This window comes from Shewanella litoralis, assembly GCF_009828585.1.
Taxonomy (GTDB): Bacteria; Pseudomonadota; Gammaproteobacteria; order Enterobacterales; family Shewanellaceae; genus Shewanella; species Shewanella litoralis.
Genome location: NZ_WSRZ01000009.1, coordinates 1 through 57671 on the forward strand (window position 1 = coordinate 1; position 57671 = coordinate 57671).

The window sequence follows — 57671 nt, forward strand, 5'->3', positions numbered from 1 at the left end:
TCTAAAGGGCCGTAGGAGACTACTACGTTGATAGGCAAGGTGTGTAAGCGTTGTGAGGCGTTGAGCTAACTTGTACTAATGACCCGTGAGGCTTAACCATACAACCCAGATGGGTTTTACTGATATGAACTTAGTATTAGAATAGAGCACTTAGATAGTGTGATAACTCAACAAAGCGAGTCTGAAAGACAACTGCATCAGCTTTCCGAATTATTATTTAATGCTAATGATAGCGTTAGATAAAGGAGCAATTTATCAAATACATCCATGTATTTGACCCTAACGGGCCGCACTAAAGTGCGTTAAAAATTTGTTCCGTACAATTTTTTGTCTGGAAACCATAGAGCTGTGGTCCCACCTGATCCCATTCCGAACTCAGAAGTGAAACACAGTATCGCCGATGGTAGTGTGGGGTCTCCCCATGTGAGAGTAGGTCATTTCCAGGCGCCTAATAAGTATGAAAGCCCGTTGCTAACGCAATGGGCTTTTTTACGTCTGAGATTTGTGTGTCAAAATGAGCAAGATATTAATGTGGTCGATATGCCTAGGTTGGACTAAAGTCATTTCTTGATGACAATTCTTAGCATTGTGTTGGTGATTAATTGTTTCGTTTGCCAGCCTGTTAATACATTATCACATGGGTATAAATAGCCACCGAGATTGATGGCTGTTATGGTTAAAATACTAATGTCAGTAATTTATCTAAGATTGGTTGGTTGGCTTCTGGAAACTCGTAGTCTTTGAGTGAATCAAAATCTACCCATTTGACTTGTTGTCCTTCTAGCCCAACAGCTGTGCCGTTGAAGTCTGTGACTAAATGAATGTCTAATCTGACATGTTTGTCTGGATAATCATGACTAATATCCATAAATTCTGTGGTTTGATTGACGTTAAGGTCTACTTCCTCTTTTAGTTCACGGATCAAGGCTTCTGTTACTGATTCATTTTGCTCTACCTTACCACCGGGGAATTCCCACTTACCACCTTGATGAAGATGATCAAGGCGTTTAGCTAATAAGACTTGTTTTTGTTTATTGATAATCACACCAACGGCGACATGGATTCTTTTTTGCATTTTAGCTCTTTTGTATTGTCTTTATTGTTTAAAGAAATCTTCTTCATCGTAGCCAATATCATCCATCATATCAGGGTCGATATTGTTTTTAACGGGAATGCTATGCTTTTCGCTTGCCCAATCACCTAAATCGATGAGTTTACATCTTTCGCTACAAAAGGGTTTAAATAATGCTTCAGCATTCCACTCAACTGATGTGCTGCAAATGGGGCATTTTACTGTTAATGGCATATTAATATCTCTTAGTCCACGTTCAAGCTTATTAATGCTTGTCTGTGCGATTTGTGATTATGGTGTGATGTTAAAGGGTTTAGCAGCAGGTTGCTAGTGAGAACTGAATCGTTGCATAAGCGTGAAGGGGTTTACTGGACGTCCTACAGCGATGATATAAGGATTTTATTGGGCACTGATGGTTGGCTAACGCTTGTAATTGGCAGCTAGATTTTTAGGTGTAAATAACTGGGCATATGTTTATAGGCTGTTGGTCAATTAAATCAGTTATTCGCTTTAATCGATAATTCGGCTGCTTGTTGTAAAAAGAGTTGATGCAGGTGAGCTACCTGCTTACGTAACAGGTTAATGTCTCCTTGATTATCGATAATGTGGTCGGCTTTATCGAGTCGTTGCCCTCTGCTCATTTGGCTTGCGAGTATATGCTCAACTTGTTGCTTACTGACGCCATCACGTTGCATCGTTCTTGAAATTTGTAATTCTGGTGAAATATCCACTACAAGGGTTGTAGTGACTAAACTGTTTAAATGATTCTCAAACAGCAAGGGGACAACCATGATCACATAAGCCGAAGTCGATGCATTAACTTGCTCAAGCATGGTTTGACGGATCATAGGGTGCAATAGATTATTAAGCCAGAGCCTTTGCTGTGGATTATCGAAGACTTGACTGCGCAGCGCTGCTCTATCGAGTTCTCCGTTTGGTAGCAGTATTTCAGTACCAAAATGCTCTGTTATTGCTTTGAGTCCTTTTGAGTCAGGCTCAACGACTTCTCTGGCAATTACATCGGCATCAACAAGCTCAATGCCGTTTTCGGCAAATAGATTAGCCACGGTAGTTTTTCCGCTGGCAATCCCTCCAGTGAGACCGACGATATACTTCTTATAGGTCATAAGGTGCTGAGATACCAGTTAAGAATATCTTGCCCCCAAACGAGTGCTATCCAGCCTGCGGCGGCAATATAAGGGCCAAAAGGGATCGGGTTACCTTTATTAAGCTTTTTAGTTATAATCATCATGATGCCGACCACCGCGCCGACAAGTGATGACAATAAGATGATCAGTGGCAGCATTTGCCAGCCTAACCAGGCGCCAAATACGGCTAACAGCTTAAAATCACCGTAGCCCATACCTTCCTTGCCAGTGACGAGTTTAAATAACCAAAATACTGACCATAAACTTAAATAACCTGCAGCGGCGCCAATAATCGCATCTTGTGGGCTGGCATAAATGCCTTTTAGATTGATGACTAGCCCTAACCATAATATCGGTAAGGTCAGTTGGTCTGGTAAGAGCATTTCATCTAAATCGATACCGGTTAACGCCACTAACACAAAGGTTAATATGCTGGCATAGACAAACTGCCATGTCGGACCAAAATAGAACGCCAGCGTGGCGATGAGTAAACCCGTTAGCAGCTCAATAATAGGATAGCGTGCCGAAATTGCGGTTTTGCAATTGGCGCATTTTCCTTTTAACGATAACCACCCCATAATAGGTAGGTTATGCCATGGCTTAATATTACTTTTGCATTTAGGGCAGGCTGATCCTGGCATCACGATATTGTATTTTGCCGGAAATTCATCGATTGGCTTATTTAAACGCTCAATACCGATTTGTTTGACAATATCGGGATGATATTCATTTAAGTAAAAGTTACATTCACTTTGCCATTCGCGTTTCATCATTACAGGTAGCCGATGAATCACTACATTTAGAAAGCTGCCAATAGTGGCAGCAAAAATAAAGCTAATAACAACAAACATCCATGGATACTGATGCATTGTTGTGACAAAAGTTGAGATAAATTCAGTCATTTTTCTTATATTAGATTGTTAGCCAACAATGTTGCCCATTTCGAAGATTGGTAAATACATGCCGATAATCAGTCCGCCAACAACCGTACCAATGACCACCATCATAATTGGTTCGATTAGGCTTGATAAACCATCAACGGCATCATCGACTTGCATTTCATAAATATTAGCGACTTTATTAAGCATTTCGTCTAAACCGCCAGACTCTTCGCCAATCATTACCATCTGAATCAGCATGTCTGGGAATAGTCCCGTGGTGCGCATGGCAACGTTCATTTGCATCCCTGACATGACTTCCTGGCGCACTTTAAGTAGTGCACTTCGGTATACATAATTGCCTGAGGCCCCAGCAGCAGACTCTAAACCATCAATTAACGGTACACCTGCAGCAAAAGTTGTGGCTAACGTTCGGGCAAAACGCGACATTGCTGCTTTATGCAAGATGTCACCGATAGCTGGAATTTTTAAAACCATTTGGTCGATTTTGTTACGAAACTCTAATGAATTCCTGTGCGTTCGCCTAAATAACCAAATAGCAGCAATAATGGCTATAGCAAAATAATACCATGAGCTTTGTAACCAACGTGAAACATCTATAATGAGCTGTGTGAATGCTGGAAGCTCAGCACCAAAGCCTTTAAAAATATCCTCAAATTGAGGTACAACAAATAACAATAACAAAACAGTAACGGCAACCGCGACAACAACTACCGCAGCGGGATAAAACATGGCTTTCTTAATTTTAGATTTTAACTGCTCGGCTTTCTCACGATAAGTTGCAATACGATCGAATACAGCGTCAAGTGAACCAGAGTGTTCACCTGCTGCAACTAAGTCTACATAAAGATCATCAAAATATTGCCTGTGAGGTCTTAACGCATCTGATAATGGGATACCAGATTGCACATCCGACAATATTGTTCCTAGTAGTTCTCTTACCTTTGCTTTTTCATGACCGCGACCGAGTAATTCAATAGTGGTCACTAATGGAACACCTGCGGCTAACATGGTGGCTATTTGGCGAGTGATCATAGCAATGTCCATTGCAGTGATCTTTTTCTCGGACTTGAATAAAGGTGCCGACTTTTTACGTACACCTTTAGGTGTCACACCTTGTGCTTTTAAAACACTGCGAATTTCAGCGATGCTTGAGCCACGTAATTCACCTGAAGTGCGGGCACCATCACGATTGACGCCTTTCCATTCAAAAGTAAACACCTTGGGTTGGTGTTTTTGAGTTTGTTTTCTGGTTTTAGGTTTTCTTTTTGCTGCTGCAGTGGCCATGGAGCCAATCCTTTTTTCGCGAGCTCTTATCCATAATTGAGACAGTTCAGAGCGATGTTGCAAAGTAGAATAAATTTGTACCGTTAATTTCTACTCTAGACTAATTAAAAGCTGGTGACACGGTTTATTTCGGCAATACTGGTCACGCCGTGAATCACTTTAAGTAGTCCTGACTGACGTAAGTCTCGCATGCCTTGTTGTTTAGCCTGCTTGGCTATTTGTAACGAGTTACCGCCTTCCATAATAGTACGGGCAATTTCATCACTCATTTTCATCACTTCGTAAATACCGACACGGCCTTTATAACCACCAGAGCATAATTCACAGCCTACGGGTTTAAATACGCTGATGCCTTTAGCAATGTCCGCCTCTTGAAAGCCTAGGCGTTGTAGCTCTGCCGCAGGGATTTCTTCTGCTTGCTTGCAGGCAGGGCATAAACGTCTGGCCAAACGTTGGGCAATAATTAAGTTTACCGAGCTGGCAATGTTATAACCGGGTACGCCCATGTTGATTAAACGGGTTAAGGTTTCTGCCGCCGAATTAGTGTGCAGTGTCGATAACACTAGGTGGCCGGTTTGCGCGGCTTTAATGGCAATTTCTGCCGTTTCTAGGTCACGGATTTCACCTACCATGACCACATCAGGGTCTTGACGTAAAAATGAGCGTAGAGCTGAAGCAAAAGTTAAACCGGCTTTTAAATTAATGTGAACCTGGTTAACACCTTCGAGGTTGATCTCGACCGGATCTTCCGCGGTAGATATATTACGCTCTTCGGTATTGAGGATATTAAGCCCGGTATACAAGGATACGGTTTTACCCGAGCCGGTGGGACCAGTAACTAAAATCATCCCTTGAGGTTTGGCGAGCATCTCTTCGTACAATAAACGTTGATCATCTTCATAGCCGAGCTTTTCAATACCAAGCTGGGCGGATGATGAGTCCAAAATACGCATTACAATTTTTTCGCCCCAAATGGTGGGCAAGGTGCTGACACGAAAATCGATAGACTTGGTGCGCGACAGCTTCATTTTAATACGGCCATCTTGCGGTACGCGGCGCTCGGCGATATCGAGTTTAGACATCACCTTTAAGCGAGCAGAAATACGCCCTGATAAATTGACTGGAGGCTCGGATACTTCATGTAAAATACCGTCAATACGAAAACGAATGCGGTAACGTTTTTCATACGGCTCAAAGTGTAAATCCGAGGCGCCTTTGCGGATGGCATCAGTAAGAATTTTATTGATGTAGATAACAATCGGCGCATCGTCGCTGCTATCAGTTGATGGTTCATCATCGCGAGAGGTGTCTGTAACTTCTATACCTGCTAACGCTTCCTCATCTATACCTTCTAACCCTAGGCCACTTATGTCTTCTTCTAGTATTTTTTCTAAGGCTTTTAGGAGCTTATCATCTTCAACCAGAATAGCTTCGGCATGTAAACCTAGGCTAAATTGGAAATCTTCAAGTGCCGCTATATTGGTAGGGTCAGATGTGGCGATATAAAGGCGATTACCACGTTTAAACAGGGGTAAACACTTGTGTTTTGAAATGAGCTTTTTGTTTAATAATTCTTCTGCAATTGTTGTTAAGTCAAATTCGTTTAAATCGAGTAATGGTGTGCCATATTCTTCATAACATAACTCAGCAATTTCACGCGCCGACAGGAGCTTTGCATGAATAACCGTAGTGACAAGTGAAACTTTGGTTTTACGGGATTGAGAAATCGAGGTAGTAATCTGCTCTTCTGTTAACAGGTTTCTTTTAATGAATAATGTAGATAGACCAAGATTTAATCCAGCAGTCGACATATCTTTCTACCTTGTTAACATAATAATTTCTAGCATTATGAAATAACTAAATTTGTAATCAAAGACAAAAAAGGCAGCACAGCTGCCTTTTCTTATTTTAAATGCTCTTTAAGCACCAACGCACTTACCTGGAGCGTAACTTTTCAACAGAGTAGTAGCACATGTCCATGCACCTTCTGTTGAGCGAGTTAAGGTAATCGTTTTAGTATTGAATTTAGCAGCATTACCGCCTTGAGTTGCACATTCTAAAGAACCGCCTGCTGTTGTAGATGGAGGTGTAACAGTTACACTTGAGCAATATGTGGTCGCCGCACCTACTCCAATGAAACCTTCAGTTCCAGCAGTTGTATTAGGTGTTCTTCCTTCAACTGCAGCTTGTTCAAAGCCTACTTTGCCAGCTGTTAATTCTTGAAGTGCAGATGCTGCTTGTGAACGGACCGTATAATCCTGATAAGCAGGCAGTGCGATTGCAGCAAGAATACCGATGATCGCAACTACGATCATTAATTCAATAAGAGTAAAACCCTTAGCGTTTTTGATTTGGTTGATACCTTTCATTTTTCTCTCCGTAAAATTAGGCCGGGTTGTATCAATCCTCGATGGCGAAACACTCATTTTCTAGTATGTAGTGAATTCGCCGGCATTCCATTTGCCGAAAACCTTAAGCACAATTGTGTGGTTATTGATGTTATACCGATATAACCACGTTTTTAGTGTTGCTAATATTGCTTGAGTTTTGGTGTGTGTTGCTACGCGATGAGCGTATTGACATGCACGTTTACTTCAACAAATGTTAGCAGATTATTTACTTAATGACATTTCGGCTGAGCAGTAAACCTAGAGTAAATACGCTAACGCTAACATGTAGGTCATATGCATTTGAGTATTTAGTCTATTATAGACCATCACAAATGTGGACTAAATGTTAACAGCTTTGCACTTGTTTACACTTTAGCGGTTACTGTACATGGCCGAAAGGCCAACTCGCCTACGGTAAACGTTAGTATAAACCGTTACAAAATGGAATAGTTTTACCGTACAAATAAAAAATAAATGTCTAAAAATGCTGTAAATTCACATTTTCCGCACATTATACGATAAGTTTTTTTTGACATGCTAGCTTTGTGAGTTATTTTTTTGACATAAATGTAACAATGTCGTTTTGTTGGCGCTTTTTATGGCTGCAGAAAGCCTAGATTCGAGAGCGCTACGCTGCTAGGTTCTAGAAGCGCAGCGACCTAGCAGGACGCAGTCCGCTCTGGAACCTAGTATCTCAATCTCAGCAGCGAAGCTGTCCTAGCAGGACGTAGTCCGCCCTAGTACCTAGCACCTAGAAGCATCACGCCTTCAATCTTAACGATAAATCGAGCGCTTTAACGTGTTTGGTAAGTGCGCCTACTGAAATATAGTCAACACCGGTTTGCGCAAATGTCGCGAGGGTGTCTAGGGTGACATTGCCTGATACTTCTAATTTTGCGCCCTGGCCTTTATCTTTATAACGGTTATTAATGCTGACTGCGTCGACCATCATGGTGACGTCGAAGTTGTCGAGCATAATAATGTCTGCGCCACCGTCGAGTGCCTGGGTAAGCTCGTCAAGTGATTCAACTTCTACTTCTACTGGTTTGCGGTCGTCTAATGCGCGAGCTGCTGTAATGGCTTGTGAAATTCCGCCACAGGCCATGATGTGATTTTCTTTAATTAAAAAGGCATCAAATAAGCCGATGCGATGATTTTTGCCGCCGCCGCAGGTTACCGCATATTTTTGCGCGGTACGTAAGCCTGGAATGGTTTTGCGGGTATCGAGTAAGCGAGTATGGGTGCCCGACAGTTTGTCGACATAATGTTTGGTGAGTGTGGCTGTGCCAGACAAGGTTTGGATAAAGTTCATGGCAGTGCGCTCGCCGGTTAAAATGGCGCGTGCAGGGCCGGATAGTTCACACAGCACTTGATTAGGTACTACTAGGTCGCCGTCGTCGACATGCCAATGCAGTACAACTTCGCTACCAAGTTGGTTAAAGACTTGTTCGGCCCAGGCTTTACCGCAAAATACGCCGTCTTCGCGGGTGATTAAACTGCCTGAAACGTGTTTATCAGCAGGGATGAGTTGTGCAGTAATGTCTGCCGTTAACATGTCTTCGATGGTGTTATGGGCGCTGTGGCCGAGATCTTCATCGAGTGCTGTTTTTACTGCGTGGCGGATGTCATTTTCTAACATAAGCAAAGTCCTTGCTAAAGAGCGTGATAGGGCAAAACGATAACCGATTATGGGGGTTGTCGTGTACCAAAAAGCATTTGCACAAGATTATCATATTTACACGACTGTCTGACACTCACTCATAGGCAATTTTTAACATTGGTATTCGGGTTCAAATGTCTAGGGTTGAAATATCTTGGGTTCGAATATCTGGGGTCAAATATCTAGGGTTCAAATAGCCCCTGGGTGAGTTTGGGTGGATGTTATGCTTTGTCGCTGATTATCAACATAGCATTACTCTGTAGCAAATCAGCACCACGACTGAAAGCATCCTATTTTCGCGTAATACGCACCTTGAGGTGGCTTGGGTATAACTGTTAAATTACAGTATCGACATTAAGTTGAGGTTGTTATGGCTATTGGAGTATTAGATAACGGTTGGCTGGACAGTGCACGTAAGTGTTTGTCGCCCCATTTTAATCAACGGCCTGAGGGTGAAGTGAGCTTGTTGGTGGTGCATAACATTAGTTTGCCTGCGGGCTGTTTTGGTTTACCGCACATTGATGGTTTGTTTCAGGGCTGTTTAGATATTGATGCTGATGACAGTTTTGCTGAGTTGGCGGGGTTACAGGTGTCGGCACATTTTTTAATTCGCCGTGATGGTGAAGTAGTGCAATATGTCAGTTGTGATGATCGAGCCTGGCATGCTGGCGTATCAAGCTTTAATGATCGTAGTGGTTGTAACGACTTTGCTATTGGTATTGAAATGGAAGGTACTGACAGTAGCGGTTATACCGATGAGCAATATCAACAATTAACGCTGTTAACATTGGTCTTAATGGCGCAGTATCCTATGATTACCTTAGCAAATATTGTTGGTCATTGTGATATTGCTCCCGGACGCAAAACGGATCCGGGTGATAGCTTTGATTGGTTACGTTACAAACAAGCCATTTTAACGGCAACAACTTGAATACTTTATAAGATTCATTATCGTGCGTTCGCTGTTTTATACAATATCGGTCGTTCACTGTTTTATACAATAGTTATTGATACGATAGATCATCGATTAAAAGGATATTCATGGCGTTATTTTCATTATTAGTTGCGATTTTAGTCGAGCGACTTAAGTTATTGCCAAGTGGATTGCAGTTTGATCGCTTAATGGTGCGCTACCATAAACAATTTTGGGATGCGGATTCACTGGCGTCTGAATTTGGCGTGGCGATGGCGCTTATATTGCCTGCGGTAGTGGTATTTGTGGTGAGTCATTTATTGCAGGGCATGTTGTTCGATTTGCTCAGTTTGGCCTTTTGGGTTGTGGTGTCGATTATTTGTTTTAGCCACCAAAACATACGTACCGTGTTTAAACAGTATATCCAGGCTGCTTGTCGTGGCGATGTACAGGCATGTTATCGATATGCGGGGCAGCTTGATTGTACTGAATGCCTTGATGTGGTTGATGAACAGGATTTAGGTCAAAAAGTGGGCCAAACGGTTGCCTGGATTAACTATCGTTATTACGGCGCAGTGGCGTTGTTTTTAATCTTTTTAGGCCCTGTTGGTGCGGTGTTATATTGCACCGTGCGTTTTTACAGTGACTTTAATGTTAAAAACCAAACTAAAATGCCGCTGGTAGATGATTTGCAAACCTTGCTTGATTGGTTACCAAGCCGGTTGTTTAGTTTTGGTTACGTATTGAGTGGTCAATTTAGCAGTGGTTTACGAGCGTGGCGCCAACATGGGTTAAGAATTCGTTGTGATGCTAAAACTATTGTGACTCAAACGGCCGTTGCGGCAGAGTCATTGCCTGAGGCGGGTAATGCACCTATTAGTGTGCAGTCGACTTTAGCGTTACTGGCCTTAAGTAAACGCAACTTTGTATTGTTACTGACTCTAGTGTCGGTATTAACCATTTTTGGATTTGTGAGTTAGTTGGGAGTGAGGGCGCTTCGCTTCTAGGTGCTAGGTTCTAGGGCGGACTGCGTCCTGCTAGGATAGCTTAGCTGCTGAGATTTTATAGCCTTCTAGCAGCGTAGCGCTCTAGTTTCTAGGCTTTTTGCTACTAGATCTTAGGGCGGACTGCGTCCTGCTAGGACAGCTTAGCTGCTGAGATTTTATAGCCTTCTAGCAGCGTAGCGCTCTAGTTCCTAGCTTGCTAGCTCTTCGTTTTTAGCGCTTTCGGGTAAATGGTCTGACCCCTTTAATTCAAATATCGGTTATGCTCATGGATTGAGCGTTTTAAACAAACTTGAGCTCGGTTGTCAATAAGCTGATAACTAGACACAGCCTGTATGATTTGATAAAGTGCGCTCTCTCATATTAATTGGTAAGACCAATTGACAATCTCTTATTTAGGGAGCAGGGCGCCAGATGGCTTATAGTAAGATTACCCAGCCAAAAATTTCCGATGTAATCATGGAGCAGTTAGAGCGCATGATCCTCGAAGGCAGTTTGCAGCCGGGTCAGAAACTGCCTCCAGAACGCGAACTTGCGGTGCAATTTGAAGTGTCTCGTCCTTCATTGCGCGAAGCCATTCAAAAGTTAGAAGCCAAAGGGTTGCTCATGCGTCGTCAAGGCGGTGGCACCTACGTAAAAGAACAACTGTGGCAAAGTCTTGCCGATCCTATCGTTGAATTAATGCATAACGACTCTGAAAGTCAATACGACTTGCTTGAGTTCCGTCACGCCACTGAAGGCATGATGGCGTATTATGCTGCGCTGCGTGGCACTGATGCTGACATGCAAAATATTCAAACTAAAATTAGTGACGTAGAGGCTGCAACGGATTTTGAAGCGAAAGCAGCTGCAATTGTGCGTTTTTATCGTGCGGTTGCCGAGGCGTCACACAATGTGGCTATGCTGCATCTAGTATTAAGTTTAACCCCTGTGCTACACAAAAATGTGGCACAAAACCTGGAGCTTTTAAGCATTCGCAAAGAAGCTTCCACCAAGGCAAATGATCACAGACGGGCATTATTGGCTGCGATTATACGCCGGGACCCAGACGCTGCGCGTGAAGCTTCGAACGAGCATTTAAGCTATATCGAAGAAGTCATGTTGTCAGTAAGAGAAGAAGACAGTCGGTTGCAACGTAGTTTGCGCCGTTTAAAGAGCGGCGTGTAGTACTTGTTACTTTGAATGAGAATACACTTTTGCTGTGTCAACAAGCAGCAAAAAGCCGAAATATAATCCGTATATAGAGAAGGACTGCGAGATGTCTGAAGATATGCTTCAAGATTTAGACCCATCAGAAACCCAAGAATGGGTTGATGCTCTACAAGCTGTGTTAGAGCAAGAAGGGCCTGAACGTGCACACTTTTTACTCGAAAAACTAATCGACAAAGCTCGCCGTAACGGTACTCATTTACCGTATAACGCGACTACCGCTTACTTAAATACCATTCCGGCAGGCCACGAGCCAAATATGCCTGGCAACCAGGAAATGGAGCGTCGTATTCGTGCGATTATCCGTTGGAATGCGTTAGCAATGGTATTGCGTGGCTCTAAGAAAGATTTAGAGCTAGGTGGTCATATTTCAAGTTTTGCCTCTAGTGCGACGATTTATGATGTGTGTTTTAACCACTTCTTCCGTGCGCCAAATGAGCAAGACGGTGGTGACTTAGTTTACTTCCAGGGTCATATTGCACCTGGTATTTATGCACGTTCTTTCCTTGAAGGTCGTATTACTGAAGATCAAATGGCTAATTTCCGTCAAGAAGTTGATGGCAAGGGCTTATCTTCATACCCGCACCCTAAGTTAATGCCTAGCTACTGGCAGTTCCCAACGGTATCGATGGGTCTTGGTCCTATTCAGGCGATTTATCAAGCGCGTTATTTAAAGTATTTAACTGACCGCGGCTTAAAAGATTGTTCTAAGCAAACGGTTTACTGTTTCTTGGGTGACGGTGAGTGTGATGAGCCAGAAGCATTAGGTGCAATTGGTTTAGCTGCGCGTGAAGAATTAGACAACCTAGTGTTTATCGTTAACTGTAATTTGCAGCGTCTTGATGGCCCTGTGCGTGGTAACGGTAAAATTATCCAAGAACTTGAAGGCGAATTCCGCGGCGCAGGCTGGGAAGTGGTTAAAGTGATTTGGGGTCGCTACTGGGATCCATTATTGGCCCGTGACACCAGCGGTAAGTTATTACAGTTAATGGAAGAAACCGTAGACGGTGAATACCAAAACTGTAAAGCCAAAGGCGGCGCGTACACGCGTGAGCATTTCTTTGGTAAATACCCTGAAACGGCGGAAATGGTGGCTAATATGTCAGATGATGACATTTGGCGCTTAAACCGTGGTGGCCACGACCCTGTTAAAGTTTACGCTGCATTAGAGCATGCACAGAAAACTAAAGGTCGCCCAACGGTAATCTTGGCTAAAACGGTTAAAGGTTACGGTTTAGGTGATGCTGGCGAAGGTAAAAACATCGCTCACAACGTGAAGAAGATGGGCGCTGAGTCTATCCGTTACTTCCGCGATCGTTTCAATATCCCAATCCCAGACGATAAATTAGAAGAATTACCTTTCTACCATCCAGGTCCAGACTCTGAAGAAGTGAAATACCTAAAGAGTCGTCGTGAAGCGTTATTAGGTTATTTGCCGCAACGTCGTGAAAAATTCACTGAAGAGCTAGAAGTGCCTTCATTGAAAATTTTTGATTCGATTTTAAAAGGCTCTAACGGCCGTGAAATCTCATCAACAATGGCGTTTGTTCGTGTGTTAACTGCCTTGTTAAAAGACAAAGGCATTGGCAAGCGTATTGTGCCAATTATTCCTGACGAAGCGCGTACTTTTGGTATGGAAGGGTTATTCCGTCAAGTGGGTATTTATGCTCACGAAGGCCAAAAATACATTCCACAAGATTCTGATCAAGTGGCGTACTACCGTGAAGATAAAACCGGTCAGGTGTTACAAGAAGGGATTAACGAATTAGGCGCCATGTCATCTTGGGTTTCAGCTGCAACCAGCTACTCTGTGAATGACATGCCAACAATTCCGTTTTACATCTACTACTCAATGTTTGGTTTCCAACGTATTGGCGACATGGCATGGGCTGCTGGCGACATGCGCGCACGTGGTTTCTTGGTGGGTGGTACTTCTGGCCGTACAACATTGAACGGCGAAGGTTTACAGCATCAAGATGGTCACAGCCACGTATTGGCTAACACGATTCCAAACTGTATCTCTTACGACCCAACATACGGTTATGAAATTGCGGTAGTGGTACAAGACGGTATTCGTCGTATGTATGGCGAAAACCAGGAAGACATTTTCTACTACTTGACCACCATGAACGAAAACTACGTTCAGCCTGAAATGCCAGCCGGTGCCGAAGAAGGTATCGTAAAAGGTATTTACAAGCTTGAAACTGTTGCCGGTAGTGGTAAAGGTAAAGTACAGCTAATGGGCTGTGGCACTATTTTAGAAGAAGTGCGTAAAGCGGCTCAAGCGCTTGCGAAAGACTTTGGTGTGAGCTCAGATGTATTCAGTGTAACCAGCTTTAACGAGTTAACCCGTGACGGCCAGGCTGCTGAGCGTTGGAACATGTTGCACCCAGAAGCGACACCTAAGCAAGCGTACATCAGCCAGGTATTATCTGCTGATGCACCCGCCATTGTCGCTACTGACTACATGAAGATTTACGGTGAGCAATTGCGTGCTTTTGTACCGACAGATTATAAAGTGTTAGGTACTGATGGGTTTGGTCGCAGCGACAGCCGTGCAAACTTACGTCATCACTTTGAAGTCGATGCTAAGTTTATTGTTATTGCGGCACTGAAGTCACTTGTTGAGCGTAATGAAATGCCTGTTGATGTGTTAACTAAAACCATCGCTGAATATGGCATTGACGCTGACAAGATCAACCCACAGTTCGCGTAAGGGGATACAAAATGGCTGATTTAAAGGAAGTTTTGGTTCCTAATATCGACACTGACGCAGTACAAGTTATTGAAATTTGTGCCGCTGTGGGTGATTTTCTTGAAAAAGAAGCATCTATCATTACCGTTGAAAGTGATAAAGCGACCATGGACATTCCAGCACCTTTTGCTGGTACGTTAACAGAACTGAAAATTGCAGTAGGCGATACGGTTTCTGAAGGTACGTTAATCGCAATGATGACGGCAGCTGATGCTGCACCAGCAAAAGTCGACGCGGCTCCAGCCCCTAAAGCTGAAGCGCCGGTTGCTCAAGCTGCGGCTCCTGCACCTGTTGCCCCGGTGGCAGCACCTGCGGGTGGTTCACAAGTGATTGACGTTAAGGTGCCAGATATTGGCGGCGATACTGATGTGTCTGTCATTGAAGTGTTAGTTGCCGTTGGCGATAGCATTGATGTTGATACCGGGTTAATTACTCTAGAAACTGACAAAGCAACTATGGATGTACCATCACCGAAAGCCGGTGTGGTTAAATCTGTAACAGTGGCTGTTGGCGACAAAGTTTCTGAAGGTTCATTGGTTATCACGCTAGAAGTTGCGGGTTCTGCACCTGCTCCACAGGCTCAAGCGGCTCAACCTACTGCGCCAGTGGCACAAGCTGCACCAGCAGCTGCGACAACTCAAGTACAAGAGATTCATGTACCTGATATTGGTGATGCCAGTGATGTAGATATTATTGAAGTGCTGGTATCAGTAGGTGATGACATCACTGTAGATCAAGGCTTAATTACCCTTGAAACTGACAAAGCCACCATGGAAGTACCTGCACCGTTTGCCGGTAAACTGGTGTCGTTAACGGTTAAAGTGGGCGATAAAGTGTCTCAAGGTAGCTTAATTGCCACTGTTGAAACCACAAGCTCAGCACCTGTTGCTCCGGCAGCTCCTGCTCAAACTGAAGCCGCTCCAGCAGCGCCTGCACCGGCAATGGCTGCGAGCCGTCCGTCAGCTCCGCCAGTGCCGCACCATCCAAGTGCAGCAGTGACAGCATCAACAGGCGTTGTGCATGCTTCTCCTGCGGTACGTCGTTTGGCGCGTGAGTTTGGTGTTGATTTAACAAAGGTTAGCGGTACCGGTCGTAAAGGTCGTATTTTAAAAGAAGACGTGCAAGCGTTTGTGAAGTACGAGCTATCACGCCCTAAAGCAACCGCTGCAACCTCTGTTGCTGGTGGTGCTGGTGGCTTAAACGTGATTGCTGCGCCTAAAGTTGATTTCAGTAAGTTTGGTGAAGTGGAAGAAGTGCCATTAAGCCGTATCCAGAAAATTTCTGGCCCTAACTTACACCGCAACTGGGTGACTATTCCACACGTGACTCAGTTCGATGAAGCTGACATTACTGAAATGGAAGCGTTCCGTAAGCAACAGAATGATATTGCTGCCAAGAAAAAGGCAGATTACAAAATCACTCCACTTGTGTTTATGATGAAAGCTGTGGCAAAAACATTGGCTGAGTTCCCTGTGTTTAACTCAAGCTTAAGTGCTGATGGCGAGTCGCTTATTCAGAAGAAGTACTTCCATATTGGTGTTGCGGTTGACACACCAAACGGCCTAATGGTTCCGGTTGTACGTGATGTTGATAAGAAAGGCATTATTGAGCTGTCGCGTGAGTTAACTGACATTTCTATCCGTGCTCGTGACGGTAAGCTTAAGTCTGCTGACATGCAAGGTAGCTGTTTTACTATTTCAAGCTTAGGTGGCATTGGCGGTACGGCGTTTACGCCGATTGTTAATTATCCTGACGTGGCCATTTTAGGTGTGTCTAAATCTGAAATTAAGCCTAAATGGAACGGTAAAGAGTTTGAACCTAAATTGATGTTGCCACTGTCATTGTCATACGACCATCGTGTGATTGATGGCGCCATGGCTGCACGCTTTAGTGTGACCTTGTCAGGCATTTTATCTGACATACGCACCATCATTTTGTAAACAAATCTGGCCGCTCTAATAGAGTGGCCTTTTTTATGTCGATGATTATCACCAATGTTTGATTGTGATTGTCATCAAACAAAGGGTAAAATGCGGTCAGCTATCACAATCTGGCCACATTGATTGTTGAATCGGTTTTGTCCGCCAACATATGCAAAAGAATAGAGGAAAACATGAGTAACGAAATTAAAACTCAGGTAGTTGTATTAGGATCTGGCCCTGCAGGCTATTCAGCAGCATTCCGTGCCGCTGATTTAGGTTTAGATACCATTATCGTTGAACGTTTTAGCACCCTAGGTGGTGTATGTTTGAACGTAGGTTGTATCCCATCTAAAGCATTGCTACACATTGCTAAAGTGATTGAAGAAGCTAAATCAGCTGCCAGTCACGGTGTGGTATTTGGTGAGCCAACAATCGATTTAGAAAAATTACGTGGCTTTAAAGAAAAAGTGGTTAGTCAGTTAACGGGCGGATTAGGCGGAATGTCTAAAATGCGTAAAGTTAATGTGGTTAACGGCTTTGGTAAATTCACTGGCCCTAACAGCCTTGAAGTCACCGCTGAAGATGGCACTGTCACTGTTGTTCAGTTTGAACAAGCGATTATTGCTGCCGGTTCTCGTCCAATCAAACTGCCATTTATTCCGCACGAAGACCCACGTATTTGGGATTCGACTGACGCACTAGAATTGAAAGAAGTGCCTGGTAAGTTATTGGTGATGGGCGGTGGTATCATTGGTCTAGAAATGGGTACTGTTTACTCGTCTCTTGGCAGTGAAATTGACGTGGTTGAAATGTTTGACCAAGTCATTCCTGCAGCTGATAAAGATATCGTTCGTGTATTCACTAAGCAAATCAAGAAGAAGTTTAACTTAATCCTTGAAACGAAAGTGACTGCAGTAGAAGCCAAAGAAGACGGCATTTACGTCACAATGGAAGGCAAGAGCGCGCCAGCAGAACCTGTACGTTACGATGCAGTATTAGTGGCGATTGGCCGTTCACCAAACGGCAAGTTAATTGCTGCTGAAAAAGCGGGTGTTAATGTTGATGAGCGTGGCTTTATCAACGTAGACAAGCAATTACGCACTAACGTACCGCACATTTATGCTATCGGCGACATCGTTGGTCAACCAATGTTGGCTCACAAAGGTGTACATGAAGGCCACGTAGCGGCTGAAGTGATTGCCGGTATGAAGCACTACTTCGATCCAAAAGTAATTCCTTCGATTGCTTATACTGACCCAGAAGTAGCATGGGTGGGTTTAACTGAGAAAGAAGCAAAAGAGCAAGGTGTTGCTTACGAAACTGCGACTTTCCCATGGGCAGCAAGTGGCCGCGCAATCGCATCAGATTGTAGCGAAGGTATGACCAAGTTAATTTTCGACAAAGAAACTCACCGTGTTATTGGTGGTGCTATTGTTGGCGTTAACGGTGGTGAATTACTCGGTGAAATCGGCCTGGCGATTGAAATGGGTTGTGATGCTGAAGATTTAGCATTAACCATTCATGCACACCCAACCTTACATGAATCAGTTGGTTTAGCGGCTGAACTATATGAAGGTTCTATTACTGACTTGCCTAACCCTAAAGCGGTTAAGAAGAAGTAATATCGCGTTATCATAAGCGAATTAAGGCACTCCATAAATGGGGTGCTTTTTTTTGATTTTTTTTTAGGTTTTAGACTAGGCTTATCACTGTGAATAACAATATGGGCAAATCAATAGGGTGATAATACCAATTAAGCGGCATTCATTTTATTGTTAACCCAAGCCTGGCTGGTCTAGGCTTTATCAATGTTATTGCAAATCGCCTAGATGTTACATCGCTTATGAGATGTCCTTGCTAGCTGTATAAGTTTGATGTGATAAAGGCAAACTAATTATATCAATTTGCACCTTGGGAAGTGTTTATCACAGCGATAACCCAATGAATATAACTGGTTACTTAAATACCGCACGTAACACTAATATCTATAAGGTTTTTTTCTATATCAGCGACAAGTCAGTGAGATGGGCTTTTAAGCAATTTAACAGGTGACTTTGCTAAGCCATTAATGATAAAACATTAATAATATAGGAATAAAAATAATATTATTTGTGCATGATTTATTATTCGCTCTCGCTGGATTTTGTTTCGACGTGAGTGTGGGTATATCTTTAGGCGTTAATGCCTGTGGTTATCATTTAGGATAAGACGGAACTTATGATCAAAGCGGTCACTTATTATTTAAGTTGTTTGACGCTACTTATTTTAGCGCTTGTGCCTGCGCACGGAGCTGACATTGTTCAGCGGGTATTTAACGCAAAAGATGGCTTAGCTAACGCCAGAATTCAAGATATCAGTTTTGACCGTTATGGCTATGTGTGGCTTGCGACTCAAGAAGGGCTTTACCGCGTCAGTAACAGCAAAGTAAGACGCATTGACAAGGTTGGCTTTGACTCGGTATTAGACGATGAGCTGATCACCTCGGTGATAAACTCCGGGCCTGACCACTTACTAATTGGCACCCAATCTTCGCTGTATTTATACAGTATCCTCGACAATCAATTTAGTTTGCTGCTTAGGCCTGAAGTTAAGCATGTTTCAGAGGTCAATCAGAGTATTCACGTCGTTGCATATCAGCGTCAATTGGATAATCAATTGTTATTGCTTGGCAATTCTGGTCGAGTTTATTACTTTGACGATGCAACACAATCACTCACGTTATCCACAAAGCACAATTTAAATCCTGATTTAATCTGGTTAAATGCCTTGCAACTGCATGATGGGCAATATCTTTTTTCGACTAAAAATCAGCTGCAACTCCACCTTGCTGATGGCACTTTTTTTGGCGATTTCCCTTGGACAGATCAAAACGGCCTAATAAAAAAAATATTCCAAGATAAACAGCAACGAGTGTGGTTGCTTACATCAAACGGTTTGTATCAGCTGTTTGCTGATTCATTAACCGTAAAATCAGTGAAAGAATTCCCCTATTTTGTCGAGCAAATGACAGAGGACCTTAACGGCGATTTGTGGATTTCCAGTCGTAGTGGATTGATCTTGTGGGAGCAGCACAACAATAAAATCACTATTTTTAAAGATGAGTTGAAGCAAAAAGCCAATATTGATTACATTCATGACATTGCTGTCGATTCCGATGGTTTGGTGTGGGTAGGTGGTTCTGGCGATGGCTTAGCTGTCGTTGCGGGAAAACCGGCATTTCTCCTTGAAAAGTACACAAGTAAATCGCCATACCAACTGGCAAATGAAATGGTTTGGTCTATTTACATCGAAGGTGAAAAAATATGGCTTGGTACAGATGGCCGTTTATCTGTTATCGATGGAAAAAAAGCATCGACAACGGTTATCCCATCAGGCTTAAAAATCAGTGATAGCATTTACACACTGGCATCATTGAATGACGATTTTATGGTATTAGGTACTACAAGTGGGCTATACGTAGTGGACAAATCCACCTATGCGGGCACTGACTTTGCAACTTGGAGCGGTGGGAAAGAGTCGTTAGACGGTAAAGTTATCATTAAGCTGTATCGTGACCCGCTAATCCCGCAGAGGTTATGGATTGGTACAAACAAGGGGCTTTATTATTGGCAGGAGGGTAATGATGATTTAGTTCTCGAATCATTGTTTGATACCAATAATCAACCTTCTAATACCTGGTACAGTGACTTTTTACGAGATGATCAAGACAGGTTATGGATCACAGGGGGGAGGAATTTTGGTTATGTCGATGCAAGTGGTGTTTATCGTTCGCAATTAGATATCTTTGGGGAATTAGAAAACAAGCCGATGGTTAACTCTCTATTGCAAGTTGCACCAAATATTCTCTGGCTTGCAACAACGCAGCAGGGGATTATAGAACTTAACACCCAAACCAACGCAACCAAATCATTGGACCAACAATGGAAAATCGATTGTAAAGTAGTTTATTTTTTACAAGATACGGCTACCGATCATATTGTTGGATGTGCAAGCGCGCTGGTTAAAATCAATAAGGATACAGGCAAGGTCAAATCGTTTAGTCATAAAGACGGCTTTATTTCGGACGAATTTAATGAATCTGCTAAGTTTTACGATCCCAGCAAAGGCTTTTTTATCGGTACTCCCGACGGTGCCATGTTGATTGATTTAGATACGTTAACGCCTCGCACAATTAACGATAAAGTCATCCTCGAATCAGTATCAGTATATTACGATGACAACACCGCAGTGTATTTAATCCCCAGCCAATTAGCCCAGGTTGACCCAGGTGCTAGCTTGATTAGTTTTCATATCTCTATTTCGGATTATTTAGACGACACCCCAATGACATTGCAGTATCGATTAGTCAAAGAGGGGGTAGAAGCGGGTAATTATGTCTTGTTAGAGGGCCAATCACAGATAAACGTGACTGGTTTGAGTGCGGGTGATTACACCTTAGAACTGTTATACAAACGCAACGGTGTATGGTCAAGCGAACCTTTTCAGTATGCTTTTTCGGTAAAACAGTTTTGGTGGAAGTCGCAGCAATTTAAAGGCGCGTTGCTCTTTATCGCATTATTATTGGCGGTGATGCTGTTGCTGTATAGGCAACGGCAAGTTAACCGCTTTAAGAAAATCAATGCTGCATTAGTGCAAAGTGACGAGCGTTTACAACAAGCATTGAAAGGCAGTGACTCCGATCTGTGGGAATGGCACAGCAACACCCAAATTTTGTCTCTTGATAACCGTGGTGGTGTTCTGGGGCCTATGCAATTTTTGAAAATTAAACTGCAAGACATTAAAGTGCATCTCGATGATATCACTCATCTCAAAGAGGCCTGGGGTGATTTGGCCACTGGTAAAACCGACATGATTGATGTTGAATATCGATATCAAAACTCACACGATAACCAATGGCACTGGTTACGCATTAAAGGTCGCTCGCTTGAGGTTTCACCTAATGATCAGACGTTAATCCATGCCGCGGGGATGTACACTGATATTACTCAACAGAAGATGCTTGAAAGTGAAGTAAACTTACTGGCTCAAGCATTTGAAAACACGTCCGAAGGGATGTTGATTTTAGATGTGAATAAAAACATTAAAATCAGTAATGCGGCGGCAAACTTAATTCTGGCTGCGCACAAGCGAGATTTAGCCGGTAAACCCTTTGTCGATTTGGTTGCGACAACCGTTGAGCCTTTTGACATGGAGGATGTGTTTGATAAAGAGCGCTTCTGGACCGGGGAAAGTGAGTTTTACTGTATTGATGGTAGCCGTTGTCCGGTGTGGATGAATGTATCAACCATGGCTAATGGTAATGCTGAGTCATTGCATTACGTGGTGGTGTTTTCTGATATTACAGAGCGTAAACACAATGAACAGCACCTTCGTCGTTTGGCAAATAATGACATGCTTACCGGGCTTGCTAATCGGTCGATGTTTTCTCGACGCCTAGGGCAGGTGATCGAGACTGCAAAACAACATGGCGAAACGCTGGCTTTGCTGTTTTTAGATTTAGACCGTTTTAAGCATGTTAATGATTCATATGGCCATGGTATGGGTGATGCATTGCTTGTAGAAGCCGCTAGCAGGTTACAGGCTTGTTTATCGGAAGAACACCTATTATGCCGTTTTGGTGGTGATGAGTTTGTTATCTTGCTGCGCGACGCAAAAGATATCGACACTATCAATCATATTGCTAAACAGTTATTACAACAAATAGAGTTGCCGTTTAAACTCTATGGCCGAGAGTTTTTTATCTCAACCAGTATTGGCATTAGTATTTGGTCTGGTGATGATCAAACCCCCGAAACGCTGATAAAAAATGCCGACTTGGCGATGTATCATGCCAAGGAGGAAGGCAGAGGCAATTTTCAATACTACTCGGCCGAGCGCAATGCAGAAGCTCTCTACCATTTACGCTTAGAGGCTGACTTACATAAAGCCATTGCCTGTAACGAGTTTGAGATCCACTACCAACCACAAGTTAATGTTGAGTTGAACCGTCTTGCTGGTGTAGAAGCGTTAATTCGTTGGCGTCACCCAGTAGATGGTTTGGTGCGTCCCGATGTGTTTATCGGTATTGCGGAGTCGTGTGGACTAATCGTTGAAATTGACCGCTGGGTATTAACTCAAGCCTGTATTGATGGCGCCCGCTGGTGTCGTGATGTTCAGCAAGATTTACTTGTGTCGGTCAACGTGTCTGCCATGCATTTCAGACAACCGGACTTCATCGATTTTTTAACTGCAACACTCCATAAAACGGGCATGCCAGCTAAATGCCTATCAGTTGAAATTACTGAAGGGGTGTTGATGAAAGAGATCGAAATAGCCACCCAACACTTATTAGCGTTAAAACAACTCGGCATTGATGTTGCCATAGACGATTTTGGTACAGGCTATTCATCATTGGCGTATTTGCGTTCGTTTAAAGTGAACACCTTAAAAATTGACCGGTCCTTCTTGATTCATATTGACCAAAATCAGGCCGACCAGGCGATTGTGAGCAGTATCATTGAATTGGCTCGTAACTTATCGTTAGAGGTGATTGCAGAAGGCGTAGAGACGCCCGAGCAATTAGCTCAAGTCGTTCAGCGTGGCTGTCATATTATTCAGGGGTATTACTTTGCGAAACCTATGCCCAAAGCCGAACTTGAACAACATATGAAGCAATACCAATAGCCATTGAGTGGTGCTTATTTCAATAAGTCATATTAATGACTTAGCCCGAGTCAATTAATTTGGGTATTGGTTAGATTTTGTTAGAATGCGTTGTTTTTACTTAATTGCGGAATGATTTATGCAAACAATTTTGCGCCTTAATCAGCTAAGCTGGTTTTTGCTGAGCTGCCTCTGCTTTAGTGTGGTGTTACAACCCGCAATAGCAGCACCTAAAACAGCAAAAGAAAGACCCACTATTGGCCTCGTGCTCAGTGGTGGTGGCGCAAAAGGAACCGCGCATATTGGTGTGTTAAAGGTGCTTGAAAAACACCGCATCCCTGTCGACTACATTGCTGGAACCAGTATTGGTGCCTATGTCGCTGGCATGTATGCGCTCGGTTATAGCGCCGAGCAAATAGAACACATCATGCTTAAAGGCGAATGGTCTAAAGGCTATTCTGACACGATTCCACGTGAGAGTTTAAGCTACCGCGATAAGCAACAACGCGACCAATTCAATATTCCATTAACCGTTGGTTATAACGACAACAGCTTAACCTCGCCAAGCGGCTTATTGCGTGGCCAAAGCATGTCGTTACTATTACGGCATTCTACTGACTTAGTGGAACAATTTGGTGACTTTGACGATCTCGCCATTCCCTACCGTGCAGTTGCAACCGATCTCGCTACAAGCGAGGCGGTCGTGTTATCTAGTGGCAGTGTGGTACAAGCGATGCAAGCATCAGCAACCGTACCTGGCGCGCTGCAACCGGCTATCATTGACGGTCGTTTATTGGTTGATGGCGGTATCGCCAACAACATGCCGGTTGATGTGGTCAAAGCCATGGGTGCCGATATTGTTATCGCGGTCGATATTGGTTCGCCATTAGTTGGCCAAGATAGATTAGACAGTACCGTAGCCGTGTTAGAGCAACTCTCGACCATTTTGACGCAAGCCAGCACAGCCCGCCAAAAAACACTCCTCACAGAACGCGACATTCTTATTCGTCCTGCCATTGATGTGTTAAGCACTACTGATTTTACTATTATGCCATTGGCATTAAAATTGGGCGAAGATGCTGCCAATATTCAATTGGATAGGCTTAAAAAACTGGGGATTAAAGAATCAGCTTATATCGCTTATCAAGCCGATAAACAGCAACAAAGTCTATTATGGCGTGACCCGCTTAAAAAGCCGATTTATAAAATTGCTTTTGATAATCAATCAAAAGTCAGCGAAAAACTGCTGCGTGAGCGCTTAAACATTAAAAAAGGTGACGTACTCACCAAAGAAGATTTAGCGGCGGCGCTTAATCGAGTATACGCCTTAAATAAATTTGAACGAGTCGACGCTGAATTTGAGGACGTTGAACAAGGCCGAATTATTACCATTACCACTCGCGCTAAGTCGTGGGGGCCTAATTATTTTCAAGCTGGTTTTAACTGGGAAGACGACTTTAGTTTAGATTCTGCTATTACCCTTAGCTTAGCCTACACCATGACTGATTTAACCCAAATGGGTGGCGAGTGGCGTAATGAAATTGAGCTAGGTTATCGCAAACTTGTAGCGACTGAGTTTTATCAACCTCTGGATCGTGACCAAACATTTTATAGCCTGTCACGCTTACAATATCAAATGCGTAACTGGGACTTAGTTGATCAAGACAGTAGCTATTTATTATTGGAAAATAACGTGGCTCAATTAGAACTGGGTATTGGTTATAATTATGATTCTGACGGCGTGATAGAACTGGGTTTTGTTGGCGAAAATGGCCAGGTTAAAAGTGAAGTTGGCGTGCAAAACTCAATAAACTACCATTCAACAGGTGGTTATTTAAAAGTAACCTACGACACCCTCAACAGTATTAGTTTCCCGACAGACGGCAATCGTTTTACTTTTACCAGTTATTTACGAGATGAATCTTATAGCGGTCAAACAAGTGCAGATAATACTTTTAGTGACGATTTGGCTTGGCAATTTGAAGCCGACTGGAAAGGTGCGTTAAAGCTGGGTAATCATGCCATTGTGGGTAAAATTGAGCTGGCTACTACCCAAAATGACGGCAACTTCACCTTACACGTTGCTGAATTAGGCGGTTTTTTAAACTTGTCGGGTTACCGTAAAGACACGCTGGTGGGCGCGCATAAAATATTCAGCGCTGTCATTTACCAATATGATCTAGGCCGTGATGTGCTGATTACCGATTTACCTTTGTATTTGGGTGTCAGTTTAGAAGGCGGTAATGTATGGTTTGAGCGCGATGAAATGGACCTAGATGATTTAATTTACGCCAGTAGTTTATACTTGGGGACTGACACTGACTGGGGGCCGGCAGCACTTGGTTTAGGAGTGACAGATCGCGGAGACACGGCATTTTATCTATTTTTAGGTAAAAACTTTTAAGCAGTCTATCTAAGTCGAAAGCTTAGAGGCTAACGAGCTAAAAAGCCTAGTGGCTAGAGCGCTTCGCTGCTAGAGGCTATAAAATTTTAACAGCGAAACTGACCCTAGCAGGACGAAGTCAGCCCTAGAAGCGAAGCGCACTATCCGCTTAGCGGCCTAGTTCTCCTAGCAACGCGGGTAATAATCCTGCGTGACCTAGCTTATGATGGGCTATTACCCATTTAGCTTGGTTAACGGTATGAGGCGCCGGGATTGCTACCGTTTGCATGGTGGCCGCGCGGGCTGCAATAAGGCCATTAAACGAGTCTTCAATGGCAATGCATTGGCTTGGTGCAATACCGAGTGCGTTAGCGCAATTTAAATACACTTCAGGATGCGGTTTGCCGTAAGCTAAATTCTCAGCAGACTCAAGTGCTTCAAAATAATGGCCAATGGCGAGTTTATCGAGAACGGCGTGAATAATTCGCGATGACGATGATGTGGCTAAACCAATTTTAAGGCCTAGTCGCTTGCATGCTTCAAGTGAGTCAATCACGCCTAACATTGGCTTGCCCGTAGTATTGATCTGCGCAATGACTTCATTGACAATTCTATTTGCTGCGGCAGTATTATCATAATTTGGCCAAGGAAAGCGTTGATACCAATAACTCACAACCTGATCAATTCGCAGTCCGGTAGTTTGTTCAACTTCTTCAAGAGTCAAATTAAGCCCAAAGCTGTTCAATACAGTTTGTTCGGCTAACTGCCAGGCGGGTTCAGAATCGATTAAAATGCCATCCATATCAAAAATGACCGCTTTTATTTGGGTTGACACAGCACTGACTCCTCAAAGGTATTTACTTTAATGCTAATTATCGCGATGTTGGCGGTTTGGTACAATCAAAAATGATTTTTTAAAAAATATTTCATCATATGAAGTCGATATTTTTTAGCTCACAGTTTAATCGGTGGGTATGGCATAACATGATGTATTAAAATGTTTTTTAGCCTGTTTCAAACTATTGTCTAATTTTAATTTATGCATGGAGCGATTAAATTGATTAATAGCTAGATAAATCGAGTTGATTTCATGCCTCTAACAGTGTGAGCTGATTCATACTTTTATAAAGCTGTAGTATACTGAATGTCGGATTTCAAGCCCGAACCTGTGGAATTATCAGCGTAACATTGTGTGCGCTGAGTTTCGCTGTTAGGCGTCAAACAAAGAGGAATGTTGCCGTGCTAGAAGCATATCGTAAACACGTCGCAGAGCGTGCTGCAGAGGGTGTAGTCCCTAAGCCATTAGATGCACAACAAGTGGCTGAATTAGTAAAATTAGTTGAGACTCCACCTGCGGGTGAAGAGGCGTTAATCCTCGACTTATTAGAAAACCGTATTCCACCAGGTGTTGATGAAGCTGCCTATGTGAAAGCGGCATTCTTAGATGCAGTGGCCAAAGGCACTGTAAAATCACCTATATTATCAGCTGATCGTGCTGTTGAATTACTCGGTACTATGCAGGGTGGTTACAACATTGAGCCGTTAATCGCTCAATTAGATAACCCAGCATTAGCGCCATTAGCCGTGAAAGCATTATCAAACACCTTGCTGATGTTTGACTCATACCACGATGTGGTTGAGAAAATGCAAGCTGGCAATGCGTCGGCTAAGCAAGTTGTTGAGTCATGGGCAAATGCAGACTGGTTCTTAAACCGTCCAAAGCTTGCTGACAAAGTGACATTAACGGTATTTAAAGTGGCGGGTGAAACCAACACTGATGACCTGTCTCCTGCACCTGATGCATGGTCTCGTCCAGATATCCCATTGCATGCACTTGCTATGTTGAAAAACGCCCGTGACGGTATCGTACCTGACGTGTCTGGCGAAGTGGGTCCAATTAAAGAAATCGAAGCGCTTAAAACGAAAGGTCACCCATTAGTATACGTGGGCGACGTTGTTGGTACCGGTTCTTCACGTAAATCAGCAACTAACTCTGTATTGTGGTTCATGGGCGATGATATCCCTTATGTGCCTAACAAGCGTGCGGGTGGTTTCTGTTTAGGTAACAAAATTGCGCCGATTTTCTTCAACACCATGGAAGATGCGGGTGCATTACCGATTGAGCTAAACGTTGATAAAATGGAAATGGGCGATGTTATCGACATTTATCCATATACTGGCGAAGTTAAGCGTGGCGGTACTGACGAAGTTATCTCTACGTTCGAGCTTAAAACTGACGTATTGTTAGACGAAGTTCGTGCTGGTGGTCGTATTCCATTGATCATCGGTCGTGGCCTAACAGACCGTGCACGTGAAACCTTAGGGTTACCAGCGTCAGACGTATTTGTTCGTCCTGAAGATGTTGTTGTGACTAACAAGGGCTTTACCCTTGCACAGAAAATGGTTGGTAAAGCATGTGGCGTGAAAGGTATTCGTCCTGGCCAGTACTGCGAACCTAAAATGACCTCTGTGGGCTCACAAGATACTACTGGCCCAATGACACGTGATGAGTTAAAAGACTTAGCCTGTTTAGGTTTTAGTGCTGATTTAACCATGCAGTCATTCTGCCACACAGCGGCTTATCCAAAGCCAGTTGACGTTGACACGCACCACACATTACCAGACTTCATCATGAACCGTGGCGGCGTAGCATTACGTCCAGGTGATGGTGTTATTCACTCTTGGTTAAACCGTATGCTACTTCCTGATACCGTAGGTACTGGTGGTGATTCGCATACTCGTTTCCCAATTGGTATTTCGTTCCCTGCGGGTTCTGGCCTAGTGGCATTTGCTGCAGCAACAGGTGTAATGCCTCTTGATATGCCTGAGTCAATTTTGGTTCGCTTTAAAGGCACCATGCAGCCAGGTATCACCTTGCGTGATCTTGTACATGCCATTCCACTAAAAGCGATTGAAATGGGTCTGCTAACGGTTGAGAAAAAAGGCAAAATTAATGCCTTCTCTGGCCGTGTATTAGAAATCGAAGGTCTTGAAAAACTGAAAGTTGAGCAAGCATTCGAACTGTCTGATGCATCTGCAGAACGAAGTGCTGCTGGTTGTACTATTAAGTTAGACAAAGAGCCAATCATTGAATACTTAAACTCTAACATCGTGATGTTAAAGTGGATGATCAGTGAAGGTTATGGCGATCGTCGTACTATTGAACGTCGTATTACCGCTATGCAAGAGTGGATTGCTAACCCAGAGTTGATGGAAGCTGATAAAGATGCAGAATATGCTGAAATTATCGAAATCGACTTAAACGACATTAAAGAGCCAATCCTTTGTGCACCAAACGATCCTGATGATGCAGTATTATTATCTAGCGTTGCACAAACTAAGATTGACGAAGTGTTCGTGGGTTCTTGTATGACAAACATCGGTCACTTCCGTGCTACCGGTAAGATGTTAGACAAGTTTGCTAAAACACTGCCAACACGTTTATGGATTGCGCCGCCAACTAAGATGGACCGCGACCAGTTAACGGAAGAAGGTTACTACTCAATCTTCGGCCGTGTCGGTGCTCGTATCGAGATCCCTGGTTGTTCTCTATGTATGGGTAACCAGGCTCGTGTTGCTGAAGGTTCAACCGTTGTATCAACTTCAACGCGTAACTTCCCTAACCGTTTAGGTACTGGCGCAAACGTTTACTTAGCATCAGCTGAGCTAGCCGCTGTAGCAGCCTTGTTAGGTCGTCTACCTTCTCCACAAGAGTATCAAGAATACGCGAAAGAATTAGATGCAACTGCAGCTGATACATACCGTTACTTGAACTTCGATCAAATCGACTCTTACACGAAGAAAGCTGACAGCGTGATTTTCCAATCTGCTGTATAAGTTTGAACTAGTTAATCGTTGAATTAAAAATGCCAGCAGAAATGCTGGCATTTTTGTTGGTGGTGACATTTCAGTTATATCGCTAAACACACCTTCAGAGTTGGTCTTCAAGTTTTGTTAGCTTTATTTGATATTCTTCAAAGCACTTAAAAAGCTTATCACTAAAATTTTGGTAGTCCCGTAGTGTTTTCTGTCCTGTATCATCTAACAAATGTTCTTTACAACAATTAATGTAATTTTCAATTATTGAAGCTGAAGTTATACATGTGGTTTCATTTATTTTTTCGTAAGTTAAGCCAAATAATAAATCAATTTCCTTTGCTGATATCTTGAATAACAAAACTTGATTAGAAATTGCATCTTCCTGACTTTTAAGGTTTTCTCTTCCTTTTTGATCGCTATCTAGAATTTTTTTAAGGTTAGAGTCATTCTTAACTCCCCGAAGCTCAGGTTCGTTTTCCCATAAAAATTTTTTAAATTTAGCATGTAAAAACATATCCCTAAGTTCATCCTTGTGCTGTGCAGCTTTAATTAAAGCTTGATATCTCACAGGTGCTTTTATCTGGCGTTGCCATATTTGAATAGCTTGAAAAGCCGTAATGCTACCTAATATTGCCGCTACCCCGCCTAAAAGACTGGTTACACTCGCGATGGATGCTAAAAATGTAGCTTCCGGTTCAATACTTTGAATAATTAGCATTAGATAAATCACAAAAAAAGTAAATGTAAAAATAACTCTATTTGCCTCATTTTTAGTGATTTTTTTGAATATGTCTTTCACGCATTAAGTCCTTTTAAAAAATAGAAGCTCAAATAAATAGTATTACTAAATTTGCCATTCATTGTTAAAGATTACTAGCGAAACGTCAGTGATACTTTTTCAAATTTTTGTATACCAATAGTTTAATCTAATCAATTGCCTGCCGCAGGCTATCGTGCAGATTATCCAGCGAGACGCCGCAAGCACTTCCATGTGGGCTTAACCAAAACATCCATGTTTTGGATACTCGCTGGCTCATCTGCACCTGAAATTTTTATTTCTTCGATTTAGCTTTATTTATGGCTGCCTGTTATTTAAAGCTTATAACTGATTTAACACTTTCAGGTTTCATATTATTGAGGACGTTGAAGAAAATAGCGTGAGCCTGACAGGACGTCAGGCTAGCTTTCGAGGGGAAGGGACGCCCCATCGGAAGCGTTAGTATTTTCGAATAAGACCGAAGCAGCCTACAAATAAAGTTAAAAGCTGGATTAATCCCCATGGCGACCTTTTCGCAGCTATTGTTTTGTAAATAGCGAAAATGTTGCGGGGCGGCTGGGAGTTCCAAGAGGGAATAGCCGTTGATTTCCTCTTGGTCTGGTGTGGGTGAAGCGCCACGACGTTGGTGGCCGCAGGCCATATCTCAAACAAGATTTTGGCCTGTGCAGGGTGGAACCTTGCGATCTTAATTCAAACGAAGTTTGAAAATCTGTTGGGGCCGCAGGCCATAAGTACAAAACGACAAAAGTGTAAACACCTGGATCCCGGCTCAAAAGCACTGCCGGGAAGACGGGATTAATATGGATTAAATTGATTGCTGGAAGTGTAACTTTGACACTAGCTCTGGTGTGGGCGAAGCGCCACGACGTTAGTGGCTGTAGGCCATTGTTAAAAAGAATGAATATTAAATATTCATCGATAATTAACCATACCCATCATTCAACAATGCCAGCAAAATAGCTGGCACTTATAGTAGCGTCATTTATCGTTTTCGAATGATAATAACATCCTTTTGATGAACGCTATTAACATTAACGACGCGATATGCCGCTGGTTTAACAACGACCACTTTAGTTACCGTCGTTTTATTAGTAGGCGCTTTTGCGTGTCCATTATGAGCTCGTGGTGCACAAGCACTCAAGCTTATAATTGCTAATCCGATCAATATAACTTTAATCATCGGAAATTGAATTGACTGTTTCATACACACCTCGATACGAGTGAAGACGATGGCTAATCATAATCGTTTGAGTGTCAATTGCTGATCGCGATGAGTAAATTTATGCAAATATAATGTTGAAATAAACGTCTATCGTTAAAACGTACCGTCATCATGAATACTTAATATTCATATCAATCAGTGGTTCGCGTGAACCTTTCTCTGCCCGCAGTCTGGCTAAATACTGCTGCCATAACTCGGCTTGATTGCTGCATAAATTGTATAGCACCTGCCAGGAATACAGGCCGGTATCGTGACCATCATCAAAGACAATCTTAACCGCATAATGGCCTACGGGCTCAATCGCAGTAATGTTTACCGCTTTCTTGTGAGTGACTAAGATTGGGTTACCATGACGCTGTACTTCAGCCGACGGTGAGAATACGCGGAGCATTTCACAACTAATGTTGTAGGTTTGGCCGTTATCAAAAGTGACTTCTAATAACTTAGATTGACGCTTCAGTTTAATGCCGCTAACAGTAGGCGTTGATTGGGTCATGGGAATACCTATAAAAAAAGGATTAACGCTAAATCGCAGATTATCATCATACGCGACTTTGCGGTTAATCCAATTGTTACAACCTGCATTCGTGATGTCGATTCGCATCAACACATTCACGTTGTCCTCGTGGGTAATAAACCGACAAGGGTAACCCGTTTACCGCGTGCTTATAAAATAAAGCGGCTTAAATCTTCATCTTGTACCAGGGTATCAAGATGATCGTTAACGTATTGCGCATCAATGACAAACGTTGAGCCTGACTTTTCAGAGGCGTCGTAAGAAATCTCTTCCATCAGCTTTTCCATGACAGTGTGTAAACGACGTGCACCGATATTTTCAGTGCGCTCATTGACTTGCCATGCTGCTTCTGCGATGCGCTCAATGCCTGATTCTGTAAATTCAATCGTGACGCCTTCGGTGCCCATCAGTGCAATAATTTGCTCTGTTAATGAAGCATGCGGCTCTGTGAGGATACGCTTAAAATCACCGGCGGTGAGGGCATCTAGCTCAACACGAATAGGTAAACGGCCTTGCAGCTCAGGGATTAAGTCAGACGGTTTTGACATCTGGAATGCACCCGATGCAATAAACAAAATATGATCTGTTTTGACCATGCCGTGTTTAGTGGTCACAGTACAACCTTCAACTAATGGCAGTAAATCACGTTGTACACCTTCACGCGACACATCTGGGCCTGAACTTTCGCCGCGCTTACAAATTTTGTCGATTTCGTCTAAAAACACAATGCCATTTTGTTCAACCAACTCGATGGCTTGCTCTTTAAGATCTTCTTGGTTGACGAGTTTGGCTGCTTCATCTTCAACGAGCTGTTTGTAAGCATCTTTAATCTTAAGCTTTTTGCGTTTGGAGGTGCTTTGGCCAAGATTTTGGAATAAGCCTTGTAGCTGATTGGTCATTTCTTCCATGCCCGGAGGGGCCATGATTTCAACGCCAATCTGTGGTGCAGCAACATCGATTTCGATTTCTTTGTCGTCTAGCTGGCCTTCACGTAGCTTTTTACGGAAAATTTGGCGAGTATTAGACTCTTCTTTTTTCTCTGTTTCCCAGTCATCTTTTACCTTAGGTAATAAGGCATCTAAAATGCGCTCTTCGGCCATTTCTTCTGCACGATGACGGCATTTTTTCATTTGCAGCTCACGGGTCATTTTAACCGCTGAGTCTGTTAAATCACGGATAATTTGTTCAACTTCTTTACCGACATAACCCACTTCGGTAAACTTTGTCGCTTCTACCTTAATAAATGGCGCGTTAGCTAATTTGGCTAAACGACGGGCGATTTCAGTTTTACCGACACCGGTTGGGCCAATCATTAAAATGTTTTTTGGGGTCACTTCATGACGTAATGATGGCTCAAGTTGCATACGACGCCAGCGGTTACGTAAGGCTACGGCAACTGAGCGTTTGGCATTTTTTTGGCCGATGATATGCGAATCTAGTTCGTGAACAATTTCACGTGGAGTCATTTCAGACATAACTGTTCCTTTATTAACGCTCGAATTAGTAGTCTAACTTTTCGATAGTTTTAAATTGGTTGGTGAATACACAAATGTCGCCAGCAATGGTGAGCGATTTTTCTGCAATCTCTTCGGCGCTTAATTCGGTATTTTGCAATAGTGCTAATGCTGAGGCCTGGGCATAGTTGCCGCCCGATCCAATGGCAATGAGGTCGTGCTCTGGCTGTACTACATCACCGTTACCGGTAATAATTAAGGATGATTCAGTGTCAGCTACCACAAGCATAGCTTCAAGCTTGCGCAGCATTCTGTCGGTGCGCCAATCTTTGGCAAGCTCAACGGCAGACTTTAATAAGTGGCCTTGATGCATTTCGAGCTTGGCTTCAAAGCGCTCAAAAAGAGTAAATGCATCGGCTGTACCACCGGCAAACCCAGCTAATACCTTATTATGATACAAACGACGCACCTTACGCGCGTTGCCTTTCATGACGGTATTGCCTAAAGATACTTGGCCATCACCAGCGATGACAACTTGGTTATTGCGGCGTACGGATACGATAGTAGTCACGGTAAATCCTCTTTAAATGCACCAACGAATGCAATTGTTGATTCATGATTAAAATGGATATGGGGTCAAAATAAGAGATATCAAGGATGGCATAAAAAAAGCCCTGTTTGAGTGGACAGGGCTAATGAAGGTTTGTTGCGTTTATCACGTGATTAGCGTTATTGCCATAACCAAATTTGGCAGGTGTTAATGCCTGACTTTTGCATTTTATGACGGTTGGTTTCGGCTTCGCGTTTGTTCGGGAAAGGCCCTAATACTACGCGATACCAAATACCGTTGGCGCCTTCGCTGCGACGCACTTGTGCTTCCATCCCTTGAAACGCAATACGGGCTTTCATTTCATTGGCTTGCGACTCTTGTCTAAACGAGCCACATTGCATTTGATAAATGCCACTGGAAACCACACCTGTTGTTGGCAAATCAATTTCAACTTCCTTGTTTTCTAATTCTTCAAGGTAGGTCCATTGTTCTTGCGGTTTAGGTGGTAATGCATTTGGGTCTGGCTTAACCACTTTTGGGGCCGCAGGTGTCGGCGCTGTTTCGGCTTGTGCGGTTTTCTTTTTCGGTTGTTGTGCAGGCTCTGTGACTTGCGTTTCTGAGCTGCCGTTGATTGACCATAAAAAGTAACCAAAGCCGACAACAAGCGCTAACACAACAAATACAGGCAAATATGGAAAACTGTACGCAGGCGCTTTTTTACGCTTTGGCGCACGGGGTTTACTGGGTTTATTTGCTTTAGGTTTGCGGTTTGCGTAGTCGCGACTCATGATTACATCCGCTCTAAAGTTTCAATGCCAAGCAAGGATAAACCTGTTTTTAGCGTATTAGCGGTTAATTGCGATAACAATAAACGGCTTTGTTTTTGTGCTTCGGTGTCTGCCGCTAATACTGGACAGGCTTCGTAAAAACTTGAAAACTCGCTTGCAAGCTCATACAGGTAACCACACAGAACATGTGGTAAGCCTTTGTCTGTCATGCGGGTAAGTACTTCACCAAACTGGGCTAACTTGGTGCCGAGGTCTTTTTCTTTTTCGTGTTCAAGAACGATTTTAGCCTGGCTTAAATCGATGTCTTCAGCACGCTTGAAAATACCGGCTACGCGAGTATAGGCATACAGTAAGTATGGGGCAGTATTTCCTTCAAAGCTTAGCATTTGCTCAAAGCTGAAAATGTAATCACTGGTGCGGTTTTTAGATAAATCAGCGTATTTAACTGCGCTGATCCCGACAACGCGAGCGATTTCAGTCAATGTTGCTTCGTCCATGTCTGGATTTTTGCTGCGCACCAAGTCAAGTGCACGCACGTTCGCTTCATCTAATAAGTCGACTAATTTAACGACGCCGCCTGAACGGGTTTTAAATGGACGACCATCTTCGCCATTCATGGTGCCAAAGCCTGTGTGCTCTAGAGACATTTCTGGGCGAACAAATTTTGCTAACTTGGCAAGGCTAAACACTTGCTGGAAATGCAGCGCCTGGCGTAAATCAACAAAGTACATTGCGCGGTCGGCTTTAAGTACGTTTGAGCGGTAACGCATGGCGGCTAAATCAGAGGTGGCATACAAGTAACCGCCATCTGCTTTTTGAATAATGACCGGTAATGGCTCGCCTTCTTTAGTGCGGTACTCTTCCTGGAATACCACTTTAGCGCCATTACTTTCGCTTAATAATCCTTGGGCGTCTAAATCTTTAACTACCTGAGCCAGGTCTGCGTTATAAGCACTTTCGCCGTGAACATCTGCGCGGGTTAGGCTCACACCTAAACGTTGGTATACGTCATGGCAGTGGCTGAGTGAGATATCGTTAAACTCACGCCATAGTTTATTGCAGTATTCATCGCCTGATTGTAAGGCAACCACTAATTGGCGTGCGCGGGTAGCAAATTCTGTCGATTCGTCAAAGCGCACTTTAGCTGCACGGTAAAAGCTTTCTAGATCAGACAATTCCATTTTGGCTTGTTCGCCATTGGCTGCACGTAACTCTTCCATGTATGCCAGTAACATACCGAATTGTGTGCCCCAGTCGCCAACGTGGTTTTGACGGATTACGTTATGACCTAAAAATTCAAGCGCACGGACAACGCTGTCACCAATAATGGTTGAGCGTAAGTGACCCACGTGCATTTCTTTGGCCAGGTTTGGCGAAGAATAATCGACTACGATAGTTTGCTTAGCCGGTAAGGTCACGCCTAAGTGGTCATCGTTAAATGCTTGTTGTAGCTGATTTGCTAATGCATTGTCGTCGATAAAAAAGTTAATAAATCCTGGACCAGCAATTTCGACTTTAGCAACGTGAGATGACGCCGGTAAGTTGTCGATGATCAATTGGGCTAATTCGCGTGGATTCTTTTTTGCTATTTTGGTCAGCATCATTGCAAGGTTAGTCGCTAAGTCACCATGACTTTTATCTTTAGTGCGATCGACCTGAATGCGCGCTTGAAAATCAGCTGGCACAATACCTTGCTGTTTAAAAGATTCGAGGGTTTGTTCTAGTAAAGATTCAATATGTGATTTCATGGGCGTTTGCTTGCACTAATTCGTTAAATGAATGACATGACGGAACCGCGTATTTTAGCCGTTTATGGGGTGTAATTGCTATCTGCTTTGGCGGAAATATTGGTTTTTTTATCATAAACCTGCATAACAATCTCAGTGAACGGTATTACAGAGGTTATAACCAATGATGATATCGGGTTGGTATTACATTAAATCTTGTGGATCTCTATCTATTGTCCAACGACAGCGTTTACCCTCAGGTAGTTGCTCAATGTGAGTTAACACATGTTCAAATACGCTTTGTAACCGATTCCTGCTTTTGGCTTGTAGCATTAATTGGCGTCGATATTTTCCGGCTTTACGGTCCAATGGCGCAGGTATTGGGCCAATAACTTCAAGATCTTTATCTTGGGGGATCAGCTGACTTATTTGGGCTAAAAAGGCATCTGCGTCTTGAGCTAAGTGGGCCTCTGCTCGAATTAACACCATGTGCCATGCGGGTGGCAATAGTGCTTGTTGACGCTCAGTTAACTGGCTGCGGGCAAATTCGCCATAGCCCCGTTGCAGTAAATCGCGCAAAATGGGGTTATCACTTTGATGGGTTTGCAACAACACTTTACCGGGTTTATCGGCGCGACCCGCGCGGCCTGATACCTGAGTGTACAACTGACCAAAACGCTCAGGTGCACGAAAATCGGCACTGAATAATGCGCCGTCTACATCCAATAAGCCCACTAATGTCACATCGGGAAAATGATGTCCTTTAGCCAGCATTTGGGTACCCACCAGAATTTTATATTTACCCATGTAAATCCCTTGTAACTGTTGTTCAAGGGAGCCTTTGCGGCGAGTGGTGTCGCGGTCGATGCGCACAACCGGATGTTTAGGGAACAGTTTAACCAGCTCTTGTTCTAGCTGTTCTGTGCCTAAGCCGTGCCCCATCAACATGGTGCTACCACATTGATGGCATTGTTTCGGGATGGCATATTGATTACCGCAGTGGTGACAGCAAATTTCGTTTAAGCCTTGATGTACGGTAAAAAAGGCATCGCAGCGATCGCACTCATGCAAATGGCCACATTCGTGGCACAGTAACGCTGGGGCAAAACCACGACGATTTAAAAACAATAACACCTGGTTGCCGGCATCAAGGTGCATGCGCATTTCGTTAATTAACGAGGCTGACATACCGGCTTTTAAGGGCTGCGAGGTTATGTCGATAATGCCTTGTTTTACTTTTTGCGCCGCGCCAGCACGCTCGCTTAACTCAAGATGATGATAACGGCCAGACAATGCATTTTGTAAGGTTTCAAGTGAGGGGGTTGCCGAGCCAAGCACCACTTGAATATCTTCTAAATGACCGCGCATTACCGCTAAATCTCGGGCGTGGTAGCGAACCCCTTCTTGCTGTTTAAAGCTGCTGTCGTGTTCTTCGTCTAAAATAATCAGACCAGGAAACGCCATTGGGGTGAACAGTGCCGAGCGAGTACCAATAATAATTGCCGCTTCACCCACGCGAGCTTGTCGCCAGGCTTCAAGGCGCTGGTTGTCGGTTAAACCAGAATGAATTACCGCAACTTTAACGTCAAACCGGCGTTTAAAGCGGTTAATGGTTTGTGGGGTTAAGCCGATTTCGGGCACCAAAATCAGGGCTTGTTTACCTTGTTTTAAAATGGTTTCGAGCAAGGTTAAATAGACTTCGGTTTTACCCGAGCCGGTTATACCTTCTAGTAAGGTGCAGTGAAATCCTTGCTGTTGCGTAAGGACAGAAACCGCTACCGCTTGCTGTTTATTTAATTTGTGCGGTGACTCATTCATGTGCAGCTTGTGACGCCAGCTCAAGTCGTGAGTAATGACTGAGTTTTTTTGTTCAATCCATTGCTTATCTTGCAATGCCTTAAGTGCAGATTTACTTAACGCCTGGGTGGTAAATTCATCTTGAGTTAACGGGTTTTCGAGCAATAAATCGAACAGTTTTTTTTGTGCAGGGGCGCGTTTAAGGACGCTTGAGTCTGCTTGACGGCCTTGCTCGCTTAAATGATATTCAACCATGGCAAGCGGCGTGGCATCGAGGCCTTTACGCAGTGCGACGGGGAGAGCCTGGCTGAGCATTTGCCCTTGCGAGGTAAAATAATATCGTGCCGCCCAAAGCGTTAATTTATATAGCGAGTCGGGCAGTAATGGGGCATCATCTAGCACTGCGGTTACGGATTTAATTTGTTGCGGTGCTAGCGCACAAGTGTCTGTGATTGCGGTGATTAATCCTATGAGTTGTTGGCGGCCAAAAGGTACTTTAACTCGCAACCCAATTTGCAGCGTTGTTTGTTGCTCGTCTTTTACGCGGTAACTAAAGTTTTGGCGTAGTGGGACGGGTAAGGCGACTTCAACAAACACGGGCATAGGGTTTCACATTTTTCGATTCTATTAGGGATTGTGGATCAGTTTACCTCTAAGTGTCATCAAAGAGATAGGGTAAGTGTTATGCGTAAAAGACTTTATAAGGTCTTATTCTTTGCTTTCGGATTATGTGTTTATGCTCAACAAGCATTGGCGCAAGTGAATCATGTCAGTATTAATAGTCGTCAGTCAGAGTTAAGTGAACAACCGCGATTAAAAGTGAATGTTGTGGCGCAAAATGATGATTGGTCACAACTGAGTTTTTATATTCGTCAAAAGATTGATGGTGACATGCAACAACAACGATTATCAATCCAACCCATTAATCGTTTTTTAGTACAACTTAATGGTAAAGAGTCTGTTACTGACCGGTCTGCGCAGTTAGTTATTACTGAAAACCAGCAAAATAAAGCAGTAATATTAGCCGTATTAGCATTATTTGATGCACCACTGTCATTTAATAGTGCAGCATTTGTTGAGGCTGCGCCGTTACGGATGACCCGTAATCAGTCAGTAGATAAACCGCGCCAAGTAAAAGCGAGCGATAACAATCAAGTCGCGGTAAGCGCGCTTAAAACAGATACGGTTAGCGAACCTTTATTACAGCCAAGAAAGCCCGATAACTGCCAGATTATTAAAGATAATGCAGATACTTTATGGCGTATCGCTGAACGCTATAAAGAGCAATGGAACACCAGTGTTTACGGCGCAATGCTAGCGATTTTTGAGGCCAATATGCTGGCTTTTTCTAAACAAAAAATTCATTTATTGCTTAAAGACGCGTTATTGGTGTGTCCGTCGACAGACATATTGGCGCAATATGATAATAAAGCGGTTGATAAAAAAGTGTTCGAAGTGATAGAAGCTAAACATGCTGCTAAATAGCTTATTTAATCTGTAACTGTGATTTAGGTAAACAAAGTACTGAGTAATTACTCTCATTGGTCAGTAATTGGTTGCAGCGGCGAATGTTAATTTATATAGTTGTTTGCGTTAATACAGGTTATTTAAGCAAAAATAAGTCCATGTGAAAATAATTCAACAATATTATCTCGAGAGTGATAAACAATAATAAAGACTGTATTAAATGAATTTACAACGTGAGTTACGTTGTTTTTAAGCTGCTTTAAGTAAGGGATTGATTTGATGAAAGGCGTCAAGATGCTAGCCATAATGGCATTACTCGCTGTGGGTTATATACCTGCAGCCACTGCAGAAGTCAGTCATATTAGTATTGATACCGCCGCCTTTGAGCAAGGACAACTACCTACACTAACCGTAAATGTTGTGACTGAGCATCATGACCTGTCACGACTCACGTTTTATTTACGCCAAATTTATCAAGATAATATTGTATTAGAGAAACTCGATGTTCAGCGTCAAGGTGACGATGTGTTTGTGTTGACAGGGAAAGAGCAACTACGTGATCCTGATTCAGCATTGATTGTCTCTGAGTTCCGTAATGCTAAATGGCAACAATATTCACCCGTGCCGTTGTTTAATCAAGCTGTACTAGCCAGTACTCACCAACCTGTTGCCATCAAAAAAATGAAGTTACCTACTTCGTCCATCGCGGCTCCGCAGGTTACAGAAATCAACCGTGTAGTGGCTAGCACCCCGGTATTAGCAGCCACTCAAGAGTTACTAGAAGGCTGTAATATTCTTAAGCAGCCAAATGACTCGTTATGGAAAATAGCGGTTAGATACCGTAAACAATGGGGTTCTAACATTTATGGTGCCATGCTGGCGTTGTATGAGGCAAACCCACAAGCTTTTTATCAAAACAAAATTAGTCTGTTGCAGTTAGACAGCTCATTGCGTTGTCCGCCAGCTAATATTTTAGTGAAATACCAAAATGTGGATGTTGATAGAGTCAGATTTGATGATTTAGTGACCTATCAGCAAACTCATACCAGCGCGATAGTACAGGCGCCAAAACTTGCCGTTCCCAAAATAGTACCGCAAATAACACCAGCGAAAGCCGTGGTTTCGTCTGTCGACCATACTCAAATCGATACTGAAATCACGACAAAAAATAGCATCAATGTTACCGATGTGGCTGAGGTGGTCGCCAATACAGCAAAAGTGGAAGTGTTAGACAACCAAAATGCTCAGCAATGCTCAATCGATAAACGCCTGGACGACAATTTGTGGCGTGTTGCAGTGCGTAATCATCAACAGCTAAACACCAATGTCTATGGTGCAATGTTAGCCATATACCATGCCAACCCTAATGCATTCTTTAAGCAGAAAATTTATCTCTTAATGGCTGATAGCCGCTTAGTTTGCCCATCAAACAAGGTGTTACAGCAATATCAAAATGCTGATAAAGATCGACTGACTTATGAAGCGTTTGAGCGCAAGCAGAGGTAGTGTTAGTTTACTAAAGCGTGGGTGTTTATAAATTCTACTTGTCTGGGCTTGTTAGACACTGTATTATCTCGCGCCTAAAACATATTGTTATTAACTTCATGTGGTGTCCAACTTCGGGTTGTGATGGCGACATGGCCTTCAATTTAAGGTACTCCAAATGAAAACTGGTATTCACCCAAATTACGCTGAAATCACTGCAACTTGTACTTGTGGTAACATCATCAAAGTAAATTCTACTGCTGGTAAAGACTTGCATTTAGACGTATGTGGTGCATGTCACCCATTCTACACTGGTACTCAGAAAGTTGTTGATACTGGTGGTCGTATTGACAAGTTCAACAAGCGTTTCAGCGTGCTTGCTAAGAAGTAATTGCCCAGCAATTAACTTCAAAAAGGCGCCTTGGGCGCCTTTTTTGTTTTTGACTTTCGCATATTGACATGGTGCTGTCGCGGAAACTTATTTTTTAGCTGTAAACAATGTAAAAATGCCTGAAACTGCTTTTATTGTTATTTAAGCAAAATAAATAATAAATAACGTCTGTTTAAAACGGTTTATTCTCTTAAATCTTGTTATTTTCCTACATTTTTAACTCTTTGATTTATATATATTCATGTTAGTTTAGTTTGATTAACAAAACCTAAGGCTGTTTGAGCCATCCAACACATCCTATCACTGAGTTTTTGATTTCTATCACTACTGTTATAGCGTATCGTTGAAACACTTTCGATGAATAGCATCAACCATGTTTCTCGCGTGCTAATCACCACTTTAATGTTACTCAATAGCGCATTTCAGGATGTATATAATGTCAGATATTCGTCAACAAGCTCTCGACTATCATGAATTCCCCGTTCCAGGTAAAACGGCTGTGTGTCTTACCAAACCAGCCCAATCCAGTCACGACCTTGCACTGGCGTACAGCCCTGGTGTTGCAGAGCCCGTTCGTGAGATTGCCTCTGACCCTGAAAATGCATATCGCTATACCAACAAAGGTAACACTGTTGCGGTCATTACTAACGGCACCGCGATTTTAGGCCTTGGTAATTTAGGCCCATTAGCCTCAAAGCCAGTAATGGAAGGCAAATCGCTTTTATTTAAGCGTTTTGCCAATATTGATTCTATTGATATTGAAGTTAAGCACCGCACTACCGAAGACTTTATCAATACAGTTGAGTCGATAGCGGACACATTTGGTGGTATCAACTTAGAAGATATCAAAGCACCTGAGTGTTTTGAAATTGAACGTGAACTCATTAAGCGCTGTAGTATTCCTGTGTTTCATGATGATCAGCATGGCACGGCTATTGTTACTGCAGCTGGGATGTTGAATGCCTTAGAAATCCAGGGTAAAAAAATTGATGATGCGATATTTGTTTGTTTAGGTGCTGGGGCTGCCGCCATTGCTTGTATGAGCATGATTGTGAAGTGTGGTGCGCTTCGTGAAAACGTGTACATGCTAGACAGACAAGGCGTTATCCATACTCGCCGTGAAGATTTAAATGAGTATAAAGCGTTGTTTGCTAACAATACTGATAAGCGCACTTTGCAAGATGTGATTAAAGATGCTGACGTGTTTTTAGGCTTATCAGGTGCCAACCTATTAACGGCTGAAGACATTGCCTTAATGGCACCCAATCCAGTGATTTTTGCCTGTTCAAATCCCGATCCTGAAATTAAGCCAGAGTTAGCGCACGCTATTCGCCACGATCTGATTATGGGTACAGGGCGCAGCGATTACCCTAATCAGGTTAACAATGTATTGTGTTTCCCGTTTATTTTTAGAGGCGCATTAGATGTGCGCGCTGCTGTCATTAACGATGAAATGAAATTAGCAGCAGTGCATGCTATTGCTAATTTAGCTAAAGAGCCTGTGCCTGCAGAAGTGTTAGCGGCTTATCCTAAAGTGACGTCTTTAAGTTTTGGTGCAGAATATGTACTGCCAAAACCGATGGATCCTAGATTGCTGCCTATTGTTGCTCGCGCAGTGTCGCAAGCGGCCATCGATTCTGGTGTAGCTAAAATCACGACTTTGCCGAGTGAATATAAGGTATAAAGTGTTAAGTGTCAGCGATAAACTAAGGGGCGAAAGCCCCTTTTTTATGCAGACTTAAACACTAGTGAACTTATAGAGCATAATCGTTATACTGATGAAGATTTAATTGAGCTAGACCATAAAAATAAATCCAGCAGGATAGCGGATAAATGAAACTCACCAAGATCCTTACAAAAAAATTAACCAGCTTTTGGTTACTTTCATTAGCGGCTGTTGCCTTTGTATTTTTGCTGGGCGCCATCATGAGTTTTATACAACTCACCTATACTTTTCAGCAACAAAAAGTCACTGAACTTGAAATTATGCTGGTTGAGCACAGTAAACAGCTAGAGCAAAACCAGTTTTCCACTTGGCTGCCCCCATTATTGTCTGCTTATAATGCCGTAGATTTCAGCTTAAGCCAGGGTGATAAAATAGTGTATGAATATCACCACGATAATCTAAACATTGCTAAAAACAGCCTAACCCTGTACCAAAACCAGCTGGATAATGGCTTACAATTATCGCTTACCATGCCGCCGCCGTTTGCTTTACACCATCTTGGTTGGCCGGAGCTGGTTATTGTTATTATCGGTTTTATCGCAATCGGTATTTTTGTACGTTTTGGTCATGGTTGGTACTCCCGTGAGCTTGACGGTATTGAACAACTTGCTTTGCGCAGTAAGTTAATTTTAGAAGGGGATTTAGTTCAGGCTGCTCAAGTGCCCACAAACGGTAAGCCGCGAATGATTAATCGGGCGATCAGTAAATTATTGAGTGATTTAGATGATGCTCATAAAGAGCGTGGACGTTTAGATCAGTTTATTCGTAAAGACACCTTTTTAGACAAACAAACTCAAATCGGTAACGGCATCTTTTTTCAAAATCGCCTAGATGCATTAAGCCATAATCAAAAAATGATTGCCCATGGGGTATTGATGTTGATTGAGTTTGACGACATGGATTTAGTTGAAGAGGAATTAGGCGAAAGTGGCCTTAAAGCCATGTTTACCTTAACCACAGAAGCCATAACTGCGGTACTTGCGCAATACGAAGACAGTATTTTCGCCCGCAGAAGCTATCAGCAATTGGTGATTGTTGTTCCGCAATTGTCGCTTGCCGAAGCCGATCAATTGGCTCAACGAGTATTGAAAACGTGTTTAGCATTACCCTTTTATGGGTTAGGCAATCCTGATAACTTTTTACATTTAGGCAGTGCATTTTTTAAAGCTGGCGACTTACAAGTTCAACTTATTGAAGAGGCCGAAATGGCACTGCGCGCCGCGCAGTTACAACGAGTTAATAACTGGTTTATGTATGACAAAGGCGCTGTCGATGAAGAGATTGCTAAAGGATCTGTGCGGTGGCGCAGCTTTCTTGAAAATGCACTGGTAGCAAAGCGTTTCTTTACATTGCAACAGGCTATCGTAGACAGTGATAACCGTATTTTACATTACGAAATATTTAGCCGAGCCCGTGATCATCAAGGCAACGATGTACGTGCCACCTTGTTTATTCCCATGGCCAATAAATGTGGCTTAATGCCGCAAATTGAACGGCAAATATTAGAGCAAGTCTTGTTTGGCTTAATGCCTAAAAACACGGCGACTTACTGTATTAATTTAAGTTTGGATACGTTAGTGAGCCGTGCATTTGTCCGTTGGATACAGTCAACCTTACTCGAGCATCGACCTTTAGCCTCAAGACTCATTTTTGAAGTGTCAGAAGACATCATTGTTAAACATCAAAATAACCCTGCGCTGGTTAAATCATTGGATATGTTGAGAAAGATGGGCGCGAAATTAGCGGTTGATCATGTTGGTCAGCATGTTGTTGGGACGCACTATATCCAAGAACACCATTTTGATTTAGTCAAATTACACCGCTCGATTGTCAGGCAAGTGCATCAACGTTCTGAAAATCAACTGTTTATCCGAAGCTTAATTGGTGGGCTATATCGTGCAGAGGTGAAGGTTATCGCTGAAGGAGTTGAATGTTTTGAAGAGTGGCAGACCCTGAAGATTTTAGGGGTGAGTGCGGCGCAGGGTGAGTATTTAGATCAAATAGTTGAGAGCTAACGTCAAAAAGGCTAATACTTCAATATTAAAGTATAAGTGCTTAGTTTCTTCGCTTTTGCATTGGTCTTTGATTAGGTATGCTATATTGTTATTAATGTAACAAAATTAAAACATTAACAATGTATTTTCGATGATTTATTCATCATTTTGGGATGAACTATTACGCGATAACGCTAACCAGCAAGCGAGATATTGTTTTTGTCATCGTTATGTTCAGGATTTTTGGGGTAGAATGGGTTTTATTGAGTTTTTTCATCGTATAGTAAACCAATAATCTAGAATAATTATCACGTTAGTGAGTATGGGACGCGTAATGAAAAGTGGTTTTTTGAGTAAATTAACCTTTTGGAAGCCATCCAAAATAACTGGAGACGTCGGTGTTTTTATCACTGATAGTTCGTTATGGGTGTGTAAAGCTCAAAAAGGCACGTCTGCTAATACCATTTCTTCAATCCCGGTACTGAAACACAACTGGCACCAGGCATTTGAACAACTAAAAGCGCAATTTGGCCCTGTTCGAATGCAACTTGTTCTGTCCTATGCTCATTATCAACTGCTACAAGCTGATAAACCCAATGTTGAACCCACTGAGATTGCCCAGGCATTGATTTGGGCTGTCAAAGACATGGTGTCAGAACCGGTAGGCAATATTCATTTAGATTATTTTGAGTCCAGTATTATTCCCAGTGCCAAACTCAGTGTCGTAGTGACGAGCCGTGAGTTACTGATGCAACTCGTGTCGGCATGTGAAACAAATAACTTAACCTTAGTGGGCATTAGCATTGAGGAGTTAGCGCTAAGGCACATGCTACCCAATGATAGTATGGCGCATATGTTGGTTGCACATATACCGCAACAAGAGTTATTACTCATGGTCGTGAAAGCCGGTGAAGTGTTAATGCAGCGTCGAGTGCGCGGATTTAATCAACTTAATAAGTCCACTTACGAAGAGTTACAGCAAGGCATTGCCGATAATTTAAGCCTAGAAATCCAGCGTTCGATGGATTATTTCGAAAGCCAACTTCGCCAGGCGCCAGTGACGTCTATTACTATTGCCGCAGAGGGTGACAGTAATGCATTAGCCAATTTAGTTGGGCAAAATTTCAATCAAAAAGTGCATGCGCAAACCCACGATGGTATTAGCGGCTTACTGGCTCAATTAGCATTACAAGAATTAACACGAGGTGATGCGTGATAAAAACCAGCGTTAATTTATATACTGCCGATTTAATACCGCCACAGCAGCGATTAACCTTTATGCGTCTTGCAATGACATTATTGCTGTTATTGGGGTTAAGTGTTGCCTTTTATGGCATAGGCTCGTGGCAGCAAAATCAGTTACACATTGTTCATCAACAGGCTAGTGCGGATAAAGATCAGTTAACGGCACAAAAAACACAGTTAGAAGCGCAAATTGCCGCGAGAAAACCTGATTCAGCCTTGGTGGCGCAAGTTGAGTTGGAAGAGCAACGTCTAGATTTAAAAACTCGCTTAAAAGATGAGTTAAGCCAACGAAAAAACCTAATAAGCCAAGGCTATTCGCCTATGTTGACTGATTTAGCCGCTGTTGCAGATGCCAATGTTTGGCTCAGTCACATCAGCATAATTCAGCAAGATAATGCCCCGCAGAAGATAGAATTTGAAGGCTTTGGCCGTCATCCGCAAAGTATTCCATTGTGGATTGATAGATTAAAAAATACCTCGACATTAAAGGGTTATGCTTTTTCGGCGATGACGATGGACCGGGGTGATGATCAACCGTTAATGTTCAAATTAACCAGCCAAACTGCTGATAAGGAGCCCGTACAATGAAGCAACAATGGGCACACTGGTCAGAAAAATTTAATCAACTCAGCCAGCGGGAGCGCATATTAATTGCGCTTGCGAGTGTGGTTGTGATTGGTATGTTGTTGTATTTGCCTTTGGAATCACTGTGGAAACAACAGCAATTAATGCAAAGACAATTGACTACCTTAAACCAAGAAAACGATATATCACGTCAGCAAATTGCCTTATATGAAGAACGTTTGCAATTAGACCCTAATAAAGATTATCAGCAGCGTTTATTGTTAGTGAATGAGCGGATGTTAGCCATTGATGCCGAGTTAGATGCACAAATGGTTGATATGGTACCAGCAGATTATATGCCAACGGTATTAGCTAATTTACTCGGCAATGTGAAAGGCGTGACCCTTAAATCGTTTGCTTCTATCGCGCCAACCCCGCTATTGAATATGGGCGATAACAGTAACGTTAATTTGTATAGTCATGGCATTAAGTTGAGTCTACAAGGCGATTACTTTGCCATTTTAGCGTTTGTTTCTGCGGTAGAGAATATGCCAGACAAACTGTATTGGAAGCGCTTGGATTATCGTGTAGAGACGCACCCTAATGCGCTGGTTCAATTAGAACTTTACACACTGAGTGTGAATAAGGATTTTATCAGTGTTGCTAAACAGAATTAGTGTAAGTGCTTTGGTCTTGGTCGTAGGCAGCTTAATGCTGCTGACTACTCATGCCAAAGCGCAATCGTTACGAGACCCAACATTGCCAGGCCAAGGCTATGTTGCTGTAAGCTCGAGTATCGCTCCCAAGCAAGCTATGGTTCTTAACAGTATCGTCAATGGGCAGCGTGCTTATGCTGTGATCAATAATAATATTCTCTCAGTAGGTGACACAGTGAGCGGTATTGGGCTACGTGTCACTGCGATAGGCCAGGACAGCGTTACCTTGTCAGATGGCAGAAAACTTCAGCTGTTTCAGTCGATAACAGAGCGATAGGATAAGAATAAAAATGAAAGTAATTAATTATGTTACCCCTCTGATGTCGCTGTGTTTGGTTGCTTGTCAAACAACCGATAGGCCTGAACCTGAAACGGTTAAGTCAGCGTTATCTGAGTCAAGACAGCAAGCGCAAGCGAATGCCACTGTTACCCCGCCGCCAGCAACCATGCCTGCTGAAGTTCAGCGTGAATTAAATGGCAGTAATGCGCTGGCTTCAGCAAGAGCGCTTCCTGCTGAGCGTCGCTTTGATGTGTCGGCAAATAATGTTGATGCTCGAGTGTTTTTTCCAAGTCTTGTGAAAGACACGCCATTAAGTGTGGCAGTGCATCCCGATGTGCAAGGTACCATTTCGTTATCACTTAAAGCGGTCACCTTGTCTGAGGCGCTGCAAGTTGTAGAAGATATTTACGGTTATGAAGTGAGTCGACAAGGGCGTATTTTACGGGTTTTCCCGTCAGGCATGCGCACCGAAACGTATCCATTAAATTACCTGTATATGCAACGTGAAGGCTTATCGTTAACCTCGGTGAGTTCAGGACGCATATCTGATGATAATGACAACTCAAATAGCAGCAGTAATAACAATAGCAGCTCAAGTAGCTCAAACAGTAATAGTAGTAGCAACTCGGGCAGTAACGAACAAAGCAATGGCACGTTTATTCGCTCTACCACTAAAACGGATTTTTGGGGCGAGTTACAAGCCACGTTAGTGTCGATTATTGGCGAAACCGGTGGCGGTCGCCAGGTGGTTGTTACCCCACAAGCGGGTTTAGTGACCATTCGTGCTTACCCTAACGAATTAAGACAAGTGCGTACCTTTTTAAGCACTGCAGAAAGTCATTTGCAGCGTCAGGTTATACTCGAAGCTAAAATTTTAGAAGTGACTTTATCTGATGGTTACCAGCAGGGTATTCAGTGGGAAAATGTATTAGGTCATGTGGATAACACCAATATTGATTTTAGTACTTCTGCCGGTCAGGGATTGGGTAATACCATCTCTTCAGTGATTGGGGGCGTGACCTCAATTAATGTTAAAGGCACGGATTTTAGTACCATGATTAGCTTGCTCGACACTCAGGGCGATGTTGATGTGTTATCAAGTCCACGAGTGACGGCGTCAAATAACCAAAAAGCGGTGATTAAAGTCGGTAACGACGAATACTTTGTGACCGATGTGTCGACCACAACAGTGTCATCGACCACGACCGTGACCACGCCAGAAGTTGAATTAACGCCATTTTTCTCTGGTATTGCGTTAGATGTAACGCCGCAAATTGATGAAAATGGCAATGTCCTATTGCATGTCCATCCGTCGGTGATTGATGTGCAAGAGCAAACCAAAACCATTCAAATCAGCGATTCAACCCTAGAGCTGCCGTTGGCGCAAAGTGAAATTCGTGAGTCTGATACTGTCATTAGAGCGGCGTCGGGAGATGTGGTTGTGATTGGTGGTTTAATGAAGAGTGAAAACATCGAAACCGTGTCTAAGGTACCGTTATTAGGTGATATTCCATTTTTAGGTGAGGCGTTTACTAGCCGTAGTAAATCAAAGCAGAAAACCGAATTAATTATCTTACTTAAGCCAACAGTGGTGGGGTTAGACACCTGGAAAGATGAGCTCAAGCGTTCGCAAGATTTGATTGAGCGTTGGTATCCTTCTAAGTAATGATGGAACGTAAATAGTTATGTATTTGCAACACTTTGGCATGGCGCAGCTGCCTTTTACGCTGACGCCCAATACGGGATTCTTTTTTGGTTTAGCTCCCCATGTCGAAGCCTTGCAAGTGCTGCAAACAGCGTTAGAAACCGGTGAAGGATTTATCAAAGTCACTGGTGAGGTAGGTACCGGAAAAACATTAGTTTGCCGTAAGCTATTGAATGATTTACCGACTCAATACCACTGCGCTTATTTACCTAATCCTTATTTAACGCCAAAAGAATTACGTTTTGCGGTGGCTGCTGAGCTCGGGTTGTCTCTGCCAAATAAGCTTGATCAACAGCAATTAACTCGTTTGATCCATGAGCGATTACTCGAATTAAATCACCAGGGTTTTCATGTCGTACTCGTGCTAGATGAAGCGCAAGCATTGCCTGATGACAGTATTGAAGCATTACGGTTATTTACTAATTTAGAAACCGAAAGCCGTAAGTTGTTACAGGTGGTGTTATTTGGTCAGCCCGAATTAGATGAGCGACTCGCGCAGGCTAAGTTTAGACAATTACGCCAACGAATAACCTTTAGTTACCATTTGCGTCCATTAAGCTGGGATGAAATACGCGCCTATATACAATATCGATTGCATATAGCGGGTTATCAAGGGGGCGATTTATTCAGTGCGAGCGACATTAAACTATTAGCAAAAGCCGCTCGCGGCATCCCACGTTTAGTAAACATATTAGCCCATAAAAGTTTATTGCTTTGCTATGGCGAGGGGCGTCAGCAGGTGTCGACAAAGCATTGCCGCGCAGCAATACGCGACACTGAAGATATTAATTTAACCGAACGCTCAGGTTTTTCACGCACTAGCATGCTATTGATTATTTTATTACTAGCATTGATGCTAATGCTGGGATTCATGGATGTTAGCGGTGAGTGGTTGACACGGATAAGTGAGCATTAATGAGTGTGATAATAAAAATGCTGCGAGATTTAGAGCAGCGTGAGAAACCCGACCCAACTCAGTCAGCCCCGACACCCTCCCAGGCGAAGGGTGAGTTTGTTCGTCCGCAAGTTCAATACTATCCAGCTGAAAAGTCACGCTCGCCATTAATCGCCGCTGGTGTGTGTTTGCTGCTGTTAATCCCTGCCGTATGGTTTGGTATGTCAATGTACCAGCAAGCTGACTCGTCGGTTGCACAACAATTGGCTGAGGTGAGCCCAACAAGGCTTAACAATGCAGATGATAAGGCTGCAGACGCGTCTGTTAAACCAACAAATGAACCGCAACCAGACGTTGCTGGTTTAGCTCAAACCAACAGTGGCGCTGCAGCATCGGCTTCGGTGGTTAATCATCTTGATAATGCAGGCAAAATAGTCAGTGACACCGCGTTAACAGAGAGTGAAAGCGAGGCGGTTGAGCTAGTGTCTAAATCAGTGGCGACTATACCCGATACATCAGTGACGTTAGTCTCAACTGAACCAGCGCGCTTAACGCAAGCCGATGAGCCTGTTATCAGTACCTCTGATTTAACCTCAACAAATAAACAAAAAGAGGTTAAAGAGGCACAAGCTGTTGTAGTAAAAAATAGCCCCTCAGAAGTTACATCTAGCGATAAGCCTGTCGTTGCAAAAGCCAATATAAGTGCTAACAAAGCTACAGTAGATTCAAATGCGGCCTTAAATGACATGACGGTTAAAGAGGTCGTGTTAACCAAAACTCAAATGGCGCAATTACAATATCGCAAAGCGGTTGATGCTGAAAAAGCGCAAAATGTAGATGATGCAGCCAGCTTTTACTTAGAAGCCATTATTTTACAGCCAAATTTGCATAAAGCCCGCAAACAGCTGGTGGCCATTTATTACGCTCAAAACAATACCACTACGGCGATGCGCTTATTAGAAAGTGGTCTGAGTATGTTCCCGCAAGAGTGGGAGTTTTATGTGATATTGGCGCGAATTCAAGCTGAAGTAAAAGCCTTTGATAGTGCCAATAGCACTTTAGCGGCAATCCCAGATAATTCAAGCTGGGCCCGCGACAAGTGGGTTGCGCAAACTGAGTTAGCGCAAAATACACAAAATTTTGTGTTAGCAGAACAAGCGTATCGTCAATTATTACAAGCCGAATCGACGCAGGCCCGCTGGTGGATGGGCCTGGGTTATGCATTAGATTCCCAACAAAAATACGTTCCTGCTGCTCAAGCTTATCGCTCAGCATTAAGCTATGAAGGATTATCGACGTCAGCCATGAATTTTATTGAAACCCGTTTAGCTCAGCTAGGAGAAAACCGATGAAACCAAAGTTAAAGATGCGCTTAGGTGATCTTCTGGTGCAAGAGCTAATTATTACCGAAGCACAATTACAACAAGCACTGACAGAGCAGCGTAATAGCGGTAAAAAACTCGGCCGTACCTTGATTGATCTTAACAGTATTACTGAAGATCAATTATTGCAGTTTTTGTCGCAGCAGCTGAATTTACCTTACTTAGACATCAGCCGTAGGCCTATCGCCGCTGAAGTGGTTAATATTCTGCCTGAGGTACAAGCACGTCGTTATCGTGCCTTGGTAGTTGAAAGCGGCGCTGATCATGTATTGATTGCAATGAGCGATCCTGCCGACTTACAAGCTATCGATAACTTAGAATTATTGGTTGCCCCTAAGCAATTAATGCTCGCGGTAGCCCCAGAGCAACAACTGTTAGATGCATTTGATAACTTATATCGCCGCACGGGGCAAATTGCTGAAATTGCCGGCAAGTTAGAAGAAGAATATGCCGCAGACGACATGTTCGACCTTAGCAGCCTAACGGAAGGTGATGCCGATAACGAAACCACAGTAGTTAAGTTACTACAGTCGATTTTTGAAGATGCAGTGCAAATGCGGGCGTCTGATATCCATATTGAGCCAGGCGAAAAAGTGTTGCGCATTCGTCAGCGTATTGATGGTCAATTACATGAAAATACATTAAGTGAAGTCAACATTTCCTCGGCATTGGTGCTGCGCCTTAAATTAATGGCTGGCCTGGATATTTCAGAAAAACGTATGCCACAAGATGGTCGTTTTCATATTGAAATTAAAGGTCATAAAATCGATGTGCGTATGTCGACCATGCCCATTTATCATGGCGAATCGGTGGTAATGCGTTTGTTAGATCAAACCTCGGGATTACGCACTCTAGACGAAACTGGCATGCCGCCACACATTGTGGCGCGCATTCGTAAACAAATTAAACGTCCTCACGGCATGTTATTGGTCACCGGGCCAACCGGTAGCGGTAAAACCACAACCTTGTACGGTATTTTAAGTGAGTTAAACACGCCAGACAGAAAAATCATTACCGTAGAAGACCCGGTAGAGTATCAGTTACCGCGCATTAACCAGGTGCAAGTTAACCATAAAATTGGCTTAAACTTTTCTAATGTACTGCGTACCACCTTGCGCCAAGATCCCGATATTATCATGGTGGGCGAAATGCGTGACCAAGAAACCGTTGAAATTGGCTTGCGAGGCGCATTAACCGGTCACTTTGTATTATCCACCTTGCACACCAATGATGCGGTAACCAGTGCCTTGCGACTACTCGATATGGGCGCGGCAAGTTACTTAGTTGCGAGCGCCTTGCGAGTTATTATTGCCCAGCGATTAGTGCGTAGAGTATGCCATAACTGCGCTGTAGATTATCAGCCTACAGCAGCAGAGCGCAGCTGGTTGTCGAGTGTGACTAAGCAAGATATTAATAATGCGACCTTTAAAGTGGGCAGTGGTTGTCAAACGTGTAATGGCTCAGGCTATCGTGGTCGAATTGGTATTTTTGAAATATTAGAACTCGATGAAAATATGATTGATGCCATGCGCACCGGTAATCCACAAGATTTTGCGCGCGCGGCCATCCGTAGCCCTAACTTTATTCCATTAGCCCATTCGGCAATGGAATATTTATTCCAGGGAACGACAACATTAGAAGAGGTCGCCAAGTTAGTCGAAGATGTCACTGAATCAAACATGGCATTATCAACAGACTTAGTTAATCAGCCTGGCACTGGGGCGTAATTATGCCTACTTATCAATATCGTGGTCGTAATGCGCAAGGTAAAGCGGTAACAGCGCAGCTTGAATCAGCGACTGAAAGTGCGGCGGCAGATATCTTGCTGTCTCGCGGCATTATTCCCTTAGAGCTCACCGAGGTTAAGCCTAAGCAATCGTTTTCAATGGCGTTGTTTCAGAGCAAGGTCTCATTAGAAGAGTTACAAATTTTTACGCGACAAATTTACTCGTTGACGCGTTCAGGCATTCCTATTTTGCGGGCGATTGCCGGGTTGTCTGAAACCACTCATTCGCAACGAATGAAGCATGCTTTAGATGATATCTCTGAGCAGTTAACCTCTGGTCGGCCTTTATCTTCATCGATGAACCAGCACCCAGATGTGTTTGATTCTTTATTTGTGTCTATGATCCACGTGGGCGAAAATACCGGTAAATTAGAAGATGCTTTTATTCAATTGTCGCATTACATTGAGCGCGAACAAGAAACTCGTCGACGTATTAAAGCGGCGATGCGTTATCCTATTTTTGTACTGATAGCGATTACACTTGCGATGATTATCCTCAATATTATGGTCATCCCTAAATTTGCCGATATGTTTTCGCGTTTTGGCGCAGATTTACCCTGGGCCACTAAAATACTCATCGCCACCTCAAACCTGTTTGTGAATTATTGGCCATTGATGTTGGTGGTCTTAATCGGTACGTTTATTGGTATACGTTATTGGCATCATACCGAAAAGGGCGAGAAACAGTGGGATTTGTGGAAGTTACACATTCCAATAGTGGGTTCAATTATTGAGCGCTCAACTTTGTCACGCTATTGCCGGAGTTTTTCTATGATGCTCAGTGCGGGCGTGCCAATGACACAAGCGCTAAGTTTAGTTGCCGATGCAGTTGATAACGCCTACATGCATGACAAAATTGTCGGGATGCGCCGTGGCATTGAGTCGGGCGAGTCGATGCTAAGAGTGTCAAATGCCAGCCATTTGTTTACCCCTTTAGTATTGCAAATGGTTGCGGTGGGTGAAGAAACCGGCCAAATCGATCAGCTGCTCAATGATGCGGCAGACTTTTATGAAGGTGAAGTTGATTACGATTTAAAAAACCTAACCGCAAAATTAGAACCTATTTTAATTGGTTTTGTTGCCGGTATTGTGTTGATCCTTGCGCTAGGTATCTATTTACCAATGTGGGATATGCTAAAAGTAGTGAAAGGTGGGTAAACTCAACATGTTCACACTTCATTGGATAACACTATGTTAAGTCAACAAAAGGCCGATGATGATTTGCTTAGCGTGTATGGTAAAATAGTCGCTATCGTCGTGTTGCTTGTTGTATTGGCGATATTGGGCGCGCGTTATATTAATACTGCGCCAAATTTAACCAGCCAAGGTTTAGCTTTTGAACATAATCGGCTTTTGAATGTCTTAGCCATGGTACGAAGTCAGTGGTTAACTTCGGGTCGGCCTAAAAAAATGTTATTATCCTGGTACGATGTGGCACCAAATGTGCTTAATGATACAAAGGGCAATGCAGGCGTTGAATCGTCAAAAACTGGACAGCCTAGCGCTTTTGGGCAATTAGATTCTACAGAAGCGGATTTAATCGGCACAAACAATTGGATTCAAATATCACCTAAGGGTTGGCCTATTGTTGACACCTATGATGAAAAAGGATGTAACCAGCTTTGGCAGCAATTGCTGGCGACGAGCACCACTGAATTAGCGTTAACTGTTGTTTATCAAAAAAATGAGCAGGTGTGTCGCTATGTTTCACCCAATCAATCGAGTTTAAGCTACCAGTTACAAACCGGACGGGTGATATTTTTATCAGCGCAAAAGTAAAAAAACTATCGCTAGCGTTAAAAGTTTAATAAGCTGCTAATATTATGTAAGTTATAGGCGTATTAGTATTTTTGTCTATTATAAGAACATTTAAAAAGTGAGGTAATATGAAATTAAGACAACAAGGTTTTTCATTAATCGAGTTAGTTATTGTGATTGTCATTTTAGGCTTATTAGCGGCAACAGCAATTCCACGCTTTTTAAATGTTACCGATGATGCCGAAGATGCCAGTGTTGATGGTGTTGCAGGTGGTTTAGCCACCGCAGTAAGCTTTGTGCGTGCACAGTGGGAAGTCGATGGTCGTCGTAATACCAGTGTGGTATTAGATGGGACGACTGTGTCATTAGATACTCGTTTTGGTTTCCCTACCGGCACTACAAATACTAGTGCAACCGCAATGACTAATGCGTCATGCCAGGAAGTGTTTGATTCTGTATTGCAAAATGCACCACGTAACGTGTTGTTCAATCAAGATGCGAGTGATCAGCGTTACACAGTGCGCGTGATTAATGCGACGGGTGGATCATCAACTAGTATTGATGGCGCTACTGTGAACAACCTTGATTTATGTGTATATCATCAGGTGGCTTCATTAGTGCTGAATCAGGCCAACGGTGTCGCAACACCAACACCTGATTTATCTACTGCAGGGGCTAAAGGCGTGACATATAACCCAGGTACTGGACAAGTCGTTTCTTTTACCAATAATTAATTTTAACCACCAAGTCGATTGATCCATTAATGTATGGATAAAGAGTCATTTGAATAGAGGTGTTTTATATGCAAAAGCAACAAGGTTTTACATTAATCGAATTAGTGGTTGTGATCATTATTCTCGGTATTTTAGCGGTCACTGCAGCGCCTAAGTTTATTAACTTACAAAGTGATGCACGTGTGTCGGCGTTAAGCGGAATGAAAGCCGCTATTCAAGGTGCTAATAGTTTAGTTTATTCAAAATCGATTATTGCCGGTAGTAATACCTTAGCGAGTTCTAGTGTTACTGTCCCAGCAACAGTCAATGTGGCTTATGGTTACATTGCGTCATCAACGTCGGTAGAGGCAATTGAAACAAATTTAGAGGCCGCTTTAGAGTCAGATTTTGAAGCTCTAGCTGACGATACTACCGTAGTTACTAGTGATTGGGGCGTACGTCGTGTGAGTAACGCAGTTTTCAGAATTATCCCTAAAGGTAAAATCGCTTCTACATCAGCGGTCAATGCTTGTTATTTGCAGTATACAAATGCAACAGCGACGGTAACGCCAGTTTATGTCTTAAATACAACTGGTTGTTAAATAAATGGCAATAAAAAAACCTGCTTTGCAGGTTTTTTTTTGGCAAAAATAAATAATAAAATCACCATGTTTGAGTGATCGCGAACATTAAATTTGCCATACTGCTAAAGTTGTAACAAACTAAAATATCGCCGCTTAAGTTGTTAGAGCTGGTGAGCAATTCATATTTTAGTAATCGTTCTTATTGATATTGATGCAACATTTAAATATAGGACAGAATGAACGCGATGAATTACAGCAGAATACGAAGCCGCTTATTCAGAAAACCTATATCTCCAAGTGTAACCTCCAGAGGGTTTAGTTTGGTCGAGTTAGTTACAGTGATTATTTTGGTCGGCATTCTTGCTGTGTCTATTTTACCTCGTTTAATCGGATCAAGTTCCTACAGTGCCTTCACCTTACGTAATGAGTTTATCAGTGAGCTCAGATACGTACAGCTAAAAGCCATTCAAAATACCGATCAATGTTACCAAGTCGACGTGAACGCAAGCGGTTATACCTTGCGTTACTTTAATAATAGAGTCGGTAATAGTTGTAGTAACCCATTTCGCACTGAGCAGCCGCAAACTTTTAGTGGTGGTGCTCACATCGCACTTGCCAGTACTGCGAACCAGGTGTTTTCGATTACATTTGACAGCCTGGGACGTATGATTTCACCAGCGTGTTCTGGTCATTGCTTTAATGCAGTGGCAGATGAAACACTCGCTATTGCCGTTGAATCTGAGGGCTATATTTATGCCCAATAAATTTGATTTGAACATCGTCAACTTCTGTAAGCAACGTAACATCACCGCTCGTCGCATTAATGCCGGTTTTACGTTAATCGAATTAGTGATCGGCATGATGGTCATTGGCATCGGTATTGTTATGTTAACCAGCATGTTATTCCCTCAAGCCGACAGGGCAGCCGCTACGCTGCAACGTGTGAAATCTGCTGAGCTCGCTCATTCGGTCATGAATGAGATCTGGGGTAAGCGTTATGATCAAAATACCAATGCCAATGGTGGTATTCCTGCGTGTAATGCT

44 protein-coding genes and 2 rRNA genes (1 of these 46 running past the window's edge) are annotated in these 57671 nt (G+C 43.0%); 30 read left to right on the top strand and 16 right to left on the bottom strand.

Features of this window, described 5'->3' with window-relative positions; all coding sequences use genetic code 11:
- Together GQA99_RS08950 and rrf are read left to right on the top strand one after the other, a co-directional pair.
- Positions 1 to 100 (top strand): 23S ribosomal RNA (locus tag GQA99_RS08950); the annotation flags it as partial.
- A gap of 230 nt (positions 101 to 330) precedes the next feature.
- A 5S ribosomal RNA gene (gene rrf / locus GQA99_RS08955) occupies positions 331 to 446 on the top strand.
- 230 nt (positions 447 to 676) lie between these two features.
- On the opposite strand, the gene mutT is transcribed toward rrf, so the two are convergent.
- From mutT to nadC, 8 genes are all read right to left on the bottom strand, one after another.
- On the bottom strand, positions 677 to 1075 hold the full coding sequence (gene mutT / locus GQA99_RS08960; RefSeq protein WP_160053553.1) for an 8-oxo-dGTP diphosphatase MutT: 399 nt from the start codon (positions 1073 to 1075) through the stop codon (positions 677 to 679).
- A gap of 21 nt (positions 1076 to 1096) precedes the next feature.
- Positions 1097 to 1306: a DNA gyrase inhibitor YacG gene (yacG, locus tag GQA99_RS08965; protein WP_160053554.1), complete on the bottom strand. Its 210-nt coding sequence runs from the start codon at positions 1304 to 1306 to the stop codon at positions 1097 to 1099.
- A 263-nt stretch (positions 1307 to 1569) separates the two neighbouring features.
- The gene (coaE, locus tag GQA99_RS08970) at positions 1570 to 2199 is read right to left on the bottom strand and encodes a dephospho-CoA kinase (RefSeq protein WP_160053555.1); all 630 of its coding nucleotides are present in this window, start codon (positions 2197 to 2199) and stop codon (positions 1570 to 1572) included.
- Positions 2196 to 3122 carry a prepilin peptidase gene (locus tag GQA99_RS08975; RefSeq protein ID WP_160053556.1) on the bottom strand — a complete coding sequence of 309 codons (927 nt, stop codon included), beginning with the start codon at positions 3120 to 3122 and terminating at the stop codon, positions 2196 to 2198. Before GQA99_RS08975 ends, coaE begins: the two co-directional genes overlap by 4 nt.
- An 18-nt stretch (positions 3123 to 3140) precedes the next feature.
- Positions 3141 to 4406 (bottom strand): type II secretion system F family protein, encoded by a 1266-nt coding sequence (locus tag GQA99_RS08980; RefSeq protein ID WP_160053557.1) that lies wholly within the window; start codon positions 4404 to 4406, stop codon positions 3141 to 3143.
- Between the two features lie 104 nt (positions 4407 to 4510).
- On the bottom strand, positions 4511 to 6217 hold the full coding sequence (gene pilB, locus GQA99_RS08985; RefSeq protein ID WP_160053558.1) for a type IV-A pilus assembly ATPase PilB: 1707 nt from the start codon (positions 6215 to 6217) through the stop codon (positions 4511 to 4513).
- 108 nt (positions 6218 to 6325) lie between these two features.
- The gene (locus tag GQA99_RS08990; RefSeq protein ID WP_276615939.1) at positions 6326 to 6775 is read right to left on the bottom strand and encodes a pilin; all 450 of its coding nucleotides are present in this window, start codon (positions 6773 to 6775) and stop codon (positions 6326 to 6328) included.
- A gap of 781 nt (positions 6776 to 7556) precedes the next feature.
- On the bottom strand, positions 7557 to 8435 hold the full coding sequence (gene nadC / locus GQA99_RS08995) for a carboxylating nicotinate-nucleotide diphosphorylase (protein ID WP_160053559.1): 879 nt from the start codon (positions 8433 to 8435) through the stop codon (positions 7557 to 7559).
- A 391-nt stretch (positions 8436 to 8826) separates the two neighbouring features.
- On the opposite strand from nadC, the gene ampD reads away from it, so the two are divergent.
- The 8 genes from ampD to GQA99_RS09035 all read left to right on the top strand — a co-directional run bounded on the left by ampD (position 8827) and on the right by GQA99_RS09035 (position 25305).
- Positions 8827 to 9387: a 1,6-anhydro-N-acetylmuramyl-L-alanine amidase AmpD gene (gene ampD / locus GQA99_RS09000; RefSeq protein WP_160053560.1), complete on the top strand. Its 561-nt coding sequence runs from the start codon at positions 8827 to 8829 to the stop codon at positions 9385 to 9387.
- 110 nt (positions 9388 to 9497) lie between these two features.
- Positions 9498 to 10349: a beta-lactamase regulator AmpE gene (gene ampE / locus GQA99_RS09005; protein ID WP_160053561.1), complete on the top strand. Its 852-nt coding sequence runs from the start codon at positions 9498 to 9500 to the stop codon at positions 10347 to 10349.
- Between the two features lie 438 nt (positions 10350 to 10787).
- Entirely contained in the window at positions 10788 to 11540 is a 753-nt protein-coding gene (pdhR, locus tag GQA99_RS09010) for a pyruvate dehydrogenase complex transcriptional repressor PdhR (RefSeq protein ID WP_160053562.1), read from the top strand.
- Between the two features lie 91 nt (positions 11541 to 11631).
- A complete protein-coding gene (gene aceE, locus GQA99_RS09015; RefSeq protein ID WP_160053563.1) occupies positions 11632 to 14298 on the top strand; it encodes a pyruvate dehydrogenase (acetyl-transferring), homodimeric type in 2667 nt (888 codons plus the stop codon).
- Positions 14299 to 14309: 11 nt separating this feature from the next.
- Positions 14310 to 16277 carry a dihydrolipoyllysine-residue acetyltransferase gene (aceF, locus tag GQA99_RS09020; RefSeq protein WP_160053564.1) on the top strand — a complete coding sequence of 656 codons (1968 nt, stop codon included), beginning with the start codon at positions 14310 to 14312 and terminating at the stop codon, positions 16275 to 16277.
- A gap of 173 nt (positions 16278 to 16450) precedes the next feature.
- On the top strand, positions 16451 to 17881 hold the full coding sequence (lpdA, locus tag GQA99_RS09025; RefSeq protein ID WP_160053565.1) for a dihydrolipoyl dehydrogenase: 1431 nt from the start codon (positions 16451 to 16453) through the stop codon (positions 17879 to 17881).
- A 595-nt stretch (positions 17882 to 18476) separates the two neighbouring features.
- Positions 18477 to 22922 carry an EAL domain-containing protein gene (locus GQA99_RS09030; protein ID WP_160053566.1) on the top strand — a complete coding sequence of 1482 codons (4446 nt, stop codon included), beginning with the start codon at positions 18477 to 18479 and terminating at the stop codon, positions 22920 to 22922.
- 118 nt (positions 22923 to 23040) lie between these two features.
- On the top strand, positions 23041 to 25305 hold the full coding sequence (locus GQA99_RS09035; RefSeq protein ID WP_160053567.1) for a patatin-like phospholipase family protein: 2265 nt from the start codon (positions 23041 to 23043) through the stop codon (positions 25303 to 25305).
- Between the two features lie 148 nt (positions 25306 to 25453).
- Here GQA99_RS09035 and hxpB read toward each other — a convergent pair whose 3' ends face one another.
- Entirely contained in the window at positions 25454 to 26119 is a 666-nt protein-coding gene (gene hxpB, locus GQA99_RS09040; RefSeq protein WP_160053568.1) for a hexitol phosphatase HxpB, read from the bottom strand.
- A gap of 404 nt (positions 26120 to 26523) precedes the next feature.
- Here hxpB and acnB point away from each other — a divergent pair, with 404 nt between their 5' ends.
- Positions 26524 to 29121, top strand: coding sequence for a bifunctional aconitate hydratase 2/2-methylisocitrate dehydratase (gene acnB, locus GQA99_RS09045; RefSeq protein WP_160053569.1), 2598 nt, complete (start codon positions 26524 to 26526; stop codon positions 29119 to 29121).
- A gap of 94 nt (positions 29122 to 29215) precedes the next feature.
- On the opposite strand, the gene GQA99_RS09050 is transcribed toward acnB, so the two are convergent.
- From GQA99_RS09050 to priA, 7 genes are all read right to left on the bottom strand, one after another.
- Positions 29216 to 29902, bottom strand: coding sequence for a tetratricopeptide repeat protein (locus GQA99_RS09050; protein ID WP_160053570.1), 687 nt, complete (start codon positions 29900 to 29902; stop codon positions 29216 to 29218).
- A gap of 1310 nt (positions 29903 to 31212) precedes the next feature.
- Positions 31213 to 31599, bottom strand: coding sequence for a gamma-butyrobetaine hydroxylase family protein (locus tag GQA99_RS09055; RefSeq protein ID WP_160053571.1), 387 nt, complete (start codon positions 31597 to 31599; stop codon positions 31213 to 31215).
- Between the two features lie 170 nt (positions 31600 to 31769).
- A complete protein-coding gene (gene hslU / locus GQA99_RS09060; protein ID WP_160053572.1) occupies positions 31770 to 33095 on the bottom strand; it encodes an ATP-dependent protease ATPase subunit HslU in 1326 nt (441 codons plus the stop codon).
- Between the two features lie 25 nt (positions 33096 to 33120).
- Positions 33121 to 33645 (bottom strand): ATP-dependent protease subunit HslV, encoded by a 525-nt coding sequence (gene hslV / locus GQA99_RS09065; RefSeq protein ID WP_160053573.1) that lies wholly within the window; start codon positions 33643 to 33645, stop codon positions 33121 to 33123.
- A 158-nt stretch (positions 33646 to 33803) separates the two neighbouring features.
- The gene (locus tag GQA99_RS09070; RefSeq protein ID WP_160053574.1) at positions 33804 to 34412 is read right to left on the bottom strand and encodes an SPOR domain-containing protein; all 609 of its coding nucleotides are present in this window, start codon (positions 34410 to 34412) and stop codon (positions 33804 to 33806) included.
- A gap of 2 nt (positions 34413 to 34414) precedes the next feature.
- On the bottom strand, positions 34415 to 36160 hold the full coding sequence (gene argS / locus GQA99_RS09075) for an arginine--tRNA ligase (RefSeq protein ID WP_160053575.1): 1746 nt from the start codon (positions 36158 to 36160) through the stop codon (positions 34415 to 34417).
- A gap of 183 nt (positions 36161 to 36343) precedes the next feature.
- The gene (gene priA, locus GQA99_RS09080) at positions 36344 to 38539 is read right to left on the bottom strand and encodes a primosomal protein N' (RefSeq protein ID WP_160053576.1); all 2196 of its coding nucleotides are present in this window, start codon (positions 38537 to 38539) and stop codon (positions 36344 to 36346) included.
- Between the two features lie 81 nt (positions 38540 to 38620).
- Between priA and GQA99_RS09085 the strand changes: the two genes are divergently transcribed.
- The 19 genes from GQA99_RS09085 to GQA99_RS09175 all read left to right on the top strand — a co-directional run.
- Positions 38621 to 39421, top strand: coding sequence for a FimV/HubP family polar landmark protein (locus GQA99_RS09085; protein ID WP_160053577.1), 801 nt, complete (start codon positions 38621 to 38623; stop codon positions 39419 to 39421).
- Positions 39422 to 39697: 276 nt separating this feature from the next.
- The gene (locus GQA99_RS09090; protein ID WP_160053578.1) at positions 39698 to 40909 is read left to right on the top strand and encodes a hypothetical protein; all 1212 of its coding nucleotides are present in this window, start codon (positions 39698 to 39700) and stop codon (positions 40907 to 40909) included.
- Between the two features lie 157 nt (positions 40910 to 41066).
- Entirely contained in the window at positions 41067 to 41279 is a 213-nt protein-coding gene (gene rpmE, locus GQA99_RS09095) for a 50S ribosomal protein L31 (protein ID WP_160053579.1), read from the top strand.
- Between the two features lie 436 nt (positions 41280 to 41715).
- Complete coding sequence (locus tag GQA99_RS09100; protein WP_160053580.1) at positions 41716 to 42963, top strand: malic enzyme-like NAD(P)-binding protein; 1248 nt, start codon at positions 41716 to 41718, stop codon at positions 42961 to 42963.
- Positions 42964 to 43112: 149 nt separating this feature from the next.
- The gene (csrD, locus tag GQA99_RS09105) at positions 43113 to 45020 is read left to right on the top strand and encodes an RNase E specificity factor CsrD (RefSeq protein ID WP_160053581.1); all 1908 of its coding nucleotides are present in this window, start codon (positions 43113 to 43115) and stop codon (positions 45018 to 45020) included.
- Positions 45021 to 45333: 313 nt separating this feature from the next.
- On the top strand, positions 45334 to 46215 hold the full coding sequence (locus tag GQA99_RS09110; protein WP_229785862.1) for a biogenesis protein MshI: 882 nt from the start codon (positions 45334 to 45336) through the stop codon (positions 46213 to 46215).
- Complete coding sequence (locus GQA99_RS09115) at positions 46212 to 46832, top strand: PilN family protein (protein ID WP_160053583.1); 621 nt, start codon at positions 46212 to 46214, stop codon at positions 46830 to 46832. Before GQA99_RS09110 ends, GQA99_RS09115 begins: the two co-directional genes overlap by 4 nt.
- Positions 46829 to 47485, top strand: coding sequence for a type II secretion system protein M (locus tag GQA99_RS09120; protein ID WP_160053584.1), 657 nt, complete (start codon positions 46829 to 46831; stop codon positions 47483 to 47485). Before GQA99_RS09115 ends, GQA99_RS09120 begins: the two co-directional genes overlap by 4 nt.
- 34 nt (positions 47486 to 47519) lie before the next feature.
- Positions 47520 to 47801, top strand: coding sequence for an MSHA biogenesis protein MshK (locus GQA99_RS09125; protein ID WP_160053585.1), 282 nt, complete (start codon positions 47520 to 47522; stop codon positions 47799 to 47801).
- Positions 47802 to 47814: 13 nt separating this feature from the next.
- Positions 47815 to 49470, top strand: coding sequence for a pilus (MSHA type) biogenesis protein MshL (gene mshL, locus GQA99_RS09130; protein ID WP_160053586.1), 1656 nt, complete (start codon positions 47815 to 47817; stop codon positions 49468 to 49470).
- Between the two features lie 19 nt (positions 49471 to 49489).
- A complete protein-coding gene (locus GQA99_RS09135) occupies positions 49490 to 50425 on the top strand; it encodes an ExeA family protein (RefSeq protein ID WP_160053587.1) in 936 nt (311 codons plus the stop codon).
- Complete coding sequence (locus tag GQA99_RS09140) at positions 50425 to 51756, top strand: tetratricopeptide repeat protein (RefSeq protein ID WP_160053588.1); 1332 nt, start codon at positions 50425 to 50427, stop codon at positions 51754 to 51756. The genes GQA99_RS09135 and GQA99_RS09140 overlap by 1 nt, the downstream gene beginning before the upstream one ends.
- Positions 51753 to 53513, top strand: a complete 1761-nt coding sequence (locus GQA99_RS09145; RefSeq protein ID WP_160053589.1) for a GspE/PulE family protein — start codon at positions 51753 to 51755, stop codon at positions 53511 to 53513. Before GQA99_RS09140 ends, GQA99_RS09145 begins: the two co-directional genes overlap by 4 nt.
- 2 nt (positions 53514 to 53515) lie before the next feature.
- On the top strand, positions 53516 to 54730 hold the full coding sequence (locus tag GQA99_RS09150) for a type II secretion system F family protein (protein ID WP_160053590.1): 1215 nt from the start codon (positions 53516 to 53518) through the stop codon (positions 54728 to 54730).
- A 33-nt stretch (positions 54731 to 54763) separates the two neighbouring features.
- Entirely contained in the window at positions 54764 to 55351 is a 588-nt protein-coding gene (locus GQA99_RS09155; RefSeq protein WP_160053591.1) for a hypothetical protein, read from the top strand.
- Between the two features lie 107 nt (positions 55352 to 55458).
- Positions 55459 to 56064, top strand: coding sequence for a pilin (locus GQA99_RS09160; protein ID WP_160053592.1), 606 nt, complete (start codon positions 55459 to 55461; stop codon positions 56062 to 56064).
- A gap of 68 nt (positions 56065 to 56132) precedes the next feature.
- Positions 56133 to 56645: a type II secretion system protein gene (locus GQA99_RS09165; protein ID WP_160053593.1), complete on the top strand. Its 513-nt coding sequence runs from the start codon at positions 56133 to 56135 to the stop codon at positions 56643 to 56645.
- 227 nt (positions 56646 to 56872) lie between these two features.
- A complete protein-coding gene (locus GQA99_RS09170; protein WP_160053659.1) occupies positions 56873 to 57391 on the top strand; it encodes a type II secretion system protein in 519 nt (172 codons plus the stop codon).
- Positions 57381 to 57671, top strand: partial view of a prepilin-type N-terminal cleavage/methylation domain-containing protein gene (locus tag GQA99_RS09175; protein WP_160053594.1) — the 5' end (the start) only. It continues 294 nt past the right edge of the window; only the first 291 of its 585 coding nucleotides appear in the window; its start codon is at positions 57381 to 57383; the stop codon falls past the right edge of the window. Before GQA99_RS09170 ends, GQA99_RS09175 begins: the two co-directional genes overlap by 11 nt.

Excerpts from the sequence above, each read along its gene's own strand:
- mutT (WP_160053553.1), bottom strand. The coding sequence starts at position 1,075 with ATGCAAAAAAGAATCCATGTCGCCGTTGGTGTGATTATCAATAAACAA.
- yacG (WP_160053554.1), bottom strand. The coding sequence starts at position 1,306 with ATGCCATTAACAGTAAAATGCCCCATTTGCAGCACATCAGTTGAGTGG.
- coaE (WP_160053555.1), bottom strand. The coding sequence starts at position 2,199 with ATGACCTATAAGAAGTATATCGTCGGTCTCACTGGAGGGATTGCCAGC.
- GQA99_RS08975 (WP_160053556.1), bottom strand. The coding sequence starts at position 3,122 with ATGACTGAATTTATCTCAACTTTTGTCACAACAATGCATCAGTATCCA.
- GQA99_RS08980 (WP_160053557.1), bottom strand. The coding sequence starts at position 4,406 with ATGGCCACTGCAGCAGCAAAAAGAAAACCTAAAACCAGAAAACAAACT.
- pilB (WP_160053558.1), bottom strand. The coding sequence starts at position 6,217 with ATGTCGACTGCTGGATTAAATCTTGGTCTATCTACATTATTCATTAAA.
- GQA99_RS08990 (WP_276615939.1), bottom strand. The coding sequence starts at position 6,775 with ATGAAAGGTATCAACCAAATCAAAAACGCTAAGGGTTTTACTCTTATT.
- nadC (WP_160053559.1), bottom strand. The coding sequence starts at position 8,435 with ATGTTAGAAAATGACATCCGCCACGCAGTAAAAACAGCACTCGATGAA.
- ampD (WP_160053560.1), top strand. The coding sequence starts at position 8,827 with ATGGCTATTGGAGTATTAGATAACGGTTGGCTGGACAGTGCACGTAAG.
- ampE (WP_160053561.1), top strand. The coding sequence starts at position 9,498 with ATGGCGTTATTTTCATTATTAGTTGCGATTTTAGTCGAGCGACTTAAG.
- pdhR (WP_160053562.1), top strand. The coding sequence starts at position 10,788 with ATGGCTTATAGTAAGATTACCCAGCCAAAAATTTCCGATGTAATCATG.
- aceE (WP_160053563.1), top strand. The coding sequence starts at position 11,632 with ATGTCTGAAGATATGCTTCAAGATTTAGACCCATCAGAAACCCAAGAA.
- aceF (WP_160053564.1), top strand. The coding sequence starts at position 14,310 with ATGGCTGATTTAAAGGAAGTTTTGGTTCCTAATATCGACACTGACGCA.
- lpdA (WP_160053565.1), top strand. The coding sequence starts at position 16,451 with ATGAGTAACGAAATTAAAACTCAGGTAGTTGTATTAGGATCTGGCCCT.
- GQA99_RS09030 (WP_160053566.1), top strand. The coding sequence starts at position 18,477 with ATGATCAAAGCGGTCACTTATTATTTAAGTTGTTTGACGCTACTTATT.
- GQA99_RS09035 (WP_160053567.1), top strand. The coding sequence starts at position 23,041 with ATGCAAACAATTTTGCGCCTTAATCAGCTAAGCTGGTTTTTGCTGAGC.
- GQA99_RS09055 (WP_160053571.1), bottom strand. The coding sequence starts at position 31,599 with ATGACCCAATCAACGCCTACTGTTAGCGGCATTAAACTGAAGCGTCAA.
- hslU (WP_160053572.1), bottom strand. The coding sequence starts at position 33,095 with ATGTCTGAAATGACTCCACGTGAAATTGTTCACGAACTAGATTCGCAT.
- GQA99_RS09070 (WP_160053574.1), bottom strand. The coding sequence starts at position 34,412 with ATGAGTCGCGACTACGCAAACCGCAAACCTAAAGCAAATAAACCCAGT.
- argS (WP_160053575.1), bottom strand. The coding sequence starts at position 36,160 with ATGAAATCACATATTGAATCTTTACTAGAACAAACCCTCGAATCTTTT.
- priA (WP_160053576.1), bottom strand. The coding sequence starts at position 38,539 with ATGCCCGTGTTTGTTGAAGTCGCCTTACCCGTCCCACTACGCCAAAAC.
- GQA99_RS09085 (WP_160053577.1), top strand. The coding sequence starts at position 38,621 with ATGCGTAAAAGACTTTATAAGGTCTTATTCTTTGCTTTCGGATTATGT.
- GQA99_RS09090 (WP_160053578.1), top strand. The coding sequence starts at position 39,698 with ATGCTAGCCATAATGGCATTACTCGCTGTGGGTTATATACCTGCAGCC.
- rpmE (WP_160053579.1), top strand. The coding sequence starts at position 41,067 with ATGAAAACTGGTATTCACCCAAATTACGCTGAAATCACTGCAACTTGT.
- GQA99_RS09100 (WP_160053580.1), top strand. The coding sequence starts at position 41,716 with ATGTCAGATATTCGTCAACAAGCTCTCGACTATCATGAATTCCCCGTT.
- csrD (WP_160053581.1), top strand. The coding sequence starts at position 43,113 with ATGAAACTCACCAAGATCCTTACAAAAAAATTAACCAGCTTTTGGTTA.
- GQA99_RS09110 (WP_229785862.1), top strand. The coding sequence starts at position 45,334 with ATGAAAAGTGGTTTTTTGAGTAAATTAACCTTTTGGAAGCCATCCAAA.
- GQA99_RS09120 (WP_160053584.1), top strand. The coding sequence starts at position 46,829 with ATGAAGCAACAATGGGCACACTGGTCAGAAAAATTTAATCAACTCAGC.
- GQA99_RS09125 (WP_160053585.1), top strand. The coding sequence starts at position 47,520 with ATGCTGCTGACTACTCATGCCAAAGCGCAATCGTTACGAGACCCAACA.
- mshL (WP_160053586.1), top strand. The coding sequence starts at position 47,815 with ATGAAAGTAATTAATTATGTTACCCCTCTGATGTCGCTGTGTTTGGTT.
- GQA99_RS09135 (WP_160053587.1), top strand. The coding sequence starts at position 49,490 with ATGTATTTGCAACACTTTGGCATGGCGCAGCTGCCTTTTACGCTGACG.
- GQA99_RS09140 (WP_160053588.1), top strand. The coding sequence starts at position 50,425 with ATGAGTGTGATAATAAAAATGCTGCGAGATTTAGAGCAGCGTGAGAAA.
- GQA99_RS09145 (WP_160053589.1), top strand. The coding sequence starts at position 51,753 with ATGAAACCAAAGTTAAAGATGCGCTTAGGTGATCTTCTGGTGCAAGAG.
- GQA99_RS09150 (WP_160053590.1), top strand. The coding sequence starts at position 53,516 with ATGCCTACTTATCAATATCGTGGTCGTAATGCGCAAGGTAAAGCGGTA.
- GQA99_RS09155 (WP_160053591.1), top strand. The coding sequence starts at position 54,764 with ATGTTAAGTCAACAAAAGGCCGATGATGATTTGCTTAGCGTGTATGGT.
- GQA99_RS09160 (WP_160053592.1), top strand. The coding sequence starts at position 55,459 with ATGAAATTAAGACAACAAGGTTTTTCATTAATCGAGTTAGTTATTGTG.
- GQA99_RS09165 (WP_160053593.1), top strand. The coding sequence starts at position 56,133 with ATGCAAAAGCAACAAGGTTTTACATTAATCGAATTAGTGGTTGTGATC.
- GQA99_RS09170 (WP_160053659.1), top strand. The coding sequence starts at position 56,873 with ATGAATTACAGCAGAATACGAAGCCGCTTATTCAGAAAACCTATATCT.